The sequence below is a fragment of the Mesorhizobium sp. ESP6-5 genome (genome assembly GCF_020164695.1).
Classification (GTDB): domain Bacteria; phylum Pseudomonadota; class Alphaproteobacteria; order Rhizobiales; family Rhizobiaceae; genus Mesorhizobium; species Mesorhizobium australicum.
The window spans coordinates 111532-168480 of record NZ_JAIUGR010000007.1; the positions used below are offsets into that span (position 1 = coordinate 111532).

Sequence of the window (56949 nt, forward strand, 5' to 3'; positions counted from 1 at the left end):
TTGAGGCGGACCAGCGAGCCGTCCGTCTGGCTCTTCAGGATGATATTGCGGAACTGTTCGGCGGTTTGCAGCCGGCTCTTGGCGGTCACCGTGGCGTTGAGCTGCTGGCCCTTGCGCGCCGGCAGACCGCCGAGCTGGCCGGCCGAAACCTGCGTGTTCTGCGCCTCGATGGCGCTCGCCACGTCGCTTGGCATCAGCGCGTATTTGGCCAGCTTGTCGGGGTCGAGCCAGATCCGCATCGCATAGCCCGAGCCGAAGAGCTGCGTCGAGCCCACGCCTTCGACGCGCTTCAGCGTGTCGTTGACGGTGGCGTCGACATAGTCGGCGAGGTCGGTCGAGTTCATCTTGCCGTCGCTGGAGACGAAGCCGATGACCATCAGGAAGCCGGTCGAGGATTTGGAGACGGTGATGCCGTTGCTCTGCACTACCTGCGGCAGTTGCGACTGCACCAGCTGCAGCTTGTTCTGCGTCTGCACCTGGGCGGTGTCGGGGTCGGCCGAACTGGTGAAGGTCAGCGTGATCGACGCAGAACCGGTCGAGGTCGACGTCGCCGTCATGTAATCGAGGTTGTCGATGCCGGTCATGCCTTGCTCGATGACCTTGGTCACCGAGTTCTCGACCGTCTGGGCGTCCGCGCCCGGATAGGTGGCGCTGATATTGACCGTGGTCGGCGCGATCTGCGGATATTGCGAGATCGGCAGCGTGGTGAGTGCGAGCAGACCGCCCAGCATGATCACGATGGCGATCACCCAGGCGAAGATCGGCCGGTTGATGAAAAATGCTGACATCGTCTCAGTTCCCGGTCGACGCGGCGGGTTGCCGGCCGGTGCTGGCCACCTTGGATGGGGCCGGCAAGGCGGAGGTCTGGCCGCGATCCTTGATCTCACCGGTCGCCTCGTCAATCGTCACTTCGACGCCGGTCGCATCGCCGCCGGGGCGCACGAGCTGCAGGCCCTCGACGATGACACGGTCACCATCGCCCACGCCGCTGTCGACCAGCCAGCTGTTGCCGACGGTGTTGCGCACGGCGAGCACGCGCGTCTCGACCTTGCCCTGCGCATTGATGACCATGGCCGTCGCCTCACCCTTCGTATTGCGGGTGACGGCGCGCTGCGGCACGAGAAAACTGTTCTGGGCAACGCCCTCCTCGACCAGCGCCCGCACATACATGCCCGGCAGAAGCAGGCGGTCGGGATTGGGAAACTCGGCCCTGAGCGCGAACGTGCCGGTGGTCTGGTCGACATTGGCGCCGGCGAATTCCAGCTTGCCGGTCTGCGCGTAGATGGTGCCGTTCTCGAGCTTCAGCTTGACGCTGACATTGGGGCCGCTGAACTTCAGCCGCCCTTCCGAGATCGCCTGGCGCAGGTTGAGCAAATTGGTGCTCGACTGCGTGACGTCGACATTGATCGGGTCGAGCGAACGGATCGTGGTCAGCACCGTCTCCTGGTTGGCGGTGACCAGCGCGCCCGGTGTCAGCGTGGACTTGTCGATGCGGCCTGCGATCGGCGCGGTGATCGAGGTGCGGTCGAGGCTGATGCGCGCGGTTTCGGCGCTCGCCTTGGCGGAAGCCACATCCGCCTGCGCCTGCGCAAGCGTGGCGGCGGCGTCATCATAATCCTGTTTGGAAACAACGTTCTGCTTCAACAGGCCGGCGTATCTGTCGAACTTGGCCTGCGCGGTAGGCACCGCCGCCGCCGCCTTCTGCTGCGCCGCGACCGCGCTGTCATAAGCCGCCTTGTAGCTCGCCGGGTCGATGAGGTAGAGCGGCTGTCCCGCCGCCACCTCGCTGCCTTCCTTGAACAGTCGTTGCTGGATGATGCCGTTCACTTGTGGACGCACCTCGGCGATCAGCGAGGCCGCCGTGCGCCCCGACAGTTCGGCTGTGATCGCCACCGATTGCGGATGCAGCGTGACGACGCCGACTTCCGGTTTGCCGACGCCGCCCATGCCTGCGGGAGCCTTGCCGCCCTCTTGTGAGCAGGCCGCCAGGAGAAGAGCCGCGGCAAGCGCCGTCCAGGACGCGAGCCGGCGAACTGGCGGGGAGGACTGCCTAGACTGCATGGACATGGCTGAATGATCTTTCGCTGGAGGTGCGGTGACCGCATGGGCGTTGGCCAATGCAAAGCGAGGGCGAACGCCGGCGGTCGCAGGTGAAGCTTGAGACGGACGATGTCGTGACGAGGGGTCGCGCCCACTTGCGGGCGGCGTCGAGCGGTGCTTCGAAGCGGCTCATGTCGCGCTCCTTCTTCCTGGCTGGAGCGCACCCGAGGATCGGATGGCTGGCCGCGATGCCCTCCGCGCCATTATGCCGATCAGCACCGACATGCCAAGCGCCTTGCCAGGTCTCACGCGATCTTGCGGTCATGATTTCCGTGGCCATCGGCGTGCCGCGAGATCGGCAGCGACAGGCGCCAGGCGGCGAATTCCAGCCGGATCGCGCCTTGCAGCGTGTCGACCGGCAAGGCCGGCGGCGTTGCGGCATGATCGATGCGCCGGCCGAACGAATATTTCGGGCTGGCCGATGCGATCAGCCGCAGCAGCATCAGGGCTTCCCACATTGTCGTGCCTTGTTGCATGGGGTGAATCCGGGAAGGCGCGATCCGCCATCCCGGAGAAGGAAACCCGGCCGGCCCGGGAACGGGTTGGGTACCGGGGCCGGCCGGCGCAGCCGGTCGGTTGTCAGCCGTTCCCGGGCTGGGGCGGCGGCATCGGGCCATCATTGGGCGGCCCTGCCGGACCGACTGCGTCATTCGGCGGGCCGCCCCATGGACCGGGGGTTGGTCCATGTGGGCGTTCCGCCGAAACGAGGATTTCGAGCTGTTCAGGCGTGAGCTTGGCGCGCAGCTCGGCGATCGCGTCCTTCAGCTTGGCGGCCGAAGCCGCACGCGCCGTGACGTCGTCTGCCAGCCTTTCCTGGAAGGCGAATGGATCGGGCTTGCCGGCCGGCCCTGCATCGGGGCCTTTCGCCTGCGGCCCGCCATCCGGCCCTCCAGGCCCGCCAGTGCCACCCGGACCACGGTCCGGCCGCGGTGGCGAAAGCACCGCCTGCAGCGCGCTGGTGTAGTCGCGCCAGGCGTCGAGCTGTTCGCTGCGGATGCCGACGCGTGTTTCGAGCGCGGCGAGCCGGGCGGCCAGCATGAATTCCGGCGGCGGCCCCACGCGGCGGGGGCCGAAGCCTTGCGGGCCGAAACTGTGCGGGCCAAAACCTTGCGGACCCCATCCTTGCGAAGGATGCGGCATCGAGCCATGGTCCGTTCCATCCTGCATTGCCATGGCAGGCGGCGGCCCGCCTGGCGCCGCGCCCGGGTCGGGCTGCGCCGCCAGCGCGGGGTGGATGGCGGCGGCGGAAAACAGGCCGAGCGCAAGAAGTCTGCTTCGCATGACGGTATTCCTTTCATCCATGCTTTGGACGTCAGGAGGATAGGAAGCGTGTTTGTCTGCTTCGCGTCGGCATGTTGCCGAAGGTTTCCGCAAAAGGGCAATTTGTTTCCGAATGTTTCCATCCCCCGGCCAGAAACATTGGGTTGCAATTTTCCATGCCGCTTGCGCGCGCGCTCCCTATAATCAGGACAAGCCCGGGATCATGGGCAAGGGCACGATAATGCAGTCACAACCCCATATCCTCGTCGTCGACGACGACCGCGAAATTCGCACACTGCTCGGACGCTATCTCGATGGCCAGGGTTTTCGCGTCTCGGTGGCGGCCGACAGGCGCGAATGCGAGCAGAAGCTGGCCACTGGCCAGTTCGACCTGGCCGTGCTCGACGTCATGCTGCCGGATGGTTCGGGGCTCGACATCTGCCGGGGCTTGCGCGACCGCAAGCCGCATATTCCCGTCATCCTGCTGACGGCGCTGAAGGAGGATGTCGACCGCATCATCGGGCTGGAACTCGGCGCCGACGACTATCTCGGCAAGCCGTTCAACCCGCGCGAGCTCACCGCCCGCATCCGCGCCGTGCTCAGGCGCTCGACGCCGGAAGAAGCGGCGCCCGCGCCTCCGCCCCGCGCCTACCGCTTCGCCAGCTACAGGCTGGAGCCGGACACCCGCAAGGTGACGGATGCGCAGGGCGCGGCCGTCGATCTCACCGGCGCCGAATTCGACCTGTTGCAGGTGTTCCTCGACCGCCCCGGCCGGCTGCTGTCGCGCGACCAGCTGCTTGATCTCACACAAGGCCGCGAACGCGACCCGCTCGAACGCTCGGTCGACGTGCTGATGAGCCGGCTGCGCCGCAAATTCACCGACACCGGCGACGGGCCGCTGTTCAAGACGGTGCGCAATGGCGGCTACCAGCTGACCGCGCGCGTCGAGACGGTGGAGGCGCAGGCGTGAACTCGCTGCGCCGCCGCCTCATCCTGTTGCTGGTCGCCTCTATCGTCGGCGTCGTCGGCCTGGCGACGGCGGCGGTCCTCAGCGTGCGCGGCGGCGGGCCGCCGCCGGAACTCGTCGTGCCCTGGGTTGCCCAGCAGATGGAACTCGTGGTGCGGCTGCTGCCGGGGCCCATACCCGATGTGCTGCGGGTGCAATTCAGCGACCGGCCGGCGGATGGCAAGGTGGACCGGCAGGAGACGGCGATGCTCAATGATCTGCTGCGCCGCCGCGGCTTCGACGTGCTGGCCATCGTCAGCGACAAACCGGGTGAACCCAGCCAACGTGCCTCGATGCGCCTGCCCGACAGCCGGTGGGCGATCCTCGAAATAGCACATATCGACCCGCCCAGGCGCGAATGGCTGGTTCTGGCCGGCTGGATCTCGCTGATCGTGGCCGGCGCCACCGCCGTCTCCGTCTATTTCACCTCGGTGCTGATCCGGCCGCTCGAAATGCTGGAGGCCACCGTCTCCAAGATCGGCAGGGACGGCGTGCTGGCGCCGGTGCCGGAGGTGGGCTCGGCCGAGGTCAAGGCCACGGCGCACGCACTGAACCAGCTCTCGTCCAGGCTGAAGACCGCCATGGAAAGCCGCATGCGGCTGGTGGCCGCCGCCGGCCACGACCTGCGCACGCCGATGACGCGCATGCGGCTGCGCGCCGAATTTCTCGACGAGGAGCGCGACAAGTGGCTGCACGACCTCGACGAGCTCGACCGCATCGCCGACAGCGCCATCCGCCTGGTGCGCGAGGAGGTGAACCAGGATGCCGTCGAGCCGCTCGACCTGGAAAAGATGGTGCGCGACATATCTGCCGAGATGGTTACGCTCGGCCATTCCGTCTCGATCGGGCATCTGGACAGGGTTGCGGTCCGCGCCGGCGCGCTCGGCCTGCGCCGCGCCCTGCGCAATCTGGTCGTCAACGCCGCCACCCACGGCAAGGCCTGCACGATCGCGCTCGACCTCGCCGACAGGCGCGCCGTGCTCTCCATATCGGACGTCGGCCCGGGCATTCCGCCCGACCTCATCAACAAGGCCTTCGAGCCCTTCTTCCGCGTCGACCCCGGCCGCCAGCAATCCATTCCAGGCGCCGGCCTCGGCCTCGCCATCGCCAAGGAGATCATCGAGCGCTACGGCGGCACCGTGACGCTGGAGAACCGCCAGGGCGGCGGGCTGGCGCAGACGGTGGTGTTCGCGGCGGTGTGATTGGGTCAGGCCCGTCCACATCGCGAAAGGCAGCCCAATGCTGGGACTGCCAAGCAACGAGGCCTGCGAAGCGCGCTACGACGTGGCGCGCAGATTCCTGCGGATGGGACGCCTGCCCGTTGCACGGGCTTTCTCGGCCACCACGGCAGCGATCTCCACCACCTCGCCCTCGCGCGATTTGCCGTTGGTCGCCTTGTGGAGCCGCTCGTAGGGCAGCAATTCCTTGATCCGGGCATTGAGCGACGCGATTTCGGCCCGCAGATCCTCGCATTCCTGCCGCTGGACGTCCCGTTGTATGTCCTCCGATGCCTGTTGCAGCGCAAGTTGCGAAAGATTGGCGTTCGCTTTCGAAAGACTCAGCTTGTCGGCTTCGTTCTCGTCGGTGAGCGCGGACAACCTTTCATCGGCGATTTTCTTTTCGGCCACTGCGTCGTCCAGGTCGGTCTTGAGCCTGGCGATTTCGGCGGCGGCCGCACTGTTCTCGTTCGAGGCCCGCTCCAGCCGCGATTCCAGGTCTTGGATCTCGGACCGCAATCCGCGCATCTCCGTCTGGCCGCGAGCCCGTTCGGCTTCCCAGTCGCCTTCCATCAGGCTGGCCGTTTCGGTCTTTTCCGCCAGCTTCGCCTGTGTGGCCTCGAGCGCCTTCTGCAGCCGGATCTCCTCTTTCTCGCTCTTGCCGAGCGCCGCCATCAGTTCGGCAAGGCGCGCTGCTTCGCTGGCGTGGACTGCCGAAAGCTCGTCCAGCCTGTGGCGCGCCTGGCTCTCCCGCTTCAGCACCTTGTCGAGTTCGACCGACAGGCTGACATGTTTTTCCCGCAGCATCTTGCTCTCGCGCAAGCGCCTGTTGGCCTCGACCGTCCTGGCGGTCAGCCGGTTGGCGATGTCGCCGAATTCCGCGTCGCGTTTGGCGCTGGCATTGCCCATCTCGGCGAGATCGAGCCTTGCCGCCGCGAGCGCTGTGCGAAGCGCATCCCGGTCCTGGACCAGGTCTGTCTCGCGCTGCTGCAGCACTTCGCACGTGCTGTCACGCTCGCGCAGCTTGGCCGCCGTGTCGTGCAGCTTTTCCGACAGCGCTCTTTGCTCGGCGATCAGGCCGGCATTTGCGAGCTCCAGCTCGTTGGCGCGAAGAATGTCGGTGTGGAGGATGTTGAGGAATTCGCGCGTCAGATGATGCGAGGTCGAGATTTCCGACAATTTGCCGTTGATCTCATCCAGATAATCCCTGGCGTCGTGGAACATTCCTTCGAAGGCGTTCAACGCCGCGAGCCGGGTCTGGGCATGGGGCGTCAGTCGTGGCGTGGTTTCGGCGGCGTCGGCGTTGCCCGCGGCGTCCGGATTGTCCGCGCCCTCCGCTTGCGCCGCATCGGCCTGGGGTGGCGAGACGGTCGGCGCGTCATCGGGGACATCGTCGCCCTGTGGCGGTGCCTCGAATTCGCTGTCCAGGCTGGCATCCAGGGCGTCCGCCAGATCGTCCTGCAACTCCTGGAGTGCGTCGTCTACGTCTTCAGCACGCTTGATCAGGCTCTTGAAGTTCATACGGAACTCCCTCTTACGCAAAGAAAACCAGATATTTAACAAACTGCTAATATGTATCCTTACATCCGCTTATTCCGCAGGGGAAGCCCCCCTAGGGAAATGTAAATTTCAGACATTTGGGGATTTGCACCGCCGCGACAGCCAGTCCCGGGTCCCGGGCTGGCTCAGACCGTAGTGTTCGCGGTGGTGTCAACGCTTCTCGTGCATATTCGGTGTGCAGCCTGATATGCTGCCAGCAAACGGCTTGCAGGTCGAACGGGAGGGGATGGAGATGTCGATCAAGGTGATCGGAACCGGCTTTGGCCGAACGGGCACGGATTCGATGCGCGAGGCGCTGGCCATTCTCGGCTACGGCCCCTGTCACCACATGCATGAAGTGATCGGCAACGAGGAGCAGAAGCGGATGTGGCGTGCGGTGGCCCAAGGTGCCGCGCCGGACTGGAACCAGCTGCTGTCGGGCTATGTCTCCTGCCTGGACTGGCCTTCGGCGTACTACTGGCGCGAACTGATCGAATTCTATCCGAATGCCAGGGTGATCCTGACCTACCGCTCGGCCGAAAGCTGGTGGGAAAGTTTTGAAAAAACGATCGCGATGGGACTTGAGCAAAGCGTCGATCAGGAATCGCTGGGCCTCGCCCTGATCGCCAGGCAGGTGTTCGGCGGCCGGCCCGGCGATCGAGCGCATGCCATTGCCTGCTACGAGGCCAATGTCCGTGCGGTGTACGCCGAAGTGCCACGGGAGCGGCTGCTGGTCCACGCTCTTGGCGACGGTTGGGAACCGCTGTGCACCCATCTGGACGTTGCGATACCGGATCAGGACTATCCCAATCGCAACAGCGCCGCGGGCTTCAGGTCGAGATTTTCGCTGAACTGACCTGGACGAAAACCGGCGGTGCCGGCCCGGCAATCCGGGCTCCTCGCCCCCTGTGGAGCGGGGCGAGGAAAAGGCGCACCGTTTTTTACCCCGCCATGGCCAGCGGCACGGCGCTCTTGTTGGGGATCTGGATGTCGATTTCCAGCGTCGACATGGTCTCGCCCCGATCCATCGACACCTGGAGATAGTCCTGGTCGATCTGCACATGCTTGGCGATCACAGCCATGATTTCCTCGCGCAGAATGGAGACGAGGTCGGGCTGGCCACGGCTGCGGCGCTCATAGGCGAGCAGCACCTGCAGCCGCTCGCGCGCCACCGGCGCGCTGGTGCGCCGCTTGAAGAGGTCGAGGATGCTCATGCGGCCCTCCTTCCGAGCAGACGGTCGAGGAAACCCTTGCGTTCGAAGGGCACCACCACCGGCAAATCTTCGCCTTCAAGCCGCCGTGCCGCTTCGAGATAGGCCTTGGCGGCGTTGTTGAGCGGTTCCGACAGCGTCACCGGCGAACCGAGGTTGGAGGCGCGCAGCACATCCTGGCTTTCCGGGATGATGCCGAGCAGCGGCACCGACAGGATTTCCAGCACGTCGTCGATCGAGAGCATTTCTCCCCGCGCGGCGCGCGCCGCGTCATAGCGCGTGACCAGCACATGCTTGGCGATCTGCTCGCCCTGTTCGGCGCGCATGGTGCGGGCGTCGAGCAGGCCGATGATGCGGTCGGAATCGCGCACCGACGACACTTCCGGATTGGTGACGATGACGGCCTCGTCGGCAAAGCGCATGGCGAGTTGCGCGCCGCGCTCGATGCCGGCCGGGCTGTCGCAGAAGACATAGTCGAAGACCGAGCGCAGCTTGTCGATCACCTCGCCGACGCCGTCCTCGGTCAGCGCGTCCTTGTCCCGCGTCTGCGACGCCGGCAGCAGGAACAGCGTGTCGACGCGCTTGTCGCGGATCAGCGCCTGCGACAGCTTGGCCTGGCCCTGGATGACGTTGACGAGGTCGAACACGACGCGCCGCTCGGCGCCCATGATCAGGTCGAGATTGCGCAGGCCGACGTCGAAATCGACCAGCGCCACCTTCTTGCCGGTCTTGGCGACCGCGGCACCCAGCGCGGCCGTCGAGGTGGTCTTGCCGACGCCCCCCTTGCCCGATGTGACGACCACTACCTTGCCCATGGAAAAAGCCTCCGTTGCCTGTTGTCGTTTGTTGTGCCGTGCGCCGCACGGCTGTTGTCAGAGCCTGCCATCATGCCATCCCAAACCGGTCCGAGGCTTGCGCGCGGCGATGCCTCGGCGCTTGGCCGAGCCGGAACCGTGAAGCCGGGCGTCAGCATCGCGCCGCCCTAGTTCAGCGGCACGACGGCGAGCATGTCGCCTTCGAGGAAGGCCTGCACGGCCTTGCCGCGCGAGACGCCTTCCATCTCTTCGGCGGTGGTGTACCAGCCATCGACCGAAATCAGCTCCGCCTCGTTCTTGCGGCAGAAGATGCGTGCCGAGCGGTTGCCCTGCGAGCCGGCGATGGCGCGGCCGCGTAAGGTGCCATAGACGTGGATAGAGCCCGCCGCGATGATTTCGGAGCCGGATGCGACCGAGCCCAAAACGATGACATCGCCATGCGGATGGAAGATCGACTGACCCGAGCGGATCGGCGACTTGACCATAAGCGTGCCGGCCTGGACAGTTTCGATCGCGCCGGCTTCGGAGGCCTTGGCCGCCTTGCCCTTGCCGGCCTCGGCCCTGGCTTCGCCGGCCTTGCCCTCGCCGGCCTTGCCCTCGCCTGCCTTGACTTCGCCGGCCTTTACTTCGCCGGCCTTGCCGGCATCCTTGCCGCGATCCGAAAACACCGTTTCCAGCTGGCCGGCTTCATCAGCCGCCTCCGCCTTGCCCTTGCGGCCGGGCTGCGACAGCAGGCCATCCGTGGTGGCCTCCTTGGCGCCGCTAAGCAACGGCGGCAGGTCAAGCCCGAGCGAGGCGCCTTCAAGCTCTATCGCATAGACCCGGATGCCTCGCGCACCGAGCGAAGCAACCAGCAGCCCGATGTCGGCGACGTCGGGCTTCAGCACGTTCAGATCGAGCACCACCGGCCGTCCCGCAAAATACCCCGGCGAATTGCCGATCCAGTGATCCAGCCCCTCCAGCCAGGCGGAAATCGGCGCCTCCGGCGTGAGCGTAAAGGCCACGAAAGAACGGGCGCGAAAACGAATGGATTTTGTTTCGACGGGGGCGGCAAAGGTCACGGCCAGCGAATCCTTACTGAGAGGTAAACGCTAGGGGGTTAATGGTTAACGAATGGTTAACGGCAAGGGGCAACTCGGCAGCTGGTGCGAGAAATTGGGAGGTCGGCTAAGCGCCTGCGGAGACCGACGACAAGCGCGGCTCCCCCGAACCACCGCCTTCAGCGGCGGCGCGAAGCTGATCGAATGGCTGCTACCAAATGGGCATCTTCGAAGGGCTTGCTGATCAACGCCACGTCGTGAGGGCGGTCCGAGATCTTCTCGGCATCGGCGTAGCCCGTGACGATGAGTGCCGGCCAATCCGCGCGCAGGCTTCGGGCGAAGCGGATGACGTCGATGCCCGAAATGAGCGGCATGGCGAAGTCGGTTACGATGACGTCGAAACGGTCCGGTTCCTTTTCGATGGCGGCCAGTGCCTGGGCGCCGCCGGAAAACGCCGTCACGTCGAAACCCGATTGCCGCAGCGACATCGCCGTCAACTCCCGCAGGGATTGACTGTCGTCGACGAGCAGAACAGTCGGCAACTGATCCTCAACCGCCGTCGGGAGGTCCGTGCCGGCATTGTTGGCGGCACTGGCTTCGAAAACGAGCTCATCCCTGGCGGTAACGTCTTGCGCCTCGCGTGAACGGGGCAGCCAGAGCTCCATGGTGGTGCCGTGGCCAAGCTCGCTGTCAATCCTGAGCGTGCCACCCGACTGCTTGGCGAAACCATAGACAGTGCTGAGGCCCAGACCCGTGCCCTTCCCGATCGGCTTTGTCGTGAAGAACGGCTCGATCACCTTGCTGATGACATCCGCGGCGATACCTGTCCCGGTGTCCTCGACCGCAAGCCTGACATAGTCGCCCGCGGCAAGCCCCTGGCCGGAATGGCCGACGCTGCGATTGTGGGCCCTGACGCAGATTGTCCCGCCGGAAGGCATCGCGTCGCGGGCATTGAAGACCAGGTTCATCAAAGCAAGCTCAAGCTGCGCCGGGTCCGCATGCACCGGCCATATGTCGTCACCGACATGCCAGTCGAAGCGCACCAGGCCGCCCAGGATCGGCGCCACAAGGCCGGTCATCGTGTCTCCCAGGCTCGACATCCGCACGGCAACCGGTTTCAGATCCTGGCGCCTTGAAAAGGCGAGCATGCGCTGGATGAGGTCCTTGCCTTGGGAAGCGGAGCGGCGCGTCATGTCGAGAACCTGGGCCGCCTTGCCGTCGAGGCTCACTTGCCTTTCGAGCAGGCTCAGCCCGGAGAGGATCGCCGCAAGCAGATTGTTGAAATCGTGGGCAAGTCCGCCGGTCAGCTTGCCGATCGCATCGAGCCGCTGCGATTGCAGCAATTGACTTTCCAGATGGCGCTGCTCGGTGATGTCCTGCATGGTGCCCAGCAGTTCGAGCCCGGCGCCATTCCTGGCGACCACTCCCTGGTCGAGGAATACCCGATATTCCTCATTGGCGCATCGCCAGCGGAACTCACACCCATAAGAGCCGGTCTCGTGGGCGGCCGAAAGCGATCTTGTCACCGCGTCCCGATCAGCCGGATGGACCCGGCTGATGCCGAAATCTGGATCCGCCATGAACCGGTTCGGAGAAAATCCCGTCAACCGCTCGACCCCCTTGGAAACATAGCTTGCGGCGAATGGCGCCGCGGCCGCGCGAGCGTGAAAACAGATCGGCAGCGAGGCGAGGATCGTCTCCTGCCGGGCCTCGGAATGCCGCAGCGCCCGCTCGGCGTCGAGCTTGTCGGAGGTCGCCTTCAGCGCTCGCTCAAGCAGCAGTTGCTCCCTGGCCGCATTCCGTTCGATTTCCCTCGTCTTTTCATATAGATCGACGAAGACCATGACCTTGGACCGCAGCATCGACGGGTCGAATGGCTTGAACAGATAATCCACCGCGCCGGCGTCATAGCCGCGCAACATATGTGCTTCTTCCTTGTTGATGGCGGTCAGGAAGATGATCGGCGTGGCGTTCGAACGTTCGCGCCTCCGGATCAGCGAAGCGGTTTCGTAGCCGTCGAGACCGGGCATCAGCACATCCAGCAGAATGACGGCGAAGTCGTCCTTGAGCAGAAAGCGCAGCGCCTCGTCGCCCGACTGGGCGCAAATCACCTGCCCGACCCCGTCAAGTGCCTCCTCAATGGCAAGGAGATTTCGCGCGTCGTCGTCGACAGCGAGAACGCGAACCGGCCCCAGCTTTTCGAACGGTTCGCTGCTTTCTGCTTCCATCGCCGCCATTGCTAAATCCGCCGGGGCGCGATCAGATTGCGGTCGTCGCCGTCTGCCCGCGATGTCCCCGCTCGCGAGCGCGAGCGACCGACCCAAACCCGCAGCAGGGCGAGGAGCAGGTCGAGGTCGACGGGCTTGGCGATGTAGTCGGACGCGCCGGCGTCCAGACATTTCTGGCGATCTCCTTTCATCGCCTTGGCCGTGACGGAAATCAGCGGAATGTGCGCGATTTCCGGCTGGGAGCGTATCCGGCGCATTGTCTCGTACCCGTCCATCTCGGGCATCATGATGTCGATCAGGGCGACGTCGACGTCCGGCGCCTCTTCAAGCATGGCTATGCCGTCCCGCCCCCGCTCGGCATGCTGCACCTCGATACCGTAGGTCTCCAGCACGCTGGTCAGCGAATAGATGTTGCGAATGTCGTCGTCGACGATCAGAACCTTGGCCCCGGCCAGATCGGCGTTGTCGAGTTGTTCGGAAGCCAGGATTTCCTTGTCGGGCCTATCGCCTGGAAGGGCCGCGGACATCAACAAGCCAAGCTGGGCAAAGTTGTCGGCACGCGGAACATCGCTGAGCGGCGGATGCAGGGCGATCTGCTGTTGAAAGGCGTCCGGATGGGGCGTGAAGAAGAGCAGGCGCGGGACAAAATCGCCGAACTGCGACATGATCTCATCGAGCATCTGGGCGTTGTCCTTGGCCGAACGGCCAAAACCGAACACGACGGCGTCATATCCGGCAATACCACCCCCGTCGGCATTAGCCGCGACGCGGCCAATGGCGGTGACCGACGTGACGCCGTCGCGAATGGCTTCGACCAGCGCCAGGCGACGTTCGGGGTCGGGATCGGCGACCAGCACATTGCGTTGTGTCCTGAGTGTCCTCGACTGAATGTCGTCGAAGACACGCGAAAGTTCGCCGGCGGACACCGGCTTGCTGGAAACGCTTGCGGCGCCTCGGCGCGTGAGGAGCTCGATGTCTTCGGCGCCGGAGATAACGTGGATGGGTATGTTCCTGGTCTTCGGATCGTGCCGTAAAAGGTCGAAAAGCACCCAGCCATCAATGTCCGAAAGGCCGAGATCCAACGTGATCGCATCGGGCATGAGCTTGCGCGTAAGCGCCAGCGTTCCCGAGCCGGCCGTGGAGAGCACGCCTTTCAATCCGGCCGATCGCGCAAGACCAAGCAGCAGCCCGCCAAAAGTGGGGTCGTCCTCCACGATCAGCACCACCCTGTCCGATGGATCGATCGCATCACGGTCGTCGGCGAGTTCCGGCGTTCCTGTCGTGCTGCTGGCCGCAACGGAAACGGCGGCCGGCGAAAGCTCGACCTGCGGTGCAAGACTGCTGCTGCGCGGGCCGTCGAAGGGAATGACAAGCGTGAAGGTCGATCCCGTTCCAGGCTGGCTTTCGACGCGCAACTCGCCGCCGAGCAGGCGGGCGATTTCCCGGCTGATCGAGAGGCCGAGGCCAGTGCCGCCGTATTTGCGGCTGGTCGTGCCGTCGGCTTGTTGGAACGCCTCGAAGATCAGCTTTTGCTTGTCCTCCGGAATGCCGATGCCCGTGTCGGTGACGGCGATGGCCAGCGCTTGCGGCAGTGCCGCCGCGCCGTTTCCGCGGCCGGTCCGCTCGGCATGGATGCTGAGCGTCACGTCGCCTTGAGAGGTAAACTTGAAGGCGTTGGACAAAAGGTTGAGGACGATCTGCTGCAGCCGTTTTTCGTCCGTGCGGATCGTCTCGGGCAGGATCTGATCGATCTTGATCGTAAACCCAAGCCCCTTGTCGGCCGCAAGCTGCCGGAAGGTCCGCTCCATATGCTGGCGCAGATGTGCGAGCGGCATGTCGTTGAGCTCGATCGAAACCGTGCCGGATTCGATTTTCGAAAGATCCAGTATGTCGTTGATGAGACTGAGCAGGTCCGTGCCCGCCGAGTTGATCGTGCGAGCGAACTCGATCTGCTTGTCGTTCAGGTTGCCCTGCTGGTTGGTCGCGAGCAGGTTGGACAGGATCAGCAGCGAGTTCAGCGGCGTTCTCAGCTCGTGGCTCATATTGGCCAGGAATTCGGACTTGTACTTGGACGTCAGCGCCAGCTGTTCCGCCTTCTCCTCGAGTGCCCGTCTGGCCATTTCGATCTCGAGATTCTTGTTCTCGACCTGCTTTTTCTCGTTCTCGAGAAGCTGCGCCTTCTCCTGCAATTCCTCGTTGGTGGCGTGAAGCTCTTCCTGTTTCTTGGTGAGCTCGGTCTGGCGCGACTGCAGTTCGGACGTCAGAAGCTGTGACTGCTTGAGAAGCCCTTCCGTGCGCATGGTCGCGGCGATCGTGTTGAGCACGATGCCGACCGACTCCATCAATTGCTCGAGGAACAGGCGATGCGTGTCGCTGAAGCGGCTGAACGAAGCGAGTTCGATGACCGCCTTGACCTCTTCCTCGAACAATGCCGGCAGAACGATAGCGCTGGCCGGCGGTGCTTCGCCGAGGCCCGAGCTGATGCGCAGGAAGCTCGAGGGAACCTCGTCGAGCATGATCGCCCGTTTGTCGGCCGCGCTTTGACCGATCAGGCCTTCCCGAAAGTCCACACGCTGGCGGATCTTGGCTTTGCCCTCGGCGGCGTAGGACGCTGCCAGTTCCAGATAGGACTCATCCTCGTCGCGATTGGTTACGTAGAAAACGCCATACTGCGCGTTCACCAGCGGCGCCAGTTCCGATATGATCATGCGCGACACCGTGGCCAGATCGCGCTCGCCCTGCAGCATGCGCGAGAACCGAGCGAGGTTGGTCTTCAGCCAATCCTGCTCGGCATTCTTGAGCGTCTGATCCTTCAGGTTGCGGATCATCTCGTTGATATTGTCCTTGAGCGCCGCGACCTCCCCGGAAGCCTGGACGCTGATCGAACGCGTAAGATCGCCCTTGGTGACCGCGGTTGACACCTCGGCGATGGCCCGCACCTGGGTGGTCAGGTTCGCCGCCAGTTGATTGACGTTGTCGGTCAGGTCGCGCCACAGGCCGGCGGCGCCAGGCACCCTCGCCTGGCCGCCGAGCTTGCCCTCGATGCCGACCTCGCGGGCGACGTTGGTCACCTGATCGGCGAAGGTCGCCAGCGTTTCGATCATGCCGTTGATGGTGTCCGCCAAGGACGCGATCTCGCCCTTGGCATCGACGGCGAGTTTGCGCTTGAGATTGCCCTGCGCCACGGCGGTGACGACATCGGCGATGCCGCGCACCTGGTTGGTCAGGTTGGTCGCCATGAGGTTGACGTTGTCGGTCAGGTCCTTCCAGGTGCCCGCCACGCCCTCGACCTGTGCCTGGCCGCCGAGCTTTCCCTCCGTGCCGACTTCGCGCGCCACGCGCGTCACCTCGCCCGCGAATGAGTTGAGCTGGTCGACCATGGTGTTGATGGTGGACTTCAGCTCCAGGATCTCGCCCTTGACGTCGACGGTGATCTTCTTCGACAGATCGCCTCGCGCCACAGCGGTCGTCACATCGGCGATGTTGCGCACCTGGCCGGTCAGATTCTCGGCCATCGAATTGACGTTGTCGGTCAGGTCCTTCCAGGTGCCGGCGACGCCGCGCACCTGTGCCTGGCCGCCAAGCTTCCCCTCGGTGCCGACTTCGCGCGCGACACGCGTCACTTCCGAGGCGAAAGAGTTGAGCTGATCCACCATCGTGTTGATGGTGTCCTTGAGCTCGAGAATTTCGCCGCGAACGTCGACCGTGATCTTTTTCGACAGGTCGCCCAGCGCAACGGCGGTCGTCACTTCCGCGATGTTGCGGACCTGGCCCGTCAGATTGGCGGCCATGGCGTTGACGTTATCCGTCAGGTCCTTCCACGTGCCGGCGACACCGCGGACCTGTGCCTGGCCGCCAAGCTTGCCGTCCGATCCCACTTCGCGGGCAACGCGCGTCACCTCGGATGCGAAGGAGTTCAGCTGGTCCACCATCGTGTTGATGACGTCCTTGATCTGCAGAATCTCTCCCAGCGCATCGACGGTGATTTTCTGGGTGAGATCGCCGGTCGCGATCGCGGTCGCGACCTTGGAGACATCGCGCAACTGCACGGTCAGGTTGCCGGCCATGGCGTTGACGTTGTCGGTCAGGTCCTTCCAGGTGCCGCCGACCCCCTCGACATGGGCCTGGCCGCCGAGTTTTCCCTCCGAGCCCACTTCGCGGGCAACGCGCGTGACTTCGGAGGCGAATGAGTTGAGCTGGTCCACCATCGTGTTGACGGTGTTCTTGAGCTCGAGAATTTCGCCCTTCACGTCGACCGTGATCTTCTTGGAGAGATCACCCCGCGCGACGGCCGTCGTCACATCGGCGATGTTGCGCACCTGGCCGGTGAGATTGGCGGCCATCAGATTGACGTTGTCGGTCAGGTCTTTCCAGGTGCCTCCGACGCCACGGACTTCCGCCTGACCGCCGAGCTTTCCCTCGGTGCCGACTTCGCGCGCGACGCGCGTCACTTCCGAGGCGAAGGAATTCAGCTGGTCCACCATCGTGTTGATGGTGTTCTTGAGCTCCAGGATCTCGCCCTTCACGTCGACCGTGATCTTCTTCGACAGATCGCCAAGAGCCACCGCGGTGGTCACTTCGGCGATGTTGCGCACCTGGCCGGTCAGGTTGGCCGCCATTGAATTGACGTTATCGGTCAAATCTTTCCAGGTTCCGGCGACACCCCGCACCTGCGCCTGCCCGCCGAGCTTTCCCTCCGTGCCGACCTCGCGTGCAACGCGCGTCACCTCGCCGGCAAATGAGTTGAGCTGGTCGACCATCGTATTGATGGTGGACTTCAGCTCCAAAATCTCTCCCTTCACGTCGACGGTGATCTTCTTCGACAGGTCGCCGAGCGCGACCGCGGTCGTCACATCGGCGATATTGCGGACCTGGCCGGTCAAATTGGCGGCCATCAGGTTCACGCTGTCCGTCAGGTCCTTCCAGGTGCCACCGACGCCCTCGACGCGGGCTTGGCCGCCGAGCTTTCCCTCGGTGCCGACTTCGCGCGCGACGCGCGTCACCTCGCCGGCAAACGAGTTGAGCTGGTCGACCATGGTGTTGATGGTCGACTTCAGCTCCAGGATCTCGCCCTTCACGTCGACGGTGATCTTCTTCGACAAATCGCCCGAAGCGACTGCGGTGGTCACCTCCGCGATGTTGCGCACCTGGCTCGTCAGGTTGGTCGCCATCGCGTTCACATTGTCGGTCAGATCCTTCCAGGTGCCCGCCACCCCCTTGACCCGGGCCTGACCGCCTAGCTTGCCCTCGGTGCCGACCTCGCGCGCCACGCGCGTCACCTCCGAAGTGAACGAGGCGAGTTGCTCGACCATTGTGTTGACGATCTTGCCGATTCGCAGGAATTCGCCGCGCAGTGGCCTGCCGTCGATCTCCACCATCATGGTCTGGGACAGATCGCCCTTGGCGACGGCGCCGATGACCCGGGCCACCTCGGCGGTCGGTTGCACCATGTCCTCGATCAGGTCGTTGACCGATCGGACGCTCGATTCCCAGCTACCTTTGGCGTTCCTGACATGGCCGCGCTCGCTGATGCGCCCGTCCTTGCCGACCACCCGGCTGAGCCGCGCGAATTCCCGCGTCACCTGGTCATTGAGTTCGACGATTTGATTGAACGTGTCTGCAATCTCGCCACTCAGCCCATCATAGACGTTTTCGATGCGGACGGAGAAATCGCCGTTTCGAAAAGCTTTGAGAGCGCTAAGGATTTGTCGAGAGTCCAGTTGTTCTTTTGGTAACCGAGATGCGCCCAAAAACCCCTCCACGCGAACCCCCGGCCGGATCAGGCCGAAGCCCTTAACGCGTGGCTGCGTATTTGGTTCCATATGGCTTGCAAGCGCGGCTGAAAGGTCCGCCGCGCTTTGCTGGCCCCCTAGGAGGCCGACAGGCCTACAGCGGCCTCGGTCTCTGTGCACCGCTATGCAACAGCGATCCCTTTAATGCCGCTTGAAATACTGCACTTCCCTTTCGTGCTTCTCCGCCGCTTCGCGGCTGTCGAACGTGCCCAGATTCCGCCGCTTGCCCGTCTTCTCGTCCTTTTTCCTTGAATAAAGCCGATATTTTCCGTCTTTCAGCTTCCTGATCATCGGTCTCTCCTCAGGAAAGGACGAAGGGCCCGACGATCGCCGAGCCCTTCCTATTGTCAGTCGCGGTGTTCGGGCATGGCCTTCAGCTGGTCCTTGGTCCAGCTGGTCACGGCGTGAACGTCGCCGTCCTCGTCGCGCATGAAATCGAGTTCGTTGGCGGCGACGGCGACCGGCTTGGCGCCGATGCCGAGGAAGCCGCCGACGTCGATGACGACCTGGCTGCTGCCATGCATATGGTCGACGGAGCCGATCTTCTCGTCGTTGGGGCCGTAGATGGTCGCGCCTTCAAGCGTATCCGGGGTCAGTTCGGCGCGGCTGAGCCTTACGTGATTGGCGTGGTCCATGAGTGCATCTCCTTTGCGGTGGGACAGGGTGAACCTCCGAGGCGGCCAAGGGTTCCGACATTGTCGGAGATGACCAGGGATAGCGCTCCAAGAGAGCGCCGGCTTCGGGGCGATCATGGTTTTGCGCTCGGTGGCTCGATGAATCATCTTGTCATCGAGTTGCACCAACGCGTTGTTTCGAAAGGCTCGCGCGTTCAGCGCCCGCGCTTTGGCTTGAGGCTGCGCGCGGCTTGCTCGATCGCGGCGCGGTCGGTGCCGAGACGGTCGATCAGCTCCTGCGCCTCCTCGCCCGATATGCCCGCGCGGATCGCCAGTTCCTCCACCGTCAGAACGTCGGAGCTCGCGATCTCGCCGGTTTGTGGCAGCGCGTCATCCGCCGTCAGCGGCAGGGCGGCTTCCCTGTCGATCTCCATCTCGGCCCGGCTCCAGTGCCGCTCATGGTCACCATCGCCGCCACCTTCGCGTTGCCAGATCTCGTAGGCGCGGTTCCTGATCTTGTCGTCACGGTCGTCGCTCATGTCATTCCTCCACTCATGTGAGGCATGAACGCCGCGCCGGTGCGAACGATCCAAAAAATCTGCGTGATCGTCGGGACGAGAAGATGCAACCCTTCAGCCAGGCCTGCACGGCACCGGAGGCTACTCGCACTGGCGCCTGGGTCCGCCGGAATATGGCTGATAGCTGTTGTCGTCGGGCCGGTAGGAGCGGTATCGGCTGAAGCAGGAATCGACATGGTCGGCGGAAAGCGCCGTCGTGGCGACCGCAGGGGCGACACCGCCCTCGACATAGCTGACGGCTGCCGATGGCTGCGCGCCCTGGTCGTCGCCGGCGTCGAGATAGGGCGAGACGCAGGGGCGCTGCTGCCCGCTATAAGACATGTAGCTGTTGTCGTCCGGATTGTAGGAGCGGTAGCGGTTCGCGCACCAACTGACATGGGACGCCGGCAGCGCGTCGGCTCCAGCCGCCGGCGCGATCGATCCGGTCGCGGCCGGATCGGGTGCCTGCGCCTTGACGGCGATATCGGGCGGCGCGGGCTGGTCGGCCGGCAAGCGTTGCAGATTTTGCGCCGCCTTGTTCACCGGCCGCGCGTCCCTGGTCCACAGTTCCGCCACGCTGACAGTCGGCCTTGCCTCATGCGCGGGCTTGGCGGCGAGCAGCCAGGCGGCAAAGCCCAGCCCGCTGCCGAAGACCGCAAGGGTCAAGACAAAGCCGCCGACCAATGCCAAAATCGCTTTCACGTCACGCTCCTTCAGCCCCTGCTTATAGAATGCGGAGCATCAAGGCTGGTTCCAGCAAAGTACGTGTCGCAGGCGTTTGAACGGGTCGCGCGGGCTCAGCTCCTCCTCAGACCGGCACGCCTCCCCTCTGGGGAAAACGGGTTCTCGACCGCCAGCAGCGACGCCACCGTTTCCCGATCGCGCTGGCGCTGCTGCAGAGTGCGGGCCAGCAGCCAATCCAGCGAGATCCGGCCGGCGCCGGCTACGGCCAGAACGAACATGCCGCCGGCGATCGCCAGATCCTTTTCGAAATTCAGCAGCTCGCTCTGGCTGGCGAAGTTGGTGTGGAACAGTGTGGCCGTTGCCAGGCAGAAGAGGCCGAGGCCGATCGCCCCCAGCCGCGTCAGCACGCCCGTTGCCACCGAGAGCCCTGCCCCCAGTTGCAACGCGATGGTGGCGACAAACAGCGGCAGACCGACGCCTTGCGCGGCCATCGCCTTGGCGGCGCCGTCGAAATGGGTGGCCAGTGTCACCCCCTCATGCAGGAAGATGAAGGACATGAGCAGGCGCCCGACAAGCAGGGTCAGATCCCTGACATAGAGTTTGATGGCGAGGGCGTGCAGCTTCGCGGCGCGTTCGTTCAGGGTCATGGTCAGCCTCCGATATTTTGACGCCGTGCATGCGCCGCGCGAGGACGGCGCCTGCCGAATGTGATGCTTGAAAGGGCCGGAGCCGGCTCGAGGGAGAGGCGCCGGCTCCGGCAATGGGCGCCAGCCACGAGCGCCCGAACTTTGGTGGGTTAGCGCCAAGCCCCTCATCCGGGCGCTTCGCGGCCACCTCTCCCCAGCGGGGAGAAGAGAAAGGCGGCGCCTCCTCTCCCCGAGGGGGAGGTCGGATTGCCCCGAATTGCCCTTCGCAAGTGGGGGCAATCCGGGGGGAGAACTTACTTCGTCACCTTGGTATCGATGGCTTTCCGCAGGTCGGAAAGCTCGTCGCAGCCGGTCGGGCACAGTTTCTGCAGCGAGGCCAGTTGCTCATCGGCCTTGGCCATGTCGCCGGTTTCGACATAGAGCTCGCCCAGATATTCGCGGGCGGCCTTGTGGTCGGGTTTCAGCTCCAGTGCCTTGTTGTAGTAGGTCAGCGCGGTGGTGAAGTCGCCGGTCTTGCGCAGCGTGAAGCCGAGCAAATTGTAGACGTCGGCCTGCTGGTTGTCCTGCGCGAGGTCGCGCAGGTCCGCCAGCGCGCCCTTGTAATCCTTGGCGTCGATCTTGGCCTTGACGGCGGTGAGGTCGGGCGCGTCGGCGCCCTCGATGTCGTCGACCGCATAGGCTGGGATGATGGTTGCGACGGGAACCACGGTCAGCACGGCAATGGCGCCGAGCAGGCCGAACAGGGCGTGCTTGCCTAAAAAAGATTGTTTCATTGTCTGTCTCGCTTGGGTTGGGAGCTGGTGCTCAGATTTCGACAGGCGTGAAGCCGTAGGCATTGCCGTCCTTGACGAAGACGCCGGTGCCCGGGAACGGGAAGTGCGAACCGGAAATGCGGATGTTGTCCGCGATCACCCGGTCGATGATCTTGTGGCGTGTCGCGATCGCCGTCGGCCCATCCTGGTCATAGGCGCCCTGCCATTCCGGATGCGGTGCGAGAAGCGCCGGCACATACATTGTGTCGGCCGAGATCATCAGTTGTTCCTTGCCGGAATTGGCGAGGTACACCGAATGGCCGGGCGTGTGGCCGGGGGCGGCGATGATCTGGATGCCGGGCGCGACCTCGGCGCCGTCCTCGACCAGCTTCCAGTTCTTCCATTTCGGGAAGTTTTCGGCGATGCGCTTGCCCGCCGGCTTGCGGCCCTCGGGCAGCTTCGCCAGCCTGCTCGGGTCGGTCCACCACTTGTATTCGGTGGCGTTGACGATCAGCTCGGCGTTGGGGAACACCGGCGTGTTGGTGCCCTTCTCCATGAGGCCCCAGACATGGTCGGGGTGGAAATGCGAGATCATGATAGTGTCGATCGCCTTGTAGTCGATGCCGGCGGCGGCCATGTTGGCCGGCAGGTGCGTGGCGTTGGCCTGCCACTGGCCGACGCCCGAGCCGGCATCCATCATGATCAGCCTGCCGCCCATCTTGAGCACCGCTACGGTGAGCGGAATGGGCATGAAGTCGGTCGTCAGCCCCGCCTTGGCGAGCGCTGCCTTGGTATCGTCGACCGAAACATCCTTGATGAAGGCCGGGTCGTGCGGCTTTTTCCAGATGCCGTCATAGACGGCGGTCACCTCGATATCGCCGACCGTGTATTTGTAGAAGCCGACGGTGGGTTCCACCGGCGTCTGCGCGAAAGCGGGACGGGTGAATTCCAGCTTGCCGGCAAGGCCGAAGGCGGCAGCGGCGGCGGCGGATTGAAGCACTGTGCGGCGTGACATGCTGAACATGGTGATCTCCTCTGTTGAGTGGTGGCTAAGGCGAAAGGTCGAATGGAATGACGGAGCGCCAAGCCCCTGGCCCTCCGTCGCTGATCGCGGATCGGATCGGCGCCGCCGGGATCCGGCGCCGACCGTGAACTCAGTTGCCCCAGATGCCCTGGCCGGGTTCGTCCGCATCGGATTTGGGCGCCGGCCGGCTCGGCCCGGTCGTCACCTTGGTATCGACGCCATGAGGACGTGCCGCGTAGGGGATCGAGGCGGTGGCATTGGTGTCGACGGCGGCGCCAGGCTGGTTGGGGGCATTGGCGCCGAAATGGTCGCTGCCGGCAAAGGCAGAAGTCGAGGCAAGCAACATCGCAGCCACGCTGAGAGCGAGCTTGGTCATTTCGGTAAATCCTTGTTTCGTTTTCTATGGGTCGCGGACCGCAAGATTGCCCCGCTTGCAGAGAAGACCCGCAAGGGCCGCGCTTTATTCCTGGGCGCTATGAGATTTTTTCTGGAAGGGCTGAAACTGCAGGAAGCGGCCATACGGAAGGCTGCCCAGACACAATTCAGAAACAAGATTCAACAGTTCGGAAAAACTGGCGAAAAGATCGGATGGCATAAGCATCCCTCAACGGCCGGAAATCTGGCCGCCGCACAAGCGCACGGACACAGGCGCACGGACGCAGGCGCACGGACACAGGCGCACGGAATTGGGTACGGCAATGCAACGAGGTTCGAACGGATCGATGGGTGCCCCGCCCGGCATGTCGCTCGCCGCCGGCAGCGCCCAGGCAATGCGCGCGCTTGCGCCCTACGCCCATGCTCCCGAAACTGTGAAGACGGGGCGGTCGATTCCGTGATAACCGCCCGGCCAAAGAGGGTGCGGCCGGCGATCGCCGGTCTGAATTCCGGAATCTTCCGTTCTGGAAGCTTCAGTCATTCCCCCTCCATGAACAACGATCAAATTGCAGCGACGGCACAGCCGGCAATGCCCGCCGGCGCGGCGGCGTGACCGAGATGTGCCTGTAACGGCTTGCCAGGACGAGAAAGTTTAGAAATGGACCACGGTATCGATATCGCCGAACTGGACAGGGAAGCGGCACGATTGGGCGCAGGGCCCGAGACCAGCTCCGACAGCGTCGATGCACTTGCGGGAATTGCCTCCGGAGCGCACGGCCAGGTCCTGGCGGGCGCCGATTTTGCCCGGGCAGGCCAACCGGACGAGCGGCTCGACAAAGTCTTCGAGCAACTCGCCGGAACATTCGCCACGCTGCCGGCGGTGATCTCCGAGGGCCGCACCTGGACCTATCGGGAGCTGGACAAGCGCGCCAACCAATTTGCTCGCCTGCTGGTCAAGCGCGGCGTGCGGCCGGGTCACCGTGTCGGGCTCATCCTCGACCGGTCCGCGGAAACCTATGTGGCCCTGCTCGCCGTGGTGAAGGCGGGTGCCGCCTTCGTGCCGCTGGCCACCGCCTTTCCGCAAGAGCGCATGGCGCTCATCATCGAAGACGCCAGCGTCAGCCTGGTCGTCACCATCGCCACCTACGCTTCGCGGGCCGACCAGCTGCCGGTTCCGCACCTGTTGATCGACAGCGCCGCCGCCGAAATATCAGCCCAATCCGACGCGCCGCTGAAGCCGCATAAGGCGCCGGCCCCTACGGCGGTCGAAGACATCTGTTACATCCTCTATACGTCCGGCACCACCGGCAGGCCGAAGGGCGTCGCCATCCGCCACCAGAGCTTCGTCAACTTCATCCGCGTCGCCGCCGCATCCTACGGCTACCGGCCGGGCGATCGCGTCTACCAGGGCATGACCATCGCCTTCGACTTTTCCTCCGAGGAGATCTGGGTGCCGTTCGTCGCCGGCGCGACGGTCGTGCCGGCACCAGGCCAGATGCCTCTCGTGGGCGAAGAGCTCGCCGATTTCCTGCGCCATCACGACATCACCTGCATGGCCTGCAGCCCGACGCTTCTGTCGTCCATGACATCGGACGTGCCCAGCCTGCGCACGCTGCTGGTCGGCGGCGAGGCCTGCCCGCACAATCTGGTGGTGCGCTGGTCGAAGCCCGGCCGGCAGATCCTCAACACCTATGGCCCGACCGAGGCGACCGTCACGGCAACCATGGGTGTACTGACGCCGGACCGGCCGGTGACGATCGGCGCGCCGCTGCCCACCTACTCGATCGTCATTCTCGACCCTTCGCTGCCGCGGCTCGCCGAACCTGGCGAACTGGGCGAGATCGGCATTGCCGGCATCGGGCTGGCGGCCGGCTATCTCAACCGGCCGGACCTGACCGAACAGAAGTTCATCGCCGATTTCCTCGGCCTGCCGAACAACCCGTCGAAGCGCATCTACCGCACCGGCGACCTTGGCCGGGTCAGTGACGCCGGCGAGATCGAGTATGCCGGGCGCATCGATACCCAAGTGAAGATCCGCGGCTATCGCATTGAACTCGGCGAGATCGAGGCCGTGCTGCTCGACCAGCCCGAGATCGCGCAGGCCGCCGTCACCACCTGGGAGATCGAGCCCGGCCGCGTCGAACTCGTTGCCTATTACGCGCCCAAGGCCGGCCAGCCGGCTCTCTCGCGCGCCGACATTGCCCAGACGATGAAGCGGCGGCTGCCCGACTACATGGTGCCCTCCTATCTGGAGGAACTGCCGGCGATCCCGATGACGGTCTCCAACAAGGTCGACCTTCGCCAGTTGCCCAAACCAACCAGCGTCCGGCTCTCGGCCGATCGCGCCATGGTGCCGCCCGGCAATGACGACGAGCGTTTCCTGGCCGACGCGCTATGCGCCGTGCTGAAGTTCGACGATGTGTCCGTCGAGGACAATTTCTTCGACGATCTCGGCGCCAACTCGCTGCTCATGGCGCATTTTTGCGCGCGTGTGCGCACCCGCAAGGAATGGGCGACGACGTCGATGCGCGACATCTATCTCTATCCGACGGTGGCGCGCCTGGCCAAGCACCTGAGCGTGGCGGAAGAGATGACGACGGCCACCAACGAGCCCGTTCTCACCCGCCAGGCGTCCAATTTCGTCTACTGGACCTGCGGCGCGGCGCAGTTGCTGTTTTACGCGCTCTACAGCTACGTGGCCTTGTGGGCGATCAATGACGGCCTCAACTGGGTCTATGACACGCTCGACGACCCGCTGCAGCTTTATGTCAGGTGCGTGGTGCTCTCAGCAGGCGTGTTCTTCGGCATGTCGGGCTTCGCCATTGCCGCCAAATGGCTGCTGGTCGGCCGCTGGAAGGCGGAAGCGTTCCCAATCTGGGGCCTGCGCTACTATCGCTTCTGGGTGGTCAAAACCTTGATCCGCACGGCACCCGTCGTGCTGTTCCGCGGAAGCCCGCTCTACAGCCTCTACCTGCAGCTTCTGGGAACCAGGATCGGCAAGAACGTGGTCATCGAATCCCGGGCGGTGCCCGTGTGCACGGACCTGATTTCGATCGGCGACCGAACGATCCTGCGCAAGGAATCGCTGATCCTCGGCTATCGCGCCCAGGCCGGCTATATCCACACCGGGCCGCTGACCATCGGCCGCGACGCCTTCGTCGGCGTCGGCTGCACGCTCGACATCGACACCGCGATCGGCGATGGCGGCCAGCTCGGTCATTCCTCCTCGCTGCAGCGCGGGCAAAGCATCCCCGACGGCGAACACTGGCATGGATCGCCCGCGGTGCCGACCACGGCGGACTATTGCAAGGTGCGCAACGTCAATCCTCCCCGCATCCGGCGCTTCCTCTACGAGGCTGTGCAGCTGATAGGCCTGTTTGCCATCGTCACCCCGCTGCCGCTTTTGTTCCACAGCTATTGGGAGAATGTCGGCGACGACTATCAGGAGACGATCGGCATTGTGGCGATAGGCACCACGGTCACGCTGTTCGGCTACATCGCCGCGGCCTTTTTCGCCGCCACGGTGGTGCCGCGCCTGTTCAGCCTGATCCTGAAACCCGGCCGTACCTACACGCTTTATGGCTTCCGCTACTGGCTGCAGACAGTTGCCGAGTTCTCCAGCAACTCCCGCGTGCTCGGGCTGCTGTTCGGTGACAGCTCGGCCATCGTCCATTACATGAGCGCCATCGGCTGGAACCTCAACAAGGTGGTGCAGACGGGCTCCAATTTCGGCTCCAACCAGCAGCACGAAAACCCGCTCCTGTGCGAGATCGGCACCCAGACCATGGTGTCGGACGGGCTTTTCATGATCAACATGCACAAGTCCGCTTCCGCGTTCCGGCTCGAGCCGACCCGGATCGGCGAGCGCAACTATCTCGGCAACAACATCTACTATCCGCCGGATGGACGCACGGGCGACAACGTCCTGCTCGGCACCAAGGTGATGGTCCCCATCGACGGGCCACTGCGCGAGAATGTCGGCCTTCTGGGCTCGCCGCCCTTTGAAATCCCGCGCATGGTGAACCGCGACAAGGAACTCATCGCCGGCATCGACGAGCAAGACCGACGCCAGCGCATCCCGCTCAAGAACCGTCACAATCTGGTGACGATCCTCCTGTTCATGGCAACGCAATGGGTCATGCTGTTCGCCACGCTTGCGATCTGGGACCGGGCACTGAACTACTACACCGAATGGGCTGAGATCGCCCTCTTCGTGGCGGTGCTTTTGACCTCGGCGATCACCATTCCGTTCTACATCTTCGTCGAGCGGGCAAGCCTCGGTTTTCGCAAGCTGAAGCCGCAGATAACGACGATCTACGACGTCACATTCTGGCGCCACGAGCGCCACTGGAAGCTCGCGGATTCGCCTGTTGTGCGCCTGTTCGCCGGCACCCCGTTCCGGCCGATGATCCTGCGCATGCTTGGGGTCAAGGTGGGCAAGCGCGTCTATGACGGCGGCGCCAACCTGACCGAGCGTTCCCTCGTGGTGATCGGCGATGACGTCACGCTCAATGAAGGCTGCGTCATCCAGGCCCACTCGCTGGAAGAAGGTGCGTTCAAGTCCGACTTCATCCGTATCGGCGATGGCTGCACGCTCGGACCTTCCGCCTTTGTCCATTACGGCGTGGTGATGGGCAAAGGATCGATGGTCGATGCCGATTCCTTCGTGATGAAGGGCGAGGAGTTGGAGCCCAACTCGATCTGGCGCGGCAATCCGGCCAAGCTGCACCGGTTCGTCGAGCCGGTCATGGAAGACGGCTCCAGGGCGTCGTCCTGACGCTCGATCCCGATATCGTCGGAGGCCACATGGCAGAGCGATCCGGAAGCACCGCGGACATCCGGATCGGCCCGGTGACCCCAGCCAATCGCGCTTTGGTCACCGCATTGCAGCTGGCGCCGGAGCAGATGGATTTCGTCGCCAGCAATGCAGCCTCCCTGCGTGAGGCCAGATTCGATCGGGACGCGCGGCCACGCGCCGTCATGGCAGGCGACCAGATCGTCGGGTTCCTGATGTACGAGGCGCCGCGGGACGATGACGAGGCGCGCATCTACCGCTTGATGATCGACCGTGCCTCGCAAGGCCGGGGTTACGGCAAGGCCGCGTTGCGTGAAGTGCTGGAGGAAATCGGCGGGCTCGGCCACATCAGGCACGTGTCGATCTGCTACGAACCGGAGAACGAGGCGGCGCGGCAGCTTTATCGCAGTGCCGGTTTCGTCGAACAGGGGCTCGACGAGGACGGCGAAATGATCGCGGATCTCATTCTGCCCACCGGCGACCGATGACGCCGCCCGCCGATCCGTCCGAGGAAATCGCCATGGCCCGCGCCATGGCCGCCATGGCTCCTGCCGGGGTCCGCACCGGTTGCAGGATCATCCGCGAAGGCGACGAGACCCATCTGTTGCCGGCGGAAGCACGCTCCATCCCCGCTCGCCAGCCGTCTATGCGGCGGGCCAGCGGCGCGGCGCGATTGCTCGCGCACCGACTGCTGACGGATGCCGGCTTCGACGGTTTCGCCCTCTTGCGCACGCCGTCCGGTGCACCCGCATGGCCGGACGGGATAACGGGCTCGCTCGCGCATGACGACGACATGGCCGTGGCGGCGGTCGCGCCTGTTGGCCGCATCGCCTCGCTCGGCATCGACGTCGAGCCGGCGCTGCCCCTGCCCGATGAGATTTTCTCGCTCGTGGCAATTCCCGAAGACCGGATCGACGCCGCCGACCGGCAGCTTGCCGGCCGCATCCTTTTCGCCGCCAAGGAAGCGGTCTACAAGGCCGCCTATCCGCTGGATCGCGAGGTGCTGGGCTATGAGGATATCGCCGTAGACCTCGAAAACGGCCACGCGACGACGAGGACGGGCCGCAAGGTCAGCTTCGCACACTGTATCGCCCCGCGCGTGGTCGTGCTGGCGTTTGTTGCCAGATAGGCGTTGGCCTATTCGCCAACTATCTCGCGGTAGGTCCTCACCGCGCCATCCAGCCCGCGAATGCGCCAGCGCTGCCCGTCCTGTTCCTCGACATGGCAAGGTCCGAGCGGCACTTTCCCTCCCCCGTCGGGCAGGTCGAGCACATAGACAGGGTTGCAGATGCCCGACAGGCGCGCGCGCAGCGCTTCCACCAGCGCCTGGCCTTGCGCGATCGTGGTGCGCCTGTGTGCCATGCCGCGTGCGAGATCGCCATGGTGGAGGTAGTAGGGTTTTATCCCCAGCCGGTACATCAGCTCGCGGCAGAGCTCTTCCAGCGCTTCGACCGTATCGTTGACGCCCTTCAGCAGAACGCTCTGGTTGAGCATCACGAAGCCGGCCTGTCGCAAGGCGCGGCAGGCCACTTCGGTGGCGTCGGTGATCTCGCGCGCGTGGTTGAAGTGGGTGACCACCGTCACCATCAGCCGACCCTGCAGCGCCGCGACCAGCCCTGGCGTGATGCGCGACGGCAGTGCCACCGGCACGCGCGTGTGGAGGCGCAGCAATCGCACATGGGCGATGTCCTCGATGCGCGTCCGGATCTCGGCCAGTGCCTTGTCGGGCAGCGACAGCGGATCGCCGCCGGTCAGGATCACTTCGCGGATTTCGGGATGGTCCGATATGTAGGCCAGCGCCGGCTCCAGCGCCTCGCGCGTATAACCACGGCCGATCGACGTCAGCGATTCCTTGCGGAAGCAGAACCGGCAATAGATCGCGCATTGATAGGTCGGGAACAAAAGCACCCTATCGGCATGGCGATGCGTCAGCCGCGGCACCGGGCTGAATTCGTGATCGGCGATCGGGTCGCCAAGCTCACCCTCAGCCTCGTCCAATTCCCCAGGCGACGGGATCACCTGCGCCCGGATCGGATCGGCGGGATCGTTCCAGTCGATCAAGTCGAGATAGGCCTTTGGCGCCCGCACCTTGTGAAGCGCCGCGGCGGCGTGCGCGGCTTCGCGCTCGGCCGGCGAGAGCGGCAGGGAAGCGAGGTCGCGCACATGGCGCACGCCGGCGCGGACATCGTCCTGCCAGGCGGTGTCGGCGGCGCGGGTCGCATCTTTGAGATTGGGCATCGGCGTCTCGGCTGTTTGCGCGGACCTATCGGCCGGATGAACAGCGCGGTCAACCGCTGTCGCAACGCCAACCATGTCCGCCGCCTTCACAACCTGTGCCCACCCGCGCCAGCCATCGCCACAAAAGCGCTTTCAATCGTCTCGAACCTCAGCTCCGGATAAAGCGTCCCGGCTTCCGGGGTGGCCGTCTCGAGCGCGGTCTCGCCGCGGATCCAGAATGCGCGCAGCAATCCAAGGCCGGGAACCGCCGCGATCAGCGCCTCCAGCTCCTCGGCGCTCATCTGCTTGACGCGGGGCGAACGGCCGCTCACTTGCCGCCACAGCTCGATCATTCCACCTTGGGTGATCTTGTTTTGCGCGATCCGTATCTCGCTGCGCACAGCATTGGGATCCTCCAGCGCGCGCATGGTGACCGCGGCGATATCCTTCTCGCTGACGAAGGTCGCCGGAACGTTGCCCTCGCCATAGAGCGTCACCTCGTCGGGCGGCAGCGGCGACGAGCCGAAGCGCGTCAGGTCGCCCAGCGTCGCCACCCAGGTCGAGAAGAAGCCGTTGGTGTAGATCACCGTATAGGGCAGGTCGGCCTCACGGACCGCGTCGAAGACGGCCCGCTTGATGTCGAGCGGTTCGATCGAGCCGGGTGCGGCGGCGGCAAAGTCGAGGCCGAAACCGGCGGACGGCACATAGCGGGAGATACCGGCATCCCTGATGGCGCGCACCAGCGTCATCTCGCTGGCCGACCCCACATGCACCGAGCTGATGACGCGGTCGACCTTGCCGACGGCGCGCACGAGGCTGTCATAGTCGTCGAGATCGCCGACATGCACCGTGGCGCCGAGATCCTTCAGCGGGCGCATCCGCGCTTCATTGGCCGACGTTGCCTGCCGGACCAGAACATGGAGGCTGTCGCCATTGCGCGCGCTGGCCTTGGCCATCTCGCTGCCGAGCAGTCCGGTGGCGCCGATGATCAGGGTGCTGGTCATATCGTCCTCCCATTGGCCAGAATTCCGTTAGCAAGGATCGAACCATCCCAGTCGCGTTCGAGGCCGATGTCATGCAAACGGCGATCGGAAAGCCGGGAGATCCGGCGCAATGTGCGGCGGCGCTCGAACGCTGCCGCGCTTCGCATGGCAAGGCCGCTCATCGCGGCGCCGATGGGTCGAAGGGTCAAGGTCATAATCCGTCTCCTGTGTTTCACTGGGCGCAAGCCTGCCGATGTCGCCCGAGTGGGGCGAGCATGACGATTGCTCACATTTGTCTGGTCAATTCAGCGCATCGATGAACCGGAAAGCCGGTGTGGATGCTTGGTACGCCTGAATATTGGGCCATTGAGGGCTGGACGACAAACGACTCTTTGTGCAGGATTTGTGAGTAACACTCACAGGTCGATCCGATGCCGCGCAGACTGCCGCCCCTCACCGCTTTGCCCGCCTTCGACGCGGCGGCCAGGCATTTGAGTTTCTCCAAGGCCGCGGAGGAGCTCAACCTCACCCATGGCGCGGTCAGCCGCGCCATCCGCAACATCGAGGACAGGCTGGGCATCCAGCTCTTCGATCGCGGCACACGCTCCGTGCGCCTCACGGGCGTCGGCGCGACCTATGCGGCGGAAGTCGGCAAGGCGCTCGACCAGATCGCCGCCGCCACCATCGCCGCCACACCCGACCGCTCGACGCGCATTCTCAATGTCAGCACGTCCGACGGTTTCGCCGGCCGCTGGCTGGTGCCGAGGCTGCATCGTTTCCATCGCGCCAATCCCGACATCGACGTGCGGCTGGCGACTTCGGGCGTGCTGGCCGATTTCGTCAGCGACGGCATCGACATATCCATCCGCTACGGCCGCGGCGGCTATAGCGGGGTGACGGCGGAATTCCTCGCCGACGAGGAGGTTTTCCCCGTCTGCAGCCCGGAACTGCTGCAAGGCGAGCATCCGCTGCATCTGCCAGCGGACCTCAGGCACCACAAACTGATCCACGACGCCTTTCGCATCGACTGGGCGACATGGCTTGAGCAGGCCGGTGTCGAAGGCATCGACCCCACACGCGGCGTGCGCTTCGATTCCGCCACCTTCGCCGTCGAGGCCGCCGTGCATGGCGAAGGCGTGCTGCTCGGCCGCAGCGCGCTGGTCTCGGCCGACCTCGCGGCAGGCCGGCTGGTCCGGCCCTTCGATCTCGCGCTGAAATCGGCGGCCAGCTACTACGTCGTCTATCCCGAAGGCGCGCTGCGCCAGAAAAAGATCAGGGCGTTCCGCGACTGGCTGTTCGCCGAAGTGGCGGCCGACTGGATTGGTGCGAAGAAGAGCGGCTGATCCGACGGCGCCAAACCGCCTCTGGGCATTCCTGCCCGGTTTCAGGTGGCGCTCGACACTTTCGCGATCGCCGCCAGCACCAGCAGAGCCAGACAGCCAACAAGTGCCATCAGGCCCAGCGACCAGGAAATGCCGATATGGGCCATGGCCAATGCCAGGGCGAACGGCGCGACCGCCGAGACGATCAGGCGGGCGGACATGGCGCGTCCCTGCAGCCGGCCATAGCCTTCGCTGCCGAACAGCATCAGTGGCAGTGCCCCGGTGACGATGCTGAACAGCCCGTTGCCCATTCCGAAGACGACGGCGAACGCCATCGCGCCGGCGATCGAAGGCGCGGTGCCAAGCAGGATGACCACGCCCGCCGTCATCAGCATGGCTGAGATGATGGCGAGCCGCAGCGGCGGCAGGTTGATCCCGAAGACCATATTGATGAAACGGCTGAGCACCTGCGACGGCCCGAACAGCGTTCCAACGATGGCGGCGGCGGCACCCAGACCGAGCCCGGACAGCAGCGGCACCATATGGACCAGCACGGCGGCGCTGACCAGGTTCTGGAGCGAGAAAGCGACAACCATCAAGGCAAAGCCGAGCGGCCGCGCCGGGGCCGGCAGCGATCCCGCGACGTGCCGTGGCGGCTCGATCGCCGCGCGCCTGCTCCTGGCCAGCCCCTGCGAGAGCCAGGCGTGCAGCGGCAGGCAGACCAGCAGGTTCAGCCCGGCAAAGACGAGGTAGACGTCTCGCCAAGGCAAATGCCCATGCAGCGCCGATGTGATCGGCCAGAAGACGGTCGATGCGAAACCGGCGATGAGGGTGAGATAGGTTATGCTGCGCTGCGCGGCACGCGGCCGGATCTGGACCAGCAGCGCGAAGGCCGCGCCGTATTGGACAAGGTTCGATGCTGCCTCCAGCGCAATCAGCGCGCCGACGAAGGCTGGACCGTTGGGCGCATAGGCACAGGCGGCAAGCGCAGCGGCAGCAACGGCCGAGCCGGCGGTCATGATCCGTCCCGCGCCAAAACGGTCGATCCAGCCGCCGAGCCAGGGTGCGGTCAGCCCGCCGGCCAGCAGCGCGGCCGATAGCGCGCCGAATATCCATTCGGTCGGCCAGCCCAGATCCTTCGCCATGTCGCCGGCAAGGATGCTGAAACTGTAATAAAGCGTGCCGTAGCCGATAATCTGGGTGATCCCGAGCGCGGCGACAGCCGCTATCGGCGCACGCTCCGCGGTTTCGGCTTTTGCAAGGCTTCCATCATTGCCCACCGCGGTCATGGCTCACCACCTCGCCGTCTTCCTTGGTGAACCGGCTCACCGGGTGGTCGAGCAGATCCAGCACAAGCTCGGACGGACGGCACAGCCGTGTCCCTCTCGGCGTTTCGACGATCGGCCGGTTGATCAGGATCGGATGCTGGAGCATGGCATCGAGCAGTTGGCCGTCGGACCATTTTGGATCGGCCAGGTCCAGTTCGGCATAGGGGGTGCCCTTTTCACGCAGCAGGGCGCGCACGGGAATTTCGAGCGTCGCTATCAACTGCTCCAGCCGCGCACGTGGCGGCGGATGTTTCAGATATTCGACGATGGTCGGCTCCTCGCCGCTCGCCCTGATCATGGCGAGCGTGTTGCGCGAGGTGCCGCAGTCCGGATTGTGGTAGATGGTGATCGTCATGGCCTGGCCTCGATGGGGAACGGTTGAACGTGCGGCTGCAGCAGCCATGTCGTCAGCGCCAGGGCAATGCCCGCGCCGGCCAGTTCGGCGGCGATGAAGCCCGGCAGGCTTGCCGGACTGATTCCGGAAAAACTGTCCGTCAGTGACCGTGCGGCCGCGACCGCCGGGTTGGCGAACGATGTCGATGCGGTGAACCAGTAGGCGGCGGTGATATAGAGGCCGACCAGCCAGGGGATGGCCGAGCGCTCGAAACGCAGGCCGGCGAGAATGACCGCCAGCAACCCGAAGGTCGCGATCCCTTCCGAAAGCCAGAGCGCGGGTCCCGTTCGGTCATGCGTCGACAAGGCGAGCGGCGAAAGCCCGAACATCAGGTGCGCGCCGACCGTGCCGGCGACGCCGCCCGAGAATTGGGCGAGCACATACCAGGCGCAGTCGCTCGCCGGCAGCCGGCGCGACAGCGCCAGGGCCATTGAAACGGCCGGATTGAAATGGGCGCCCGAGACCGGCCCCAGTATGGTGATGAGCACCACGAGGATCGCGCCCGTCGGCAAGGTGTTGCCAAGCAGCGCCAGTGCGCGATCGGGCGTCAGCGACTGCGCCATGATACCGGAGCCGACCACCGTGGCCACCAGCAAGCCCGTGCCGAGAGCTTCCGCCGTGAGCCGGCGCGACAAATCAAAACCGGCCATGTCCCGGATGGAGGATGCGCCAGGCACAGGGTGGTCGCCACTCATCGGGCAGGCTCCCGCGTGTCGGCCGCACAGCAGCCCGGCAACACCGCCGGCGCGCAGATTTCAGGCCGGCCGGAGCAACAATCCTCCATCAGGAAGCGGATAAGACCGCTCAGCATGTCATACTCGGCGCTGTAGACCATGGAGCGGGAATCGCGGCGCACGCTCACCAGCCCCGCGCGTTCAAGCTCCTTGAGGTGGAAGCTGACGTTGGACGCCGAAACCTCGACCTTTTCGGCTATCGCCCCGGCGGCGATGCCGTCGGGGCCGGCGATCACCAAATGGCGCAGCACGCGCAGCCGTGTTTCCTGCGACAGCGCCGCGAAGGCCGCCAGGGCTTGACGTTCATTCATATTTCAACAATCCTATGAATATTGAAGCAAGGATTATCGCACGTGCTCGCCTCTGACAATCGGGAATTTGATCTCGTGATCACAGCCGACCCGCGGGACATCACCATGGCCGGCTTGCTGGGCTTTCTGGCGGATCACAAGGAAAAGCCGCTGGTGTTTTTCCATGAAGGCGGGCCGGTGCTGCCGGGCTACCATGTCACCGAGGTCAAGGCCGGCCGCTTCGACGCGCTCGACTGCGGCGGGAATCCGGAATCATGGTCGGAGATCTTCGTGCAGCTATGGGACGTCAATGAGGACCGCACCCATATGCCGGCTGGAAAATTCGCGGCGATCATCCGGAAAGTGACCGAGCATGTCGGTCTCGACCAGGCGGCCAAGCTGACCTTCGAGGTCAGCGACGGCGTGCGCCCGATGCAGCTCTACCGGGCCGCCCTGCCCCGGCTGGCCGACGGCGCCGTGCATGTCGCGCTTGCGCCACGGCCAGCGAGTTGCAAGCCGCGCGACCGCTGGCTGGAGGAGGAAAAGAAGGCCAAGGCCTGCTGTGGCCCCTCCGCCGGGCCATGCTGCGGCTAACGGAGGGTGCTTTTGAGCATGTGAGTACCGGAAGCGCGGGCGTGAGCCATGTGCAGGCCGGCCGGACATCGGCAACCTTAGTCCTTGGCGCGAAAAGCGTCCGGCACCACGAACACTTCGTCGGCGCGGCCATAGCCGCCATCGGCGACTTCCTCCACAAGCACCATCGTGTAGGGCCGCACGCCCTCGCCGAAAAAGTCGACGAACATGGCGGTCGTGCGATGGATGAGGTCTTCTTTCTGTGCCTTGGAGAGCGCCGCCTGCGGCATCTTGATGTTGGCGAATGGCATGGTGTTTTCCTTGTCTTCTCAATCGTTTGGGCTAGGTTTCGAATGGAACGGGAGGCAGGCCGCCACAGCAGCAGCGGCCAGCCTCCTTCAGATCACGCCGCCATTGGCGCGGATGATTTGCCCGTTGACCCAGGCACTGTCCGGCCCGGCCAGGAACGAGACCACGCCGGCAATGTCGTCGGGCTGGCCGAGCCTGCCGAGCGGGATCATCTTGGCCGTGGCCTCGATCTGCGCCGCGCTCTTGCCATCGGTGAACAGCGCCGTCTCGACCGGTCCGGGCGCCACCGCGTTGACGGTGATGCCGCGCGCGCCAAGCTCCTTGGCCAGGATGTGCGTCATCGCCTCGACCGCCGCCTTGGTGGCGGCATAGACGCCGTAACCCGGCTGGTAGAGGCCGACCACGCTGCTCGAAAAATTGACGATGCGGCCGCCATCGCGAAGGCGTTTTGCGCCTTCGCGCATGCCACGGAACACGCCGCCGAGATTGATCGCGACCTGGGTGTCGAAGAAGGCATCATCGGCCTGCGCGATCGGCGAAAGCTTCATGATGCCGGCATTGTTGACCAGTATATCGATGCCTCCGAACGCCTTCTCGCCGGCGTCGAAGAGGCTGGCGATACCGGCCGGATCCGCGATATCGGCCTGCACGGCGATCGCCTTGCCGCCATCGGCTTCGATGGCGCGCACCAGCGCCTCGGCCTCGGCCTGTCCCCGCGCGTAATTGACGACGACCGCGATGCCGTCACGGGCGAGCCGCCGCGCGATCGCCGCGCCGATGCCCTTGGAGGCGCCGGTCACGATCGCCGCTTTGGTTTGGCCCGTGCTCGTTTGGCCTGAAGTCATGGAAGTCTCTCCTTCTTGTTGGTGAGACAGATATAGGCGGAGCCAGCTTCCGGATAATCAGCCCTGTCTTGACATCACTATTCGGAAACTGCGAACAAAGACCATGGATCGCCTGGACACGATGCGGCTCTTCGTTCGCGTGCTGGAACGGCGCAGCTTCACCGCTGCCGCCGCCGATCTCGGCCTGCCGCGCTCGACCGCGACGGAAGCGATCCGGCGGCTGGAAGAACATCTCGGCGCAAGGCTGATCGAGCGCACCACGCGCCAGGTGAACGCCACGCAGGATGGCGAGGCCTATTACCGGCGCTGCCTGTCCATCCTGGCCGAGATCGAGGATGCCGAGGCCGCCTTCCGCAATGCGGAACCCTTCGGCCTGCTGCGCATCGACGCCAGCACGCTGCTCACACGCACCTTCCTGTTGCCGCGCCTGCCGGAATTCCTCGCCCGCTATGCCAGGATCGACCTGCAGATCGGCCAGAGCGACCGGCTGGTCGACTTGGTGCGCGAGGGTGTCGACTGCGTCATCCGCGTCGGCGAGCCGCCGGACAGCGGCATGATCATGCGCCGCCTTGGCATGATCCGCGAGATGACCTGCGCCAGCCCCGCCTATCTCTCCCGCCACGGCACGCCCGCCTCCCCCGATGCGCTGGACGGCCATCAGGCGATCGGCTTCGTCTCCTCCCGCACCGGCGAAGTGCTGCCCTTCGAATTCACCGTCGGCGGCAAGACGCGCGAGGTCAGGCTACCCAGCCGCGTCGCCGCCAACAATTCCGACACCGCCGCCGACCTCGCCCGGCTTGGCCTCGGCCTCATCCAGGCGCCGCGCTATCGCTTCGAGAAGGATTTGGCAGAGGGAACACTGGTCGAGGTGCTGGCCGGGTATCCGCCCTCGCCGACACCGCTGTCGGCACTCTATCCGCAGAACCGGCAGCTCTCGCCGCGCCTGCGCGCCTTTCTCGACTGGGCGGCACGCATCTTCGCCGAGGCGAACCTGTAAGCGCAATTCCGGGAAAAGTGTGTAGCGGTTTTTCGTCCGGAGTTGCGTCAACACAAGGGAGCAGGCACTCGCCGTTGCCCATCGGCGCCATCTGATGTCAATGTCGCCGCGACAGCGCGCCATGGGGAGATGGCGCACCGCCAGGGAGGATTCTCATGACCAAGACGCAAGCCGGCTTGCCGCGCTATGACGATGCCGTTGCAAGCTTTAGAATCGAGGATGAGATCGCCAGACTGCAGGGCGACCCCGCGACCGGCATCAACGCCTATGTCGAATGCTGCGGCCGGCACACCGGCGGAAACCGCCTGGCCCTGCGCGCCATCTCTGCCGGGGGCGAACTCAGCGAATTCAGCTTCGAGGATCTCGCCGACATGTCGGGCGGCGTCGGCACTCTGCTGAAGGAGTTGGGCGTCGGCCCCGGCGATGTCGTGGCCGGCATGCTGCCGCGCATCCCCGAACTGGTGGCGCTGATCCTCGGCGCCTGGCGCATCGGCGCGGTCTACCAGCCGCTGTTCACTGCCTTCGGCCCGAAGGCGATCGAACACCGGCTTGGCTACAGCGGCGCCAGGCTGGTGGTGACCAATCCGGCCAATCGCGGCAAGCTCGACGAGGTCGCGAACCCTCCGCAAATCGCCACCATCCTCGGTGCTGGCGACGCCCTGTCCCCGGGCGACATCGATTTCCGTGCTGCGCTTGCCGCCGCCTCACCCAACTGCGACCCGGTGATGCGCAAGGGCGAAGACCTGTTCATGATGATGTCGACCTCGGGCACCACCGGCCTGCCGAAGGGCGTGCCGGTGCCGCTCAACGCGCTGCTCGCCTTCGGCGCCTATATGCGCGACGCGATCGGCCTGCGCCCAGACGACATCTTCTGGAACATCGCCGATCCGGGCTGGGCCTATGGCCTCTACTACGCCATCACGGGACCCCTGCTGCTCGGCATCGCCACGACCTTCAACGAGGGCGCTTTCACCGCCAAAAACACCTATGATGTCATCGAGCGGCTTGGCGTCACCAGCCTTGCCGGCTCGCCCACCGCCTTCCGCCTGCTGCTCGCCGAAGGTCCCGACGCCGCCGCGCGTGCAAAAGGCCGGCTGCGTGTGGTGAGCAGCGCCGGCGAGCCGCTCAACCCGGAAGTGATCCGCTGGTTCGACGCCCATCTCGCCGCGCCCATCCACGACCATTACGGCCAGACCGAGAACGGCATGATGGTCAACAACCATCACGGCCTGGCGCACCCTGTCCGCGCCGGCTCGGCGGGCTTTGCCATGCCGGGCTATCGCATGGTGGTGCTGGACGAGGCCGGCAACGAGCTCGGCCCCAACCAGCCCGGCATCCTCGCCGTCGACATCGCCAACTCGCCGTTGCGCTGGTTCGACGGCTACCACCAGGCCGAATCGCCGGCCATATCGGGCGGCTACTACCGCACCGGCGACACGGTGGAATACGAGCCGGACGGCTCGGTTTCCTTCATCGGCCGCGCCGACGACGTCATCACCTCGTCAGGCTACCGCATCGGCCCCTTCGACGTCGAAAGCGCGCTGATCGAACATCCCGCCGTCAACGAGGCGGCGGTGGTCGGCGTACCCGACCCGCAGCGCACCGAGATCGTCAAGGCCTTCGTCGTCCTGGCGCCCGCCTACGAGGGCAGCCCGGAACTCGCCGAAGAATTGGCGCAGCATGTCCGCAAACGCCTCTCGGCCCATGCCTATCCGCGCGAGATCGACTTCGTCGGGGAATTGCCGAAGACCCCTAGCGGCAAGATCCAACGGTTCTTGTTGCGCAAGGCCGAGGTGGAGAAAAGGAACGGGTGAAGGGCGGCGGGAAGATTGGAGTCGGTCCTGCGCCAATTGCTGAGACCTGCGCATTGGAGGCAAAGTCGAGTGCGGGCGATAGGCGCCACCGGTAAGGGCACGTCATGACGGAGCATCGAATCTATTCCACAAGCTTTGCCAGCGTCTATCCGCACTATGTCGCCAAGGCGCAAAGGAAAGGACGCACCAGAGCAGAGGTCGATGAGATCATCTGCTGGCTGACGGGCTACACCGAGAATCGAGGCCGAACTGGAGAAGAAAACCAGCTTCGAGGATTTCTTTGGTCAGGCCTCCCGACTGAATCCTTTGCGGAATTTGATTACAGGGGTGGTCTGCGGCGTCCGCGTGGAAGATATTGAGGATCCACTGATGAAGGAAATTCGCTACCTCGATAAGCTGATCGACGAGCTTGCGAAGGGGAAAGCGATGGAGAAGATACTCCGGAAATGAGGCGAGAGGCTCGAGCGCGCGATATCATCGACCGGGCGCACGGGCGCCAACGCTAATCACGCCTCCTCACACCGCGATCTGCAGGGTCCCGTGGCGCTTCACCTCAGCCTCTATCTCCCGCACCAGCGTCTCCAGCGCGGGATTGCGGACGTTGCGGGCGCGGCGAATGACGTAGGCGAGGTCCGGAGGCTTGGGGAACGACTTGTCGACGATCTCCATGCCGGGCCGCAGATGCCGCTGGCTGAGCAGCGCGACGCCGAGGCCGGAGGTCACGCCGGCGATGATGCCGGCCGCGCTCGAACATTCGAACACGATCTCGAACACCGTTCCCTCGTCCTGGCCGAGATCGAGGCCCCAACGGCGATAGAAGCAGTTCTCGTCGAAGGACAGGAACGGCACCGGGTCGCCTTTCCCAAGGGTCAGCTCGGGCGACTTCACCCAATGCAGGGTCTCGCGGAACAGCAGGACATCGGTGGGGCGGACGTCGTGCTGGAACACCTGGATGATGGCCGCGTCGAGCGCGCCCTCGCCCAACAGCTTCTGCAAGGCCAGGCTCATGCGCACCTGCGTGCGCACGCTCACCTCGGGGTACAGCCGGCGAAACCGGCCAAGGATGCGCGAAAGGTCCGTGCAGGTCGTATCCTCGGTCATCCCCAAAGCGATCTTGCCTTGCAGCGTGCTCTTCGACAGGCTCAGGATCGCCTCGTCATGGATGCCCAGGATGCGCCTGGCATAGCCCAGCAGATCCTGCCCTGAACTGGTGAACATCGGCGCATTCGCCTTGCGGCTGAGGATTTCGCAGTCGAGACTCGCTTCCAGCCGCCTGATCTTGTGGCTGACGGCCGATTGCGACAGGCCGAGCATCTCGGCCGCCCGGGTAACGCCGCCATGTTTCTCGATCGCCACCATCGCCCGCAAGGCATCGACATCCAGGCGGCGGCTCATCACTCTAGCCATGACAATCCTCGTTTGAAACGAAAGCAGCGCTTCAAGGTTTCGGCAGAGAACGGGCTTTGAGGTCAATCATAATGCCACATCTCGCGCCTATTTCATGGATATATCGAAATTTGTCATGTGCAAAGGCGCTTGCGCGCCGCCATAAATCCCGCATCCGAGATCGGCCGTGATCCGCTGGCGAACTCGCTTCGACGAAGAGACCGCATGACGCTCCCGAAACCTCCGTACCGTCGCCTGGCCTGGCCGCTTCTGGCGGCAGCCCTGGTCGTAAGCTGGAGCTCGGGCTTTGTCGGCATCCGTTACGCCAGCGAGAGCGCCGACGTCATGCTCGTGCTGTTCTGGCGAACCCTGATGTCAGGGCTGGTCCTCCTGCCCTTCGCGCTCATGGTCGGGCCGCGCATCGGCGTCCAGGCGCTGCTCCAGCAAATGGCGTTCGGCGTTGCGATGATGTTCCTCTATCTCGGCGGCTTCGCGCTTGCCATCGGCCAGCGCGTGCCGACCGGCCTGGTCGCGCTGATCTCGGACCTCGTCCCCCTCGCCATCGCGGCACTATCGCAGCCCGTTCTCGGCCACCGGCTGACATCGAGGCAGTGGACCGGAACGGCTCTCGGCGTGTTGGGCGTGCTGGTCGTTTCGCTGAACAGCCTCAGTCTCGGCACCGCGCCGGACTGGGCGTACGTGGTCACGATCGCTTCCATGATGGTCTTCGCCCTGGCGACCGTGCTGCAGAAGCGGATGGGGACGATCAACATGCCCATCCACCAGAGCCTGTGCATCCAATGCCTGACGGCGGCGCTGTTTTTTGCCGTTTGCGCCGAATGGAAAGGCGGGCTGATGCCGCCCCTTGATGGCCGGTTCGAGTTCGGCATCGCCTGGCTGGTGCTGTTTTCGACCTTCTTCTGCTACGGCGTCTATTATGCGAGCCTGCGCCTCCACAGCGCCGCGCAGGTCAGCAGCGTGATCTATCTCAGCCCGCCGGTGACGATGCTTTGGGCCTGGCTGCTCTTCGGCGAGCCGCTTTCGGCGGCGATGGTCCTCGGCCTCGCGGTGACGCTGTTCGGCGTCTGGCTGACATCGTCGCGTGGCACCACATCGAAGGGCGAGGCAGGTTTGCGCCCAGCCGGGCAGCCGGCCGATTGATCGCGATCCACGCAAACGCCAGCCAATTATCCAACTCAAGGGAGTGAACCATGAAGCTGACTGATTTCAAGGCCTTGACCTTCGATTGCTACGGTACGCTGATCGATTGGGAATCCGGCATGATCGACGCACTGAAGCCGCTGACCGGGCGGGTTAGCCGCGGCCTCGGCCGCGACGAGATCCTGCAGGCGCATGCCAGGCACGAATCCAGCCAGCAGGACTGGACGCCGCAAAAGCGCTACTGCGACCTTCTGGCTGTCGTCTACAAGCGGCTCGCCGAGGAATGGGGCGTCGTGACCACGCCGGAGGAATGCATCGCCTATGGCCAAAGCGTGAAGGACTGGCCGGCCTTTGCCGATACCGCCGCCGCCCTGCAATACCTCAAGCAGCACTACAAGCTCGTCATCCTCTCCAACGTCGACAATACGAGCTTCTCCTTCAGCAACAGGAAGCTCGGCGTCGATTTCGATGCGATCTACACGGCGGAGGACATCGGCTCCTACAAGCCGTCGCCCCGGAATTTCGACTATATGCTGGAAAAACTGGCGACGCTCGGGATCGGCGACAGGCAAGTCCTGCACACGGCCGAAAGCCTGTTTCATGACCATGCCGTGACCAACCGCCTGGGCCTTAAATCGTGCTGGATCCACCGCCGGCATGCCGATCAGGGTTTCGGCGCCACGATGCATCCCGGCGAGATGCCGAAGGTGGACTTCCGCTTCGACAGCATGGCCGACCTCGCCAAGGCGCATCAGGAAGAATTGGGCGGCTGATAGAAGGCCATCCCTTGAGCTGAAACCAGAACTCGCCTGAGCGCCATCAACTCTTTTTACGGGCGGCGCCGCGCTTTTCGGCGGAAGTGCCGGAACCCCACAGGGCGCGGCCGAGCAAGCCCCTGCGTTTGCGCGGGGCGAGGTCGATATCGCTGACCAGCTTGGCGCCACCCTTGCGCCGCTCGAGCGTGATCTTGCGGCTGTGGAAGGCCTCCAGCTCGGCGCGGTGCGCCACGCTCAAGATGGTCACATTAGGCAATTCGTGGATGATGGTCTCCATCATCCTGTCCTGGCTCTTCTCGTCGAGTGCCGCCGTCGCCTCGTCCAGCACGATGATATCGGGCGCGTGCAGGAGCAGCCGCGCGAAGGCCAGGCGCTGCTTCTCGCCGCCCGACAGGGTCTGGTCCCACGGCGCGTCTTCCTCGATCCGGTCGCCAAGATGACCGAGCCCAACCTTGTCGAGGGCAGCCCTGATCTGCGGGATCGTCCAATCCTCGGCGGCGCCTGGATAGGCAGCGGCCCGGCGCAGCGTGCCCGAGGGGATGTAGGGGCGCTGCGGCAGCATGAACATGCGCTTGCCCGGGTGGAAATCGACGCTGCCGCCGCCCCACGGCCACAAGCCCGCTATCGCCCGCACCAGCGTGCTCTTGCCCGAACCGGATTCGCCGGCCACCAGCAGCCGCTCGCCCGGCTGGATCACCACCTCGGTTTCCTTGACCACGGCGGTGCCGTCATCGAGCGACACGGACAGATTGTTGAGGTTGAGCATCGTGTCGTCCTTGGTCTCGCCGCGATTGATGCGTCCGAGCGCGTCGCTCTCTTCCGCGCGCTCGAGCCCATCCAGCGACATCATCAGCGAGGCGATGCGCCGTGCCGAGGCGTTCCAGTCGGCCAGGCGCGGGTAATTGTCGACCAGCCATCCGAACGCGCCCTGCACGATGGCAAAGGCGGATGCCGCCTGCATGACCTGCCCAAGCGACATCGAGCCGTCGAGGAATTTTGGCGCGCACAAAAGCACCGGCACCACCGGCGCGAACAGGCTCGATCCCTGCGAGACCAGCGCCGTGCGCATGTGCTGGCCAGCAAGCATCGCCCACTTCCCCAGCACGCCGGCGAAGGTCCTGTCGATGCCGCTGCGCTCCTCCTCCTCGCCGCCGAGCAGGGCGATGCTCTCGCCGTTTTCGCGCACGCGCATCAGCGTGTAGCGAAATTCCGCTTCCGCCTGGTTCTTCTGCTCGGAAAGTTCGACGAAATGCCGGCCGATGACCACCATCGAGGTGGAGGTGATGCCGGCATAGATGACCGCGGTGATGACGAGAAAGCCCGGAATGGTGACGGTCGAGGAGCCGATCGGCAGCGTCAGCGCGCCGCCGATGGTCCACAAGACGACGATGAAGGTCGAGGCCGCCAGGAACGCGTTGAGCACGCCGGAGACGAAATCAACAGGCGATTCGGTGGCGATCCGCAAATCGTCGGCGATGCGGGCTTCCGGGTTCTGGTGATCGCCGCTGACGAGATTGAGCTGGTAGTAGCGGCCGTTGGTGAGCCAGCGGCCGATGATGGATGTAGTGAGCCAGGAGCGCCAGCGGCGCTGGATCGTCATGCGCAGATAGACCTGCGCAACGACAAGGCTGACGCTTCCAAGCACCAGCGGCACGAACACGGCGCTCAGGAAATAGACGGTCGGCGCATTGCGCTGCTCGATGGCGTCGAAGATCGAGCGGTTCCAGACATTGATCCCGTACTGGAAGCCGACATTGACGCAGATCAGGATCAGGAGCGCGATCGTGCATGGCCAGGCGAGCTTGTCGCCCCGCCGGCTCCAATAGCCGCGCGCGCTGATCCAGAAGCGCTTCAGCAGGTATTTCTTGCGCGCCTGTTCGGCCTGTTCGGGGCTCAGCTGCGGATCAGGTTCCACCGCCGCTGGCGGCGGCGCCGCCTCGCCGACGACCTCGGATGCGGCCTCGACATCGGGTACCTTCTCCCGGCGGGGCTTCCTGGCACCGTTTGGCTTGGCGCCGCCGGCCGGCCTCTGTTTGGGTTTGATGTCTGCCACAACGGCCATAACGGCCTGGGTATCGGAAGGTTTCATCATGAGGGCTTGCGACCTTGCCAGGGCTGTCCTGGTGCCCCGATATCCGCCACGTCTCGCCATGAGTTCACCGCCGCACAATCGCCACCAAGCCACGCGAAGAGCTTGTAAAACGGAGGTTTTCACGATGCGTCTGGTCTGGACTTTGGTGTTCGCGCTGGCGAGCGGTGCGGCGTATGCGGCTTCGCCGGAGGACGACTACATCGCCGCGCGCGACAAGGCGATCGCGGCCATCGCCGCGATGGAAAGCGCGAACGCTCCGGTGGAAACGCTCGATGCGGCCAATGAGAAGGCCCGCGCCGATCTCGAACAGCGCCTTTCGACGCTTCTTGGACCTTTCACGGTCAAGGGTTTTCCGGCGGCCGGCAGGATCAATATCGAAAGCCTCAGTTCCTCCGATGTCGGCTTCGGCATGCTGGACGGGCTGCGTCACGGCACCGAGGACGGCCCCAGCATCGTCGCGTCGACACGCGGGCTGGTCGAGCGCTGGCTGCAATCGCGTGCGGCGGAGACGGACGCCGATCTCAAACTGCCCACCAGCTTCGACGCGGCGCTGAAGCTCGATGCGTTCTACACCCAGGCGATCGGCAGCGACGCCGCTTTCACAGGCACGCTCGACTTCACCCTGAAGACGCCCGACGGCGCCGACATGGCGATCGCCCGCCTTGGCGGCTGGGCACAGGATGTCGGACCTAACTACGACCAGGAAATCGTCGTCACGCTAGTCAAGGGCAACAGTGTCATGATCGCCGAGGCGCCCGCGACACCGCCCGTCCCAAGGATCGCGGCCTGCGAGGCGGTCTGGACCGCGGCCGACGCCGCCGCCCAGAAACTGGTCAAGCAGGCCACCGACGACAGCGACGAAAATACATCCGATGCCGCCGACGCCGCCTGGGCAAAAGGCGACAGCGACTTCCGCGCCTGCATGGGCAAGAACCTGCGCGACAACCCGGCCTTCCCCGCGCTGCTTGCCCAGGCGCAGACGCTTGCCGACCAGATGGCTGGGAAGTAGGGCGCGCAAGGCGGACGCGGCGCTGACGCTGCCAATCTCCCCCTCGGGGGGAAAGATTGGCTGTTTCGTCGTCAGCACCGTTTCCACCCCTTGCGGCCTCCGCACCCCATCACGATATTGCCGGCGCGCTGGTCTTGCTGACGGCAGTTGCCAGCACCGTTGAAAATTGATGAAAGGAAGTCCCGATCGCGCATGGCGCGACGGGCGGATGAAAGCGTGGGAAACCCGGAATGACGACAGACACGAAAGCGACGGAAACCAAGGCATTCGAGGCGGATGTTTCGCGGCTGCTGCACATGATGGTGCATTCGGTCTATTCTGATAAGGACGTCTTCCTGCGCGAACTGATTTCCAACGCCGCCGACGCCTGCGAGAAGCTGCGCTTCGAGGCCGTCAGTCGCCCCGAATTGCTGGCCGACGATCCGAAGCCCCGCATCTCGATTGCAGCCGATCCCGACGGCAAGCTGATCACCGTCGAGGACAACGGCATCGGCATGAGCCGCGACGACATGACGGAGGCGCTGGGCACGATCGCGCGCTCGGGCACGCGCGCTTTCATCGAGCGCGTCGGCGCCGGCAATTCGAGCGAGGACACGCAGCTGATCGGCCAGTTCGGCGTCGGCTTCTACTCCGCCTTCATGGTCGCGACCCGCGTCGACGTCATCAGCCGCCTGGCGGGAAGCGAAGAAGCCTGGCGCTGGTCGTCCGACGGCAAGGGTTCCTACGAGATCGCGCCCGCCCCGCTCGAAGCCGCCCCCAAGCGCGGCACCCGCGTCGTGCTGCATCTGATGGACGACGCCGCGTCCTACACCGGATCCTATCGGCTCGAGCAACTGGCCAAGTCGCAGTCGGGCCATGTGCCGGTGCCGATCACGCTCATCGAGAAGCCCGGTGCCGAGGCGCGCGACATTGCCGACGGCACGGCCCTTTGGGTCAGGCCGAAAAGCGAGATCAAGCCCGAGGAATACACCGACTTTTACCGCGGCGTCTCCGGCCAGTATGACGAGCCGGCCGCCACCATCCATTTTCGCGCCGAGGGCCGGCAGGAATATAGCGTGCTGGCCTTCGTGCCCGGCTCGCGTCCCTTCGATCTGTTCGACCAGGACCGCAAGGGCCGCATGAAGCTCTATGTGCGCCGCGTCTTCATCACCGATGATGCCGATCTGTTGCCGCGCTACCTGCGCTTCATGCGCGGGCTGGTCGATTCCGCCGACCTGCCGCTCAACGTCTCGCGCGAGATGATCCAGGAAAGCCTGCTGCTGGCCGCGATCCGCAAGGGCCTGACCAACCGCGTGCTTGGCGATCTCGCCAAGCTGGCGGAGACCGAGACCGAGGCCTATGCGAAAATCTGGGAAAACTTCGGCGTCGTGCTCAAGGAAGGGCTCTACGAGGACCATGAGCGGCGCGAGCAGCTCTTGAAGCTCGCCCGCTTCCGCTCAACCGCCTCCGGCGAAGGCTGGCGCGGCCTCGCCGACTACGTCTCGGCGATGAAGGAAGGCCAGAAGGCGATCTTCTTCATGGCCGGCGACGACCGTGCACGGCTCGAAGCCTCGCCGCAGCTTGAAGGCTTCAAGGCACGCGGCATCGAGGTGCTGCTGCTCACCGACCCGGTCGACAGTTTCTGGACGTCGATGGCGCCCGAATTCGACGGCAAGCCGTTCAGGTCGGTGACGCAGGGCGTGGCTGAACTTTCCGAGATCCCGCTGCTCGACGAGGCGAACAAGCCGGATGCGGCGGCGGCGCCCGAGGTCGATGGCTTCCTGGCCTTCGTCAAGGCGGCGCTTGGCGATGCCGTGTCGGACGTGAAGGCCTCCGACCGCCTGACCGAAAGCGCGGTCTGCCTGGTGGCGCCCGAACACGGTCCCGACCGGCAGTTCGAGCGGCTGCTCAACGCCGCCGGCCGCCTCGACAAGACGGCCAAACCGATCCTCGAGATCAACCCCCGCCACGAGCGCGTCCTGGCGCTCGCCAGTCTCGGCGACGACGAACAGGCCTTCAAGGACGACGCCGCCCACCTTCTCTACGACGAGGCGCGCGTCCTCGACGGCGACAAGCCGGCCGACGCCAGGGCGTTTTCGGAGCGCCTCGCCCGGCTGATCGCGCGCGGCCTGCCGAAGGGATGAGGCCAGTCGGAGCCTCGGCCGGAACAGGCAAAGGCCTGGGCGCCGCCGGGCACCCAGGCCTTTTGTTGGGAGGAATGCCGGTTCAGCTCCTGCCGACGCTGGCGGCTGCGTCTTTGATCAGCTTGGCGACGGATGCGGGATCGGAAACGTAGACCGCATGACTGCCGGGCACTTCCACCGTCGTCGCGCCAGCCCGATTTGCCATCTGGCGCTGTGCTGGCGGCGGGATCATATGGTCGTCCGTTGCGACCAGGTACCAGCTCGGCTTCACCCTCCAGGCAGGCTCGGTGACCTTGCCTTCGAGTGCGGCCACTGCCCACGGCACCTGCGAGTCCGCCATGAAGGAGGCGAGCGAAGGACGGACGTCGGCGGCGAACGAGGCGGCGAACTTGGCCTTGTCGAGCATCAGGAAGCCGTCGACAGGCGGCAGGATCGGCGGCACGGCGGCGCCGGGAGGCGGGTTGGCGATCAGGGTCGAGACCGACTCGCCGGCATCGGCGGCGAAGGCCGCGATGTAGACGACGGCTGAAACCTTGGGATCGGTGCCGGCTTCCGACACCACGACGCCGCCATAGGAGTGGCCGACCAGGATGACATTGCCGGGAGCGGCGGCGATGGCGCGCCTGGTGAAAGCGACGTCGTCGGCGAGCGAGGTGGTCGGGTTCTGGACGATGGTAACGTCGTAGCCGTCCTCCTTGAGCTGATGATAGACCCCTTCCCAGCCGGAGCCGTCGACAAAGCCGCCATGGACGAGGACGACCGAATTTGCTGCGGTGTTGGACATTTGAGTTCTCCTTTTCAAATTGTGGTTTGCGTTGTTTGCAGGAGGACTATGCGCCGGGGCCGCCGCGCTCGCTTTGAGGTGACCTTCAGGACCTCTTGATTTTGTCTTGAGAGGGCTTTGATTTTGCGCCCACGACACGTCTACAGTGTCCAGGTCAGCGTTTCCGCCCATCTGGAGCCAGCAATTTGCCGTATCTTTTCGAGGATTTCGCTCTGGACGGCGACCGGCGCGAACTACGCAGGGGCAACGAGCTGATCCCGGTCGAGCCGCAGGTGTTCGACCTGCTACAATATCTGATCCGCAATCGCGAGCGGGTTGTGAGCAAGGACGATCTGGTCGATGCGGTCTGGCAGGGACGCATCGTCTCCGACGCCACGCTTGCCAGCCGTGTCAATGCCGCCCGCGGCGCCCTTCAGGACAATGGCGAGCAGCAGCGCCTCGTCCGTACCATCCTGCGCCGGGGCTTTCGTTTCGTCGGCACCGTACGCGAGGACATAGGCGCCGAGGCGGCAGCGCCGGTGGGGACACTGAAGCCTGGCCTCGGCATTCCCGCCCGCCCCTCCATCGCCGTTCTGCCTTTCGTGAACATGAGCGGCGACGCGGATCAGGACTATTTTGCCGACGGCATGGTCGAGGACATCGTCACCGGCCTGTCCCGCATCCGCTGGCTGTTCGTCATCGCGCGGAATTCGAGCTTCACCTACAAGGGCCGCGCCGTCGACGTGAAGCAGGTCGGGCGCGAGCTCGGCGTGCGCTACGTGCTGGAAGGCTCGGTGCGCAAGGTCGGCGGCCGCGTGCGCATCACCGGCCAGTTGATCGATGCCGAGGACGGCAGCCATCTGTGGGCCGAGCGCTACGATCGCGAGCTGACCGACGTGTTCGCGCTGCAGGACGAGATCACCATCAGCGTGGTCGCTGCCATCGAGCCCAATCTGCGCCGGGCCGAGATCGAACGTGTCAAGCGCCAGCGGCCCGACAGTCTCGACGCCTACGACCTTTTTCTGCGCGCCCTGCCCGATGTCTACACCTTCATGCCCCAGGGCGCGGCCAAGGGACTGCCTCTGCTCGACCAGGCATTGGCCATCGAGCCGAGTTATGCGCTCGCCCACGGCTTTGCCGCCTGGGCGCATCAAACCCTTTTCATCCGCGGCGGCATGCTGGCGGAGCATCGCCAGAAGGCGTCGCACCATGCCCATGCGGCGATCGAGCACGGCTCGGGCGACGCGATGGCGCTGGCCTTGGCCGGCTTCACAATCGGCCTGGTCGAGCATGACCGCAGGCTGGCCGACGAGATGTTCGCGCAAGCCTTGGCGCTCAGCGCCTCTTGCGCCTTCGTTTACACTCTTGGCTGCGTGCCGGTGGCTTATGGCGGCGATGCGGCGCGCGCCATCGACTGGTGCGAGCAGGCGATGCGGCTCTCCCCCCTCGACGCCATGAGCTGCGTGCCGCAAGGCATTGTCGGCTTCGGCAATTTTCTGTCCGGCCGGCACGAACAGGCCATCGCAGCCGGCCGGCGGGCGGTGGAGCTGAACCCCGGTTTCAGCATCCTGCATGGCTGGCTGGCCGCGCCGCTGGCGAGACTCGGACGGATCGAGGAGGCAAGAGCGTCGGCCGCACGGCTCATCGCGCTCGATCCGCATTTCACCATCGGCCGCTGGGCCGCCGCCGTCGGAATCGCGCCTGGCATAATCGACGACGTCACCGACGCCCTGCTCGTGGCCGGCCTGCCGGCTTAGAAAACGGCTGCGCCAGCAAACACATCCGATAGAACGGCCATGCCCAACCGTGGTATTGCCTTCGCCGATAATTGTTCTGGGCCATCGGGCCGACACGCGGAAGTCCACTGGCTCAATCGCCGACTGTAGACATCGGGCCGCCAATCACCCAATCTTGGCCCGGGAACAAAACAGGCCTTCAAAGAAGGCGGACGTCCGGGTGCTCATGAAACGACGATGGACATTGTATGATCCACGGCTGGCCTGGATGCTGGTCGCGCCGGTGCTCTTGCTGCTGATTTTTTTCCTGGTGCTGCCGATCGCCGTGATGGCCGGCTATACCTTCTTCACTTTTGTCACCGCGGGCGTGGAAACGAGCGCACTGACGACGGCGAACTGGCACGAATTCCTCACCGACAGCTACTATCACGGCTTCCTCCTGAAGACCTTGAGGGTCGGAGCCATGACGGCGCTGCTGTGCGGCGTGCTCGGCTACTTCCCCGCCTATTTCATCTGGGCCACAACCTTCAAGCACAAATGGCTGTTGCTGCTTTTGCTGATCGTGCCGTTCTGGATCAGCTTCACCATCCGCACCTTCTCCTGGATCAACATCCTGGGGGAACAGGGCGTCATCAACGTCGCGCTGCTCAAAATGGGCATCATCCATGAGCCGCTGCAGATGCTCTACAACGAAGGCGCGGTCATCCTGGGCATGCTGCACTTCCTGCTGCCCTACATGATCCTCAATGTCTATGTCAGCCTGGAGAGCATTGATCGGACGTTGATTTCGGCGGCCCGCTCGATGGGCTGCACGAGTGCGCAGGCGTTCCGGGAGGTCACGCTGCCGCTGTCGCTGCCCGGCCTGGCGGCGGGCCTGCTGCTTTGCTTCGTGCTGGCCGCCGGCAGCTATGTGACGCCGCAGCTTCTCGGCTCGGGCCGCGACGCTCTGTTCGGCAACCTGATCTACGACACCATCATGGGCGAATTGAACTGGCCTATGGGAGCCACGCTTTCGATCGTGCTGCTCATCGTGCTCGGCTTCTTCGCCGCCGTCTACACGCGCTACATGGGCATGTCGCAGATCGTCAAAGGGCTTGGCGGATGACGGGGCTTGCAGGATGAGGGGAACACGGCGCAGGCAGGAAGGGAGATGGGCCTGGCGGCTGACCGGCTTTGTCACGGTTTGCGTCTACATCTTCATGTTCGCGCCGATCGTGGCGACGGTGGTCCTGTCGTTCAACGCCTCGATGTTCGGCGGCTTCCCGATGACCGGCTTCAGCCTGCAATGGTACGGCAAGCTGATGGCCAACGAGGCGGTGCTGGCTGCCTTTCGAACATCCTTGTGGATCGCATTGGTCACCGCCATCGTCACCACCGCCATCGGCGTCACCACGGCGTTTGCCTTGGTCCGCTTCGAATTTCGCGGCAAGCAGGCGCTGAGCACGCTGGTGATCCTGCCGGCATTGGTGCCGGAAACCATCCTCGGCGTCGGCCTGCTGGTGCTGATCAAGGCCGTCGACCAGCCGAGGACCATGCTGCTCCTGGTGCTTGGCCATATCCTGCTCGCCGTGCCCTATGTGGTGCTGATCGCCCAGGCGCGCATGATCGGCATCCGGCGCGTCTACGAGGAGGCCGCACTGTCGCTTGGCGCCTCTCGCTTCTCGTCCTTCCGCGAGATCACGCTGCCGCTGCTCATCCCGGCCGTTGTCGGCGGCGCCCTGCTCGCCTTCACCATTTCGTTCGACAACACCTCGGCCAGCCTGTTCTGGCGGCCGGCCGGCGTCGAGACCATGCCGACCCAGATCCTTTCCATGCTCAAGATTTCGATCAGCCCGGAGATCAACGCGCTCGGCACCGTGATGATCCTGGTGACCGTCGGCATCCCGCTGATCGGTGGCCTGATCCTGCAAAGCCTGACAAAACTGAGAAGACGTGGCGAACCAAAGGAGGAAATACAATGAAACTCACCACCACCAAGCGGCTGGAACGGCTGCACGATCGATACGCCAATGGCGACCTGAGCCGCCGCACATTCCTGACGCTGACCGCAGCCGCGGCAGCATCGGCGGGCCTTTCGATGCCTTGGATGGGCCGGGCGCTCGCCGCGGTCCAGGAGGTTCGCTTCGACGGCTGGGGCGGCACGGTGCAGGATGCGATCGACAAGTTCGCCTTCCAGCCCTACACGACCAAGACCAAGATCAAGGTGGTCCAGGGCACGTTCGGCGACGAGGACGAGATCATCACCAAGATCAAGACCGCCAAGCCCGGCGACTACCAGGTCATCCATTCCTCCGGCGTCAACTACTACATCAAATACGTGAACGCCGGCCTGACCTCGGAAATCAACGAGGCCAACATTCCCAACATGGCGAACGTGCTGCAGCCGATGATCGAGCCGTTCCGCAAGCTGACGCCAAAGCTATCGGCCGTGCCCTACGACTACGGCACCACCGGCATCGCCTACAACACCAAGGTGATCTCGCCGGAGGAAGCCAAGGAAAAGGGCGCCGGGCTCCTGCTCGACAAGAAATATGCCGGCAAGGTCGGCGGCTATTCCGACATGACGACGCGCGTCTGGTATGCGGCGCTCGCCACCGGGCAGGACCCCAACAACCTCAAGGACATGGACGCCATCTGGGCCAAGGTGCGCGAGACGCGCGACCTCGCCAAGAAGTTCTGGAGTTCCGGCGCGGAGCTGATGGACCTGCTTTCCAAGGGTGAGATCGTGGTGACCGATGCCTGGTCGGGCCGCGTCGCCGCGCTGCAGGACCAGGGCCATCCTATCGGCTATCTCGATCCGGCCGGCTCCTACGCCTGGATGGAGGACATGCTGATTCTGAAGGGTTCGCCCATGGCCGAATGCGAGGAACTCATCAACTTCATGCTCGACCCGGCGACCTCGATCGCGGTGGCCGAAGGCCAGAGCTATCCGCCGTCGCTCGATCCTAACAAGGTCAAGCTGACCGAGAAGATCGAGAAGCTGCCGGCATTCGACAAGACGGGCACGATGAAGTCGCTGACCTTTGCCGATCCGACCTACTGGGCGACCAACGAGGACGCCTGGACCAAGCAGTGGAACAGGATCTCGAAGGGTGCCTGACAGCCAGGAAACGACACTCCATCCCCGGCCTGTTCAGGCCGGGGCAGCCGGCGCGAGCGCGGCCGCCGAGGCGAACAGCCCGGCGGTCGAGTTCCGCGACATCGACATCGCCTACGGCAAGTTCGTCGCGGTGCGCGATTTCTCGCTCTCGATCCGCAAGGGCAGCTTCGTCACCCTGCTCGGGCCTTCGGGTTGCGGCAAGACCACGATCCTGCGCTCCATCGCCGGCCTGGTCGATATTTCGGGCGGCCAAATCATGATCGACGGGCGGCGCGTCGACGACGTCCCGATCTACAAGCGCAACATCGGGCTGGTCTTCCAGAGCTACGCGCTCTTCCCGCACAAGAACGTATTCGACAACGTCGCCTTCGGCCTGAAGTACCGCAACGTGCCGAAGCCCGAGATCGTGCGCAAGGTCGGCAAGGCGCTCGAAATGGTGCGGCTGCCGGGCAGCGAGAAGAAGCTGCCGTCGCAACTGTCAGGCGGGCAGCAGCAGCGCATCGCGCTCGCCCGCGCCATCGTCTTCGAGCCGCAGGTGCTGCTGCTGGATGAGCCGTTGTCGGCGCTGGACGCCAACATGCGCGAGGAGATGCGCGTCGAGATCAAGAAGATCCAGAAGGAAACCGGCATCACCGCCATCTTCGTCACGCACGACCAGGAAGAAGCCCTTTCCATGTCGGATCGTATCGTGGTGATGAACGCGGGCGCGGTGGAGCAGATCGGCACTCCGGAGGAGGTCTACGAGGCGCCGGCGACAGCCTTCGTCGCCGACTTCCTCGGCAAGGCCAACATGCTTGCAGGGACCGTGAGCCGGTCCGGCCAAGGAACGGTAACGGTGGTGCTTGGCACCAGCCAGACGGTCAGCGTGGCTTGTCCAAGGCCGCTTGCCGACGGCAGCAAGGTCACCGTCGTGGTGCGGCCGCAGAAATTTTCGGTCGGTGCTGGAACGAGCGCCAATCGGCTGTCCGGCCGCGTGATCTCGGCCTCCTATCTGGGCGGCAGCGCGATCTACGAGATCGACATCGGCGGCAAGACCAGCCTCCGCGCCAATACACCGATCACTGGCCGCGTGCTTCGCGAAGGCGAGACGATCGAATTGGGTTTTGCCCCGGACGGCTGCGTGCTGCTGGACGGGGCCGGGAAGCGGATTTCCTGAAGGTCGCGGGCGCTTGGTGCGGTTCAGCCACCCCGTGCCGTCTCGCGCAACAGCCCAGATCCCAGCCGCCTGAAGGCGTGGGTCTGCAGATCCCCATCGGGGCTCTAAACGCTTGTTTCCGCAATTCCGGCAGCGCCGGTCTGGTTTCAACTCGCACCGGTCAGTGATCGACTTTGCGGATGTTGCGCTCGGCCGTGGGTGCAAGGCTCCCGGCTCCGGGCACTGAAGCCGGCGCGCCTTGAAGAACCCAATCCGCCGCGATCTGCCCGATCACCGGCGCCAGCTGGATGCCATAGCCGCCGGCGCCGGCGGCGGTGACCAATGCCGGTTCCGAGGCATCGATCGGTCCGACGAGCGGCCGATGATCGGCCGTGACAGGATAAAGGCCGGCCCAGCCACGGCCAAGCCGCGCGCCCGGCAGATCGGGCAGCCGTTCCAGCAGCAGTTCGGCCAGGTGGACCTTCGATTGCTCCTCGCACTGGTCGTTGTAATTGTCCGGATCCTCGGGAGCGATGGACGTCACCTTGTGGATCTCGGCAATCAGCGCGCCTGGCTTGTCGTGGCGGAAATTAAGGCCGCTGCCCTCGCCGTCCACGAGGTCCATGACCATCGGCATCGTATAGTCGAGCGGCCTGTCCAGATGGATGACGACCGCCTCATGGCGCTCGGGCCATATGTGCAGGCGCTGGCCGAAGAGCTCGGCGACCCGCGGCGCCCAGGCGCCGCCTGCGTTGACCACGGCATCGCATTCGACCGGATCGCCATTGGTCTCCAGCCTGTAGCCGCCTGGCCGCCTTCCCACCCCGAGCACCTTGCGGTACTGGCGGATGTCGCCGGCCTTTTCGCGGACGATCCGCGCCAGGAAATTGCACATGTCATAGGGATCGAGAAAGCCGTTGTCGGGTCCGAACAAACCGCCTTCGAGCCCGTCGGGGCTGAGGTGGGGAACAAGGTCCCTGAGTTCGTTCGCGCGGATCAGGCGCGACTTCAGGCCGGCCCCGCCCTGAATCTCGACTGACTTCGCGAACAGCTCCATCTGCGCGGGCGTGCGCGCGAGCCGAAGATAACCGATGTGGTTGAATTGAAGCCCCTGCCCCTCCCACTGGCGAAACCGGCGGAACGATTGAACGCGAAGCATGATCTCGAACGGATCGGTAAATTGCGACCCGACAACGCCGACCGACCTGCCGCTCGAGCCTGAAGCGATCGACTGCGCTTCCAGCACCGTCACGCGCGCGCCCTGTTCGAGGAGGTTGAGCGCCGTGCATAGGCCCAGCGTGCCCGCACCGATCACCGCGACATGGAGGGAAGCTGTCATATTGTCACCTGCGTTCAGGCATGATCCCCGATGTTCCAGAGCTCATGCTTCGACAAAGAGATAGGGAGGCGAATCGACCAAACGTCATCCTGATCCACGCTGCGCGGCGATCTCGCCCAAGGTGTCGTCGATCGCATGCAGAATGCTGCGCGCGTCCGCCTGTGTCATGGGCGTCGAGAGCGCGAACAGGCCGTAGCTGGCAGACAGGACGCCGCGGCCGAGCAAGCCCTTGTGGAATGTATCGAACCTCCGGTGCTCGGCCTGGCCCGGATAGACGGATCTATAGTCCGTAACCGGATGCGAGGTAAAATGAACCTTGAACAGCGAACCGAGGCCCACGCATTGGCCGGCAAGGCCATGCCTGTCGAACGAGGCGGACACCCCTTCGCGCAGGAATGCGCCCAGCGTATCGAGATGGGCAAAGCTCTCCTTCGTCAGCGCCCGCATCGAGGCGAGCCCGGCCCGCATGGTCACCGGATTGGCGGTGAACGTGCCGCCATGGGGAAGAGCGGGCTTGCCCCTGGTCGGATCGAACACCGCCATGACATCGGCGCGCCCGCCAACGGCGCCCACGGGGAAGCCGCCGCCGATGATCTTTCCGAGCGCGGTCAGGTCGGGCTCGATGCCCCACAACCCCTGCGCGCCCGACCAGCCAAGGCGAAACGAGATGACTTCGTCGAAGACAATCAGGGTCCCGGCCGCGCGGGCAATCTCGACTATTGCGCGCAGATAGTCCCGGCGTGCCGGGATGAGGCCGGCACGATTTGGCATCGGGTCGATCAGCACGCCTGCTATGCTGTCGCCCTGAGCGGCGAAGACGGCGCGAAGCGCCTCGACATCGTTGAAGGGCACGGCAATCACATCGTC

51 protein-coding genes and 1 pseudogene (2 of these 52 cut by a window edge) are annotated in these 56949 nt (G+C 64.7%); 20 read left to right on the forward strand and 32 right to left on the reverse strand.

Annotated features, from left to right (window positions below; genetic code table 11):
- From LB524_RS13400 to LB524_RS13415, 4 genes are all read right to left on the reverse strand, one after another.
- Positions 1-788: the beginning of an efflux RND transporter permease subunit gene (locus LB524_RS13400; protein WP_224527067.1), read on the reverse strand. The gene continues 2368 nt to the left of window position 1, outside the view; only the first 788 of its 3156 coding nucleotides appear in the window; the start codon lies at positions 786-788; its stop codon lies off the left edge, out of view.
- Positions 789-792: 4 nt separating this feature from the next.
- Complete coding sequence (locus LB524_RS13405) at positions 793-2067, reverse strand: efflux RND transporter periplasmic adaptor subunit (protein ID WP_224527069.1); 1275 nt, start codon at positions 2065-2067, stop codon at positions 793-795.
- Positions 2068-2345: 278 nt separating this feature from the next.
- Complete coding sequence (locus tag LB524_RS13410) at positions 2346-2576, reverse strand: hypothetical protein (protein WP_224527071.1); 231 nt, start codon at positions 2574-2576, stop codon at positions 2346-2348.
- A gap of 103 nt (positions 2577-2679) precedes the next feature.
- On the reverse strand, positions 2680-3381 hold the full coding sequence (locus LB524_RS13415; RefSeq protein WP_224527073.1) for a hypothetical protein: 702 nt from the start codon (positions 3379-3381) through the stop codon (positions 2680-2682).
- Positions 3382-3601: 220 nt separating this feature from the next.
- Between LB524_RS13415 and LB524_RS13420 the strand changes: the two genes are divergently transcribed.
- Together LB524_RS13420 and LB524_RS13425 are read left to right on the forward strand one after the other, a co-directional pair.
- Positions 3602-4330 carry a response regulator gene (locus LB524_RS13420; protein WP_140617985.1) on the forward strand — a complete coding sequence of 243 codons (729 nt, stop codon included), beginning with the start codon at positions 3602-3604 and terminating at the stop codon, positions 4328-4330.
- Positions 4327-5568 carry an ATP-binding protein gene (locus LB524_RS13425; RefSeq protein ID WP_140617984.1) on the forward strand — a complete coding sequence of 414 codons (1242 nt, stop codon included), beginning with the start codon at positions 4327-4329 and terminating at the stop codon, positions 5566-5568. Before LB524_RS13420 ends, LB524_RS13425 begins: the two co-directional genes overlap by 4 nt.
- Before the next feature lie 75 nt (positions 5569-5643).
- On the opposite strand, the gene LB524_RS13430 is transcribed toward LB524_RS13425, so the two are convergent.
- On the reverse strand, positions 5644-7104 hold the full coding sequence (locus LB524_RS13430) for a hypothetical protein (protein WP_224527075.1): 1461 nt from the start codon (positions 7102-7104) through the stop codon (positions 5644-5646).
- A gap of 226 nt (positions 7105-7330) precedes the next feature.
- On the opposite strand from LB524_RS13430, the gene LB524_RS13435 reads away from it, so the two are divergent.
- Complete coding sequence (locus tag LB524_RS13435; RefSeq protein WP_224527094.1) at positions 7331-7978, forward strand: sulfotransferase family protein; 648 nt, start codon at positions 7331-7333, stop codon at positions 7976-7978.
- A gap of 85 nt (positions 7979-8063) precedes the next feature.
- Here LB524_RS13435 and minE read toward each other — a convergent pair whose 3' ends face one another.
- The 13 genes from minE to LB524_RS13500 all read right to left on the reverse strand — a co-directional run bounded on the left by minE (position 8064) and on the right by LB524_RS13500 (position 22862).
- Entirely contained in the window at positions 8064-8336 is a 273-nt protein-coding gene (gene minE / locus LB524_RS13440) for a cell division topological specificity factor MinE (protein ID WP_023774842.1), read from the reverse strand.
- A complete protein-coding gene (gene minD, locus LB524_RS13445) occupies positions 8333-9148 on the reverse strand; it encodes a septum site-determining protein MinD (protein WP_015316922.1) in 816 nt (271 codons plus the stop codon). The genes minE and minD overlap by 4 nt, the downstream gene beginning before the upstream one ends.
- 167 nt (positions 9149-9315) lie before the next feature.
- Positions 9316-10209, reverse strand: a complete 894-nt coding sequence (gene minC / locus LB524_RS13450) for a septum site-determining protein MinC (RefSeq protein WP_224527097.1) — start codon at positions 10207-10209, stop codon at positions 9316-9318.
- Positions 10210-10367: 158 nt separating this feature from the next.
- On the reverse strand, positions 10368-12425 hold the full coding sequence (locus LB524_RS13455) for a response regulator (RefSeq protein WP_140716353.1): 2058 nt from the start codon (positions 12423-12425) through the stop codon (positions 10368-10370).
- A 2-nt stretch (positions 12426-12427) separates the two neighbouring features.
- A complete protein-coding gene (locus LB524_RS13460; protein ID WP_411909911.1) occupies positions 12428-18178 on the reverse strand; it encodes a HAMP domain-containing protein in 5751 nt (1916 codons plus the stop codon).
- A gap of 171 nt (positions 18179-18349) precedes the next feature.
- Complete coding sequence (locus LB524_RS13465) at positions 18350-18499, reverse strand: hypothetical protein (RefSeq protein WP_127204769.1); 150 nt, start codon at positions 18497-18499, stop codon at positions 18350-18352.
- A gap of 56 nt (positions 18500-18555) precedes the next feature.
- Positions 18556-18843: a hypothetical protein gene (locus tag LB524_RS13470; RefSeq protein ID WP_015316916.1), complete on the reverse strand. Its 288-nt coding sequence runs from the start codon at positions 18841-18843 to the stop codon at positions 18556-18558.
- A 194-nt stretch (positions 18844-19037) separates the two neighbouring features.
- The gene (locus LB524_RS13475) at positions 19038-19361 is read right to left on the reverse strand and encodes a DUF2934 domain-containing protein (RefSeq protein WP_140716357.1); all 324 of its coding nucleotides are present in this window, start codon (positions 19359-19361) and stop codon (positions 19038-19040) included.
- A gap of 120 nt (positions 19362-19481) precedes the next feature.
- Positions 19482-20081: a BA14K family protein gene (locus tag LB524_RS13480; protein ID WP_224527103.1), complete on the reverse strand. Its 600-nt coding sequence runs from the start codon at positions 20079-20081 to the stop codon at positions 19482-19484.
- Between the two features lie 95 nt (positions 20082-20176).
- A complete protein-coding gene (locus LB524_RS13485) occupies positions 20177-20710 on the reverse strand; it encodes a DoxX family protein (protein ID WP_224527106.1) in 534 nt (177 codons plus the stop codon).
- Between the two features lie 293 nt (positions 20711-21003).
- Positions 21004-21483 (reverse strand): tetratricopeptide repeat protein, encoded by a 480-nt coding sequence (locus tag LB524_RS13490; protein ID WP_140617977.1) that lies wholly within the window; start codon positions 21481-21483, stop codon positions 21004-21006.
- A gap of 31 nt (positions 21484-21514) precedes the next feature.
- Complete coding sequence (locus LB524_RS13495) at positions 21515-22486, reverse strand: MBL fold metallo-hydrolase (protein ID WP_015316911.1); 972 nt, start codon at positions 22484-22486, stop codon at positions 21515-21517.
- Positions 22487-22616: 130 nt separating this feature from the next.
- Complete coding sequence (locus tag LB524_RS13500) at positions 22617-22862, reverse strand: DUF680 domain-containing protein (RefSeq protein ID WP_015316910.1); 246 nt, start codon at positions 22860-22862, stop codon at positions 22617-22619.
- Between the two features lie 657 nt (positions 22863-23519).
- Here LB524_RS13500 and LB524_RS13505 point away from each other — a divergent pair.
- From LB524_RS13505 to LB524_RS13515, 3 genes are read left to right on the forward strand one after another with little or no spacing between them, the layout of a single operon-like run.
- On the forward strand, positions 23520-27638 hold the full coding sequence (locus LB524_RS13505) for a Pls/PosA family non-ribosomal peptide synthetase (RefSeq protein ID WP_224527109.1): 4119 nt from the start codon (positions 23520-23522) through the stop codon (positions 27636-27638).
- 29 nt (positions 27639-27667) lie between these two features.
- A complete protein-coding gene (locus LB524_RS13510; protein ID WP_224527112.1) occupies positions 27668-28144 on the forward strand; it encodes a GNAT family N-acetyltransferase in 477 nt (158 codons plus the stop codon).
- Positions 28141-28785 (forward strand): 4'-phosphopantetheinyl transferase, encoded by a 645-nt coding sequence (locus tag LB524_RS13515; RefSeq protein ID WP_224527115.1) that lies wholly within the window; start codon positions 28141-28143, stop codon positions 28783-28785. The genes LB524_RS13510 and LB524_RS13515 overlap by 4 nt, the downstream gene beginning before the upstream one ends.
- 8 nt (positions 28786-28793) lie before the next feature.
- On the opposite strand, the gene LB524_RS13520 is transcribed toward LB524_RS13515, so the two are convergent.
- The 3 genes from LB524_RS13520 to LB524_RS13530 form a co-directional block, all read right to left on the reverse strand.
- Positions 28794-29894 (reverse strand): KamA family radical SAM protein, encoded by a 1101-nt coding sequence (locus tag LB524_RS13520; protein WP_224527118.1) that lies wholly within the window; start codon positions 29892-29894, stop codon positions 28794-28796.
- A gap of 86 nt (positions 29895-29980) precedes the next feature.
- The gene (locus LB524_RS13525; RefSeq protein WP_224527120.1) at positions 29981-30877 is read right to left on the reverse strand and encodes an NmrA family NAD(P)-binding protein; all 897 of its coding nucleotides are present in this window, start codon (positions 30875-30877) and stop codon (positions 29981-29983) included.
- A complete protein-coding gene (locus LB524_RS13530) occupies positions 30874-31038 on the reverse strand; it encodes a DUF1127 domain-containing protein (RefSeq protein WP_224527121.1) in 165 nt (54 codons plus the stop codon). Before LB524_RS13530 ends, LB524_RS13525 begins: the two co-directional genes overlap by 4 nt.
- 249 nt (positions 31039-31287) lie before the next feature.
- Here LB524_RS13530 and LB524_RS13535 point away from each other — a divergent pair, with 249 nt between their 5' ends.
- Positions 31288-32199, forward strand: coding sequence for a transcriptional regulator GcvA (locus LB524_RS13535; protein WP_224527124.1), 912 nt, complete (start codon positions 31288-31290; stop codon positions 32197-32199).
- A gap of 41 nt (positions 32200-32240) precedes the next feature.
- Here the strand turns inward: LB524_RS13535 and arsK are convergent, their stop codons facing one another.
- From arsK to LB524_RS13555, 4 genes are read right to left on the reverse strand one after another with little or no spacing between them, the layout of a single operon-like run.
- Entirely contained in the window at positions 32241-33467 is a 1227-nt protein-coding gene (gene arsK / locus LB524_RS13540; RefSeq protein WP_224527127.1) for an arsenite efflux MFS transporter ArsK, read from the reverse strand.
- The gene (arsC, locus tag LB524_RS13545; RefSeq protein ID WP_224527130.1) at positions 33448-33861 is read right to left on the reverse strand and encodes an arsenate reductase (glutaredoxin); all 414 of its coding nucleotides are present in this window, start codon (positions 33859-33861) and stop codon (positions 33448-33450) included. The genes arsK and arsC overlap by 20 nt, the downstream gene beginning before the upstream one ends.
- Complete coding sequence (locus tag LB524_RS13550; RefSeq protein WP_224527488.1) at positions 33858-34550, reverse strand: aquaporin; 693 nt, start codon at positions 34548-34550, stop codon at positions 33858-33860. Before LB524_RS13550 ends, arsC begins: the two co-directional genes overlap by 4 nt.
- Positions 34551-34591: 41 nt before the next feature.
- The gene (locus LB524_RS13555) at positions 34592-34945 is read right to left on the reverse strand and encodes an ArsR/SmtB family transcription factor (protein WP_140617964.1); all 354 of its coding nucleotides are present in this window, start codon (positions 34943-34945) and stop codon (positions 34592-34594) included.
- 105 nt (positions 34946-35050) lie between these two features.
- Here LB524_RS13555 and LB524_RS13560 point away from each other — a divergent pair, with 105 nt between their 5' ends.
- Complete coding sequence (locus LB524_RS13560) at positions 35051-35518, forward strand: DUF6428 family protein (protein ID WP_224527506.1); 468 nt, start codon at positions 35051-35053, stop codon at positions 35516-35518.
- Positions 35519-35595: 77 nt separating this feature from the next.
- Here the strand turns inward: LB524_RS13560 and LB524_RS13565 are convergent, their stop codons facing one another.
- Positions 35596-35808 (reverse strand): tautomerase family protein, encoded by a 213-nt coding sequence (locus LB524_RS13565; RefSeq protein WP_015316894.1) that lies wholly within the window; start codon positions 35806-35808, stop codon positions 35596-35598.
- An 87-nt stretch (positions 35809-35895) separates the two neighbouring features.
- Positions 35896-36651, reverse strand: a complete 756-nt coding sequence (locus LB524_RS13570; RefSeq protein WP_224527133.1) for an SDR family oxidoreductase — start codon at positions 36649-36651, stop codon at positions 35896-35898.
- A gap of 103 nt (positions 36652-36754) precedes the next feature.
- Here LB524_RS13570 and LB524_RS13575 point away from each other — a divergent pair, with 103 nt between their 5' ends.
- The 3 genes and pseudogenes from LB524_RS13575 (at position 36755) to LB524_RS13585 (ending at position 39912) form a co-directional block, all read left to right on the forward strand.
- Complete coding sequence (locus tag LB524_RS13575; RefSeq protein WP_224527135.1) at positions 36755-37648, forward strand: LysR family transcriptional regulator; 894 nt, start codon at positions 36755-36757, stop codon at positions 37646-37648.
- 155 nt (positions 37649-37803) lie between these two features.
- Complete coding sequence (locus LB524_RS13580; RefSeq protein ID WP_224527138.1) at positions 37804-39462, forward strand: acyl-CoA synthetase; 1659 nt, start codon at positions 37804-37806, stop codon at positions 39460-39462.
- 104 nt (positions 39463-39566) lie between these two features.
- Positions 39567-39912 (forward strand): annotated as a pseudogene (locus LB524_RS13585) (DUF2200 domain-containing protein).
- 66 nt (positions 39913-39978) lie between these two features.
- On the opposite strand, the gene LB524_RS13590 reads toward LB524_RS13585, so the two are convergent.
- Positions 39979-40869: a LysR family transcriptional regulator gene (locus tag LB524_RS13590; protein ID WP_224527140.1), complete on the reverse strand. Its 891-nt coding sequence runs from the start codon at positions 40867-40869 to the stop codon at positions 39979-39981.
- Positions 40870-41073: 204 nt separating this feature from the next.
- Here LB524_RS13590 and LB524_RS13595 point away from each other — a divergent pair, with 204 nt between their 5' ends.
- Both LB524_RS13595 and LB524_RS13600 read left to right on the forward strand, forming a co-directional pair.
- Entirely contained in the window at positions 41074-42009 is a 936-nt protein-coding gene (locus LB524_RS13595) for a DMT family transporter (RefSeq protein WP_224527142.1), read from the forward strand.
- A gap of 50 nt (positions 42010-42059) precedes the next feature.
- Positions 42060-42782, forward strand: a complete 723-nt coding sequence (locus LB524_RS13600; RefSeq protein ID WP_224527147.1) for a haloacid dehalogenase type II — start codon at positions 42060-42062, stop codon at positions 42780-42782.
- Positions 42783-42828: 46 nt separating this feature from the next.
- Here LB524_RS13600 and LB524_RS13605 read toward each other — a convergent pair whose 3' ends face one another.
- The gene (locus LB524_RS13605) at positions 42829-44847 is read right to left on the reverse strand and encodes an ABC transporter ATP-binding protein/permease (RefSeq protein WP_263484592.1); all 2019 of its coding nucleotides are present in this window, start codon (positions 44845-44847) and stop codon (positions 42829-42831) included.
- A 154-nt stretch (positions 44848-45001) separates the two neighbouring features.
- Between LB524_RS13605 and LB524_RS13610 the strand changes: the two genes are divergently transcribed.
- Positions 45002-45886: a hypothetical protein gene (locus LB524_RS13610; RefSeq protein WP_140725162.1), complete on the forward strand. Its 885-nt coding sequence runs from the start codon at positions 45002-45004 to the stop codon at positions 45884-45886.
- Positions 45887-46116: 230 nt separating this feature from the next.
- Positions 46117-48009: a molecular chaperone HtpG gene (htpG, locus tag LB524_RS13615; RefSeq protein WP_224527150.1), complete on the forward strand. Its 1893-nt coding sequence runs from the start codon at positions 46117-46119 to the stop codon at positions 48007-48009.
- Between the two features lie 82 nt (positions 48010-48091).
- Here htpG and LB524_RS13620 read toward each other — a convergent pair whose 3' ends face one another.
- Positions 48092-48793: an alpha/beta fold hydrolase gene (locus LB524_RS13620; RefSeq protein ID WP_224527153.1), complete on the reverse strand. Its 702-nt coding sequence runs from the start codon at positions 48791-48793 to the stop codon at positions 48092-48094.
- Between the two features lie 185 nt (positions 48794-48978).
- Between LB524_RS13620 and LB524_RS13625 the strand changes: the two genes are divergently transcribed.
- The 5 genes from LB524_RS13625 to LB524_RS13645 all read left to right on the forward strand — a co-directional run bounded on the left by LB524_RS13625 (position 48979) and on the right by LB524_RS13645 (position 54764).
- On the forward strand, positions 48979-50529 hold the full coding sequence (locus tag LB524_RS13625; protein WP_224527155.1) for a winged helix-turn-helix domain-containing protein: 1551 nt from the start codon (positions 48979-48981) through the stop codon (positions 50527-50529).
- 205 nt (positions 50530-50734) lie between these two features.
- Positions 50735-51613: an ABC transporter permease gene (locus LB524_RS13630; RefSeq protein ID WP_224527158.1), complete on the forward strand. Its 879-nt coding sequence runs from the start codon at positions 50735-50737 to the stop codon at positions 51611-51613.
- A gap of 13 nt (positions 51614-51626) precedes the next feature.
- Positions 51627-52469 (forward strand): ABC transporter permease, encoded by an 843-nt coding sequence (locus LB524_RS13635; RefSeq protein WP_140617954.1) that lies wholly within the window; start codon positions 51627-51629, stop codon positions 52467-52469.
- Positions 52466-53608, forward strand: coding sequence for an ABC transporter substrate-binding protein (locus LB524_RS13640; protein ID WP_140617953.1), 1143 nt, complete (start codon positions 52466-52468; stop codon positions 53606-53608). Before LB524_RS13635 ends, LB524_RS13640 begins: the two co-directional genes overlap by 4 nt.
- The gene (locus LB524_RS13645) at positions 53601-54764 is read left to right on the forward strand and encodes an ABC transporter ATP-binding protein (RefSeq protein ID WP_140617952.1); all 1164 of its coding nucleotides are present in this window, start codon (positions 53601-53603) and stop codon (positions 54762-54764) included. Before LB524_RS13640 ends, LB524_RS13645 begins: the two co-directional genes overlap by 8 nt.
- A 160-nt stretch (positions 54765-54924) precedes the next feature.
- Here LB524_RS13645 and LB524_RS13650 read toward each other — a convergent pair whose 3' ends face one another.
- Together LB524_RS13650 and LB524_RS13655 are read right to left on the reverse strand one after the other, a co-directional pair.
- The gene (locus LB524_RS13650; protein ID WP_224527161.1) at positions 54925-56082 is read right to left on the reverse strand and encodes an NAD(P)/FAD-dependent oxidoreductase; all 1158 of its coding nucleotides are present in this window, start codon (positions 56080-56082) and stop codon (positions 54925-54927) included.
- Positions 56083-56166: 84 nt separating this feature from the next.
- Positions 56167-56949: the 3' portion of an aspartate aminotransferase family protein gene (locus tag LB524_RS13655; protein WP_224527164.1), read on the reverse strand. 546 nt of this gene lie beyond the right edge of the window; 783 of the gene's 1329 nt are visible here — the last part of the coding sequence; its start codon lies beyond the right edge, outside the window — the gene reads right to left on this strand; the stop codon is at positions 56167-56169.

What these genes read in the sequence shown, in the direction of transcription:
- LB524_RS13405 (WP_224527069.1), bottom strand. Translation starts at nt 2,067, where the DNA reads ATGTCCATGCAGTCTAGGCAGTCCTCCCCGCCAGTTCGCCGGCTCGCG.
- LB524_RS13410 (WP_224527071.1), bottom strand. Translation starts at nt 2,576, where the DNA reads ATGCAACAAGGCACGACAATGTGGGAAGCCCTGATGCTGCTGCGGCTG.
- LB524_RS13415 (WP_224527073.1), bottom strand. Translation starts at nt 3,381, where the DNA reads ATGCGAAGCAGACTTCTTGCGCTCGGCCTGTTTTCCGCCGCCGCCATC.
- LB524_RS13420 (WP_140617985.1), top strand. Translation starts at nt 3,602, where the DNA reads ATGCAGTCACAACCCCATATCCTCGTCGTCGACGACGACCGCGAAATT.
- LB524_RS13430 (WP_224527075.1), bottom strand. Translation starts at nt 7,104, where the DNA reads ATGAACTTCAAGAGCCTGATCAAGCGTGCTGAAGACGTAGACGACGCA.
- LB524_RS13435 (WP_224527094.1), top strand. Translation starts at nt 7,331, where the DNA reads ATGCTGCCAGCAAACGGCTTGCAGGTCGAACGGGAGGGGATGGAGATG.
- minE (WP_023774842.1), bottom strand. Translation starts at nt 8,336, where the DNA reads ATGAGCATCCTCGACCTCTTCAAGCGGCGCACCAGCGCGCCGGTGGCG.
- minD (WP_015316922.1), bottom strand. Translation starts at nt 9,148, where the DNA reads ATGGGCAAGGTAGTGGTCGTCACATCGGGCAAGGGGGGCGTCGGCAAG.
- LB524_RS13455 (WP_140716353.1), bottom strand. Translation starts at nt 12,425, where the DNA reads ATGGCGGCGATGGAAGCAGAAAGCAGCGAACCGTTCGAAAAGCTGGGG.
- LB524_RS13465 (WP_127204769.1), bottom strand. Translation starts at nt 18,499, where the DNA reads ATGATCAGGAAGCTGAAAGACGGAAAATATCGGCTTTATTCAAGGAAA.
- LB524_RS13470 (WP_015316916.1), bottom strand. Translation starts at nt 18,843, where the DNA reads ATGGACCACGCCAATCACGTAAGGCTCAGCCGCGCCGAACTGACCCCG.
- LB524_RS13475 (WP_140716357.1), bottom strand. Translation starts at nt 19,361, where the DNA reads ATGAGCGACGACCGTGACGACAAGATCAGGAACCGCGCCTACGAGATC.
- LB524_RS13485 (WP_224527106.1), bottom strand. Translation starts at nt 20,710, where the DNA reads ATGACCCTGAACGAACGCGCCGCGAAGCTGCACGCCCTCGCCATCAAA.
- LB524_RS13490 (WP_140617977.1), bottom strand. Translation starts at nt 21,483, where the DNA reads ATGAAACAATCTTTTTTAGGCAAGCACGCCCTGTTCGGCCTGCTCGGC.
- LB524_RS13495 (WP_015316911.1), bottom strand. Translation starts at nt 22,486, where the DNA reads ATGTTCAGCATGTCACGCCGCACAGTGCTTCAATCCGCCGCCGCCGCT.
- LB524_RS13500 (WP_015316910.1), bottom strand. Translation starts at nt 22,862, where the DNA reads ATGACCAAGCTCGCTCTCAGCGTGGCTGCGATGTTGCTTGCCTCGACT.
- LB524_RS13505 (WP_224527109.1), top strand. Translation starts at nt 23,520, where the DNA reads ATGGACCACGGTATCGATATCGCCGAACTGGACAGGGAAGCGGCACGA.
- LB524_RS13510 (WP_224527112.1), top strand. Translation starts at nt 27,668, where the DNA reads ATGGCAGAGCGATCCGGAAGCACCGCGGACATCCGGATCGGCCCGGTG.
- LB524_RS13515 (WP_224527115.1), top strand. Translation starts at nt 28,141, where the DNA reads ATGACGCCGCCCGCCGATCCGTCCGAGGAAATCGCCATGGCCCGCGCC.
- LB524_RS13520 (WP_224527118.1), bottom strand. Translation starts at nt 29,894, where the DNA reads ATGCCCAATCTCAAAGATGCGACCCGCGCCGCCGACACCGCCTGGCAG.
- LB524_RS13525 (WP_224527120.1), bottom strand. Translation starts at nt 30,877, where the DNA reads ATGACCAGCACCCTGATCATCGGCGCCACCGGACTGCTCGGCAGCGAG.
- LB524_RS13530 (WP_224527121.1), bottom strand. Translation starts at nt 31,038, where the DNA reads ATGAGCGGCCTTGCCATGCGAAGCGCGGCAGCGTTCGAGCGCCGCCGC.
- LB524_RS13535 (WP_224527124.1), top strand. Translation starts at nt 31,288, where the DNA reads ATGCCGCGCAGACTGCCGCCCCTCACCGCTTTGCCCGCCTTCGACGCG.
- arsK (WP_224527127.1), bottom strand. Translation starts at nt 33,467, where the DNA reads ATGACCGCGGTGGGCAATGATGGAAGCCTTGCAAAAGCCGAAACCGCG.
- arsC (WP_224527130.1), bottom strand. Translation starts at nt 33,861, where the DNA reads ATGACGATCACCATCTACCACAATCCGGACTGCGGCACCTCGCGCAAC.
- LB524_RS13550 (WP_224527488.1), bottom strand. Translation starts at nt 34,550, where the DNA reads ATGGCCGGTTTTGATTTGTCGCGCCGGCTCACGGCGGAAGCTCTCGGC.
- LB524_RS13555 (WP_140617964.1), bottom strand. Translation starts at nt 34,945, where the DNA reads ATGAATGAACGTCAAGCCCTGGCGGCCTTCGCGGCGCTGTCGCAGGAA.
- LB524_RS13560 (WP_224527506.1), top strand. Translation starts at nt 35,051, where the DNA reads ATGGCCGGCTTGCTGGGCTTTCTGGCGGATCACAAGGAAAAGCCGCTG.
- LB524_RS13565 (WP_015316894.1), bottom strand. Translation starts at nt 35,808, where the DNA reads ATGCCATTCGCCAACATCAAGATGCCGCAGGCGGCGCTCTCCAAGGCA.
- LB524_RS13570 (WP_224527133.1), bottom strand. Translation starts at nt 36,651, where the DNA reads ATGACTTCAGGCCAAACGAGCACGGGCCAAACCAAAGCGGCGATCGTG.
- LB524_RS13575 (WP_224527135.1), top strand. Translation starts at nt 36,755, where the DNA reads ATGGATCGCCTGGACACGATGCGGCTCTTCGTTCGCGTGCTGGAACGG.
- LB524_RS13580 (WP_224527138.1), top strand. Translation starts at nt 37,804, where the DNA reads ATGACCAAGACGCAAGCCGGCTTGCCGCGCTATGACGATGCCGTTGCA.
- LB524_RS13590 (WP_224527140.1), bottom strand. Translation starts at nt 40,869, where the DNA reads ATGGCTAGAGTGATGAGCCGCCGCCTGGATGTCGATGCCTTGCGGGCG.
- LB524_RS13595 (WP_224527142.1), top strand. Translation starts at nt 41,074, where the DNA reads ATGACGCTCCCGAAACCTCCGTACCGTCGCCTGGCCTGGCCGCTTCTG.
- LB524_RS13600 (WP_224527147.1), top strand. Translation starts at nt 42,060, where the DNA reads ATGAAGCTGACTGATTTCAAGGCCTTGACCTTCGATTGCTACGGTACG.
- LB524_RS13605 (WP_263484592.1), bottom strand. Translation starts at nt 44,847, where the DNA reads ATGGCCGTTGTGGCAGACATCAAACCCAAACAGAGGCCGGCCGGCGGC.
- LB524_RS13610 (WP_140725162.1), top strand. Translation starts at nt 45,002, where the DNA reads ATGCGTCTGGTCTGGACTTTGGTGTTCGCGCTGGCGAGCGGTGCGGCG.
- htpG (WP_224527150.1), top strand. Translation starts at nt 46,117, where the DNA reads ATGACGACAGACACGAAAGCGACGGAAACCAAGGCATTCGAGGCGGAT.
- LB524_RS13620 (WP_224527153.1), bottom strand. Translation starts at nt 48,793, where the DNA reads ATGTCCAACACCGCAGCAAATTCGGTCGTCCTCGTCCATGGCGGCTTT.
- LB524_RS13630 (WP_224527158.1), top strand. Translation starts at nt 50,735, where the DNA reads ATGAAACGACGATGGACATTGTATGATCCACGGCTGGCCTGGATGCTG.
- LB524_RS13635 (WP_140617954.1), top strand. Translation starts at nt 51,627, where the DNA reads ATGAGGGGAACACGGCGCAGGCAGGAAGGGAGATGGGCCTGGCGGCTG.
- LB524_RS13640 (WP_140617953.1), top strand. Translation starts at nt 52,466, where the DNA reads ATGAAACTCACCACCACCAAGCGGCTGGAACGGCTGCACGATCGATAC.
- LB524_RS13650 (WP_224527161.1), bottom strand. Translation starts at nt 56,082, where the DNA reads ATGACAGCTTCCCTCCATGTCGCGGTGATCGGTGCGGGCACGCTGGGC.